General features: G+C 64.3%; 44 protein-coding genes and 1 pseudogene. 18 read left to right on the top strand and 27 right to left on the bottom strand.

Features of this window, described 5'->3' with window-relative positions; genetic code table 11:
- Window positions 1-75 precede the first annotated feature (75 nt).
- The 13 genes from ABFX29_RS00925 to ABFX29_RS00865 form a co-directional block, all read right to left on the bottom strand.
- The gene (locus ABFX29_RS00925) at window positions 76-1,302 is read right to left on the bottom strand and encodes a phosphoglycerate kinase (RefSeq protein ID WP_152228041.1); all 1,227 of its coding nucleotides are present in this window, start codon (window positions 1,300-1,302) and stop codon (window positions 76-78) included.
- Window positions 1,303-1,337: 35 nt separating this feature from the next.
- Complete coding sequence (gap, locus tag ABFX29_RS00920; protein ID WP_152228043.1) at window positions 1,338-2,342, bottom strand: type I glyceraldehyde-3-phosphate dehydrogenase; 1,005 nt, start codon at window positions 2,340-2,342, stop codon at window positions 1,338-1,340.
- Between the two features lie 221 nt (window positions 2,343-2,563).
- Entirely contained in the window at window positions 2,564-3,190 is a 627-nt protein-coding gene (locus ABFX29_RS00915) for a superoxide dismutase (protein ID WP_152228045.1), read from the bottom strand.
- A 107-nt stretch (window positions 3,191-3,297) separates the two neighbouring features.
- Entirely contained in the window at window positions 3,298-4,278 is a 981-nt protein-coding gene (gene whiA, locus ABFX29_RS00910) for a DNA-binding protein WhiA (RefSeq protein ID WP_152228047.1), read from the bottom strand.
- A 10-nt stretch (window positions 4,279-4,288) separates the two neighbouring features.
- The gene (locus tag ABFX29_RS00905) at window positions 4,289-5,314 is read right to left on the bottom strand and encodes a gluconeogenesis factor YvcK family protein (protein WP_152228048.1); all 1,026 of its coding nucleotides are present in this window, start codon (window positions 5,312-5,314) and stop codon (window positions 4,289-4,291) included.
- Window positions 5,315-6,214 (bottom strand): RNase adapter RapZ, encoded by a 900-nt coding sequence (rapZ, locus tag ABFX29_RS00900; protein WP_152228050.1) that lies wholly within the window; start codon window positions 6,212-6,214, stop codon window positions 5,315-5,317.
- 105 nt (window positions 6,215-6,319) lie between these two features.
- A complete protein-coding gene (uvrC, locus tag ABFX29_RS00895) occupies window positions 6,320-8,323 on the bottom strand; it encodes an excinuclease ABC subunit UvrC (protein WP_152228052.1) in 2,004 nt (667 codons plus the stop codon).
- A gap of 74 nt (window positions 8,324-8,397) precedes the next feature.
- Window positions 8,398-9,066, bottom strand: coding sequence for a lysophospholipid acyltransferase family protein (locus tag ABFX29_RS00890; protein WP_152228053.1), 669 nt, complete (start codon window positions 9,064-9,066; stop codon window positions 8,398-8,400).
- Window positions 9,053-9,748, bottom strand: a complete 696-nt coding sequence (locus ABFX29_RS00885) for an HAD hydrolase-like protein (protein ID WP_170287760.1) — start codon at window positions 9,746-9,748, stop codon at window positions 9,053-9,055. The genes ABFX29_RS00890 and ABFX29_RS00885 overlap by 14 nt, the downstream gene beginning before the upstream one ends.
- A gap of 100 nt (window positions 9,749-9,848) precedes the next feature.
- Window positions 9,849-12,743 carry an excinuclease ABC subunit UvrA gene (uvrA, locus tag ABFX29_RS00880; protein WP_246167479.1) on the bottom strand — a complete coding sequence of 965 codons (2,895 nt, stop codon included), beginning with the start codon at window positions 12,741-12,743 and terminating at the stop codon, window positions 9,849-9,851.
- 54 nt (window positions 12,744-12,797) lie between these two features.
- Complete coding sequence (locus ABFX29_RS00875) at window positions 12,798-13,235, bottom strand: GntR family transcriptional regulator (RefSeq protein WP_246167481.1); 438 nt, start codon at window positions 13,233-13,235, stop codon at window positions 12,798-12,800.
- Window positions 13,236-13,272: 37 nt separating this feature from the next.
- A complete protein-coding gene (locus ABFX29_RS00870) occupies window positions 13,273-15,186 on the bottom strand; it encodes an ABC transporter ATP-binding protein (protein WP_152228404.1) in 1,914 nt (637 codons plus the stop codon).
- A gap of 2 nt (window positions 15,187-15,188) precedes the next feature.
- On the bottom strand, window positions 15,189-16,922 hold the full coding sequence (locus ABFX29_RS00865; protein ID WP_152228059.1) for an ABC transporter ATP-binding protein: 1,734 nt from the start codon (window positions 16,920-16,922) through the stop codon (window positions 15,189-15,191).
- Window positions 16,923-17,057: 135 nt separating this feature from the next.
- Here ABFX29_RS00865 and ABFX29_RS00860 point away from each other — a divergent pair, with 135 nt between their 5' ends.
- Window positions 17,058-17,699 (top strand): MBL fold metallo-hydrolase, encoded by a 642-nt coding sequence (locus ABFX29_RS00860; RefSeq protein WP_152228060.1) that lies wholly within the window; start codon window positions 17,058-17,060, stop codon window positions 17,697-17,699.
- Between the two features lie 10 nt (window positions 17,700-17,709).
- Here the strand turns inward: ABFX29_RS00860 and ABFX29_RS00855 are convergent, their stop codons facing one another.
- A complete protein-coding gene (locus ABFX29_RS00855) occupies window positions 17,710-18,480 on the bottom strand; it encodes a trans-aconitate 2-methyltransferase (protein ID WP_152228062.1) in 771 nt (256 codons plus the stop codon).
- Window positions 18,481-18,564: 84 nt separating this feature from the next.
- On the opposite strand from ABFX29_RS00855, the gene ABFX29_RS00850 reads away from it, so the two are divergent.
- The 4 genes from ABFX29_RS00850 to ABFX29_RS00835 all read left to right on the top strand — a co-directional run bounded on the left by ABFX29_RS00850 (window position 18,565) and on the right by ABFX29_RS00835 (window position 24,201).
- A complete protein-coding gene (locus tag ABFX29_RS00850) occupies window positions 18,565-21,105 on the top strand; it encodes a DEAD/DEAH box helicase (protein WP_152228064.1) in 2,541 nt (846 codons plus the stop codon).
- A gap of 10 nt (window positions 21,106-21,115) precedes the next feature.
- Complete coding sequence (locus tag ABFX29_RS00845) at window positions 21,116-21,598, top strand: GNAT family N-acetyltransferase (protein ID WP_152228066.1); 483 nt, start codon at window positions 21,116-21,118, stop codon at window positions 21,596-21,598.
- Entirely contained in the window at window positions 21,595-22,899 is a 1,305-nt protein-coding gene (locus ABFX29_RS00840; protein ID WP_246167483.1) for an alpha/beta fold hydrolase, read from the top strand. The genes ABFX29_RS00845 and ABFX29_RS00840 overlap by 4 nt, the downstream gene beginning before the upstream one ends.
- A gap of 108 nt (window positions 22,900-23,007) precedes the next feature.
- Window positions 23,008-24,201 (top strand): hypothetical protein, encoded by a 1,194-nt coding sequence (locus ABFX29_RS00835; RefSeq protein WP_152228068.1) that lies wholly within the window; start codon window positions 23,008-23,010, stop codon window positions 24,199-24,201.
- Between the two features lie 20 nt (window positions 24,202-24,221).
- On the opposite strand, the gene ABFX29_RS00830 is transcribed toward ABFX29_RS00835, so the two are convergent.
- The 4 genes and pseudogenes from ABFX29_RS00830 to coaE all read right to left on the bottom strand — a co-directional run bounded on the left by ABFX29_RS00830 (window position 24,222) and on the right by coaE (window position 28,899).
- Window positions 24,222-24,599 carry an SHOCT domain-containing protein gene (locus ABFX29_RS00830; protein WP_152228070.1) on the bottom strand — a complete coding sequence of 126 codons (378 nt, stop codon included), beginning with the start codon at window positions 24,597-24,599 and terminating at the stop codon, window positions 24,222-24,224.
- A 427-nt stretch (window positions 24,600-25,026) separates the two neighbouring features.
- Window positions 25,027-26,022: pseudogene (locus ABFX29_RS00825) on the bottom strand (TerC family protein); the annotation flags it as partial.
- A gap of 98 nt (window positions 26,023-26,120) precedes the next feature.
- The gene (gene uvrB, locus ABFX29_RS00820) at window positions 26,121-28,208 is read right to left on the bottom strand and encodes an excinuclease ABC subunit UvrB (protein ID WP_152228074.1); all 2,088 of its coding nucleotides are present in this window, start codon (window positions 28,206-28,208) and stop codon (window positions 26,121-26,123) included.
- 64 nt (window positions 28,209-28,272) lie between these two features.
- Window positions 28,273-28,899: a dephospho-CoA kinase gene (gene coaE / locus ABFX29_RS00815; RefSeq protein WP_152228076.1), complete on the bottom strand. Its 627-nt coding sequence runs from the start codon at window positions 28,897-28,899 to the stop codon at window positions 28,273-28,275.
- A 67-nt stretch (window positions 28,900-28,966) separates the two neighbouring features.
- On the opposite strand from coaE, the gene ABFX29_RS00810 reads away from it, so the two are divergent.
- The 7 genes from ABFX29_RS00810 to ABFX29_RS00780 all read left to right on the top strand — a co-directional run bounded on the left by ABFX29_RS00810 (window position 28,967) and on the right by ABFX29_RS00780 (window position 36,907).
- Complete coding sequence (locus ABFX29_RS00810; protein WP_152228078.1) at window positions 28,967-29,641, top strand: IMPACT family protein; 675 nt, start codon at window positions 28,967-28,969, stop codon at window positions 29,639-29,641.
- Window positions 29,638-30,795, top strand: a complete 1,158-nt coding sequence (locus ABFX29_RS00805; RefSeq protein WP_152228080.1) for a class I SAM-dependent methyltransferase — start codon at window positions 29,638-29,640, stop codon at window positions 30,793-30,795. The genes ABFX29_RS00810 and ABFX29_RS00805 overlap by 4 nt, the downstream gene beginning before the upstream one ends.
- Window positions 30,796-31,071: 276 nt before the next feature.
- Window positions 31,072-32,394, top strand: a complete 1,323-nt coding sequence (locus ABFX29_RS00800) for an ABC transporter substrate-binding protein (RefSeq protein ID WP_152228082.1) — start codon at window positions 31,072-31,074, stop codon at window positions 32,392-32,394.
- 57 nt (window positions 32,395-32,451) lie between these two features.
- Window positions 32,452-33,438: a carbohydrate ABC transporter permease gene (locus ABFX29_RS00795; protein WP_152228084.1), complete on the top strand. Its 987-nt coding sequence runs from the start codon at window positions 32,452-32,454 to the stop codon at window positions 33,436-33,438.
- Complete coding sequence (locus tag ABFX29_RS00790) at window positions 33,435-34,349, top strand: carbohydrate ABC transporter permease (RefSeq protein ID WP_055241236.1); 915 nt, start codon at window positions 33,435-33,437, stop codon at window positions 34,347-34,349. The genes ABFX29_RS00795 and ABFX29_RS00790 overlap by 4 nt, the downstream gene beginning before the upstream one ends.
- Window positions 34,349-35,818, top strand: coding sequence for a GH1 family beta-glucosidase (locus ABFX29_RS00785; RefSeq protein ID WP_152228086.1), 1,470 nt, complete (start codon window positions 34,349-34,351; stop codon window positions 35,816-35,818). The genes ABFX29_RS00790 and ABFX29_RS00785 overlap by 1 nt, the downstream gene beginning before the upstream one ends.
- A 69-nt stretch (window positions 35,819-35,887) precedes the next feature.
- Complete coding sequence (locus ABFX29_RS00780) at window positions 35,888-36,907, top strand: LacI family DNA-binding transcriptional regulator (RefSeq protein WP_420831106.1); 1,020 nt, start codon at window positions 35,888-35,890, stop codon at window positions 36,905-36,907.
- Here the strand turns inward: ABFX29_RS00780 and ABFX29_RS00775 are convergent.
- From ABFX29_RS00775 to polA, 4 genes are all read right to left on the bottom strand, one after another.
- Window positions 36,904-37,617, bottom strand: coding sequence for a hypothetical protein (locus tag ABFX29_RS00775; RefSeq protein ID WP_152228090.1), 714 nt, complete (start codon window positions 37,615-37,617; stop codon window positions 36,904-36,906). The genes ABFX29_RS00780 and ABFX29_RS00775 overlap by 4 nt on opposite strands.
- 142 nt (window positions 37,618-37,759) lie before the next feature.
- Entirely contained in the window at window positions 37,760-39,232 is a 1,473-nt protein-coding gene (rpsA, locus tag ABFX29_RS00770) for a 30S ribosomal protein S1 (RefSeq protein ID WP_152228092.1), read from the bottom strand.
- Between the two features lie 318 nt (window positions 39,233-39,550).
- Entirely contained in the window at window positions 39,551-40,861 is a 1,311-nt protein-coding gene (locus ABFX29_RS00765) for a GNAT family N-acetyltransferase (RefSeq protein ID WP_152228094.1), read from the bottom strand.
- 23 nt (window positions 40,862-40,884) lie between these two features.
- Window positions 40,885-43,518 (bottom strand): DNA polymerase I, encoded by a 2,634-nt coding sequence (polA, locus tag ABFX29_RS00760; RefSeq protein WP_246167527.1) that lies wholly within the window; start codon window positions 43,516-43,518, stop codon window positions 40,885-40,887.
- A gap of 259 nt (window positions 43,519-43,777) precedes the next feature.
- Here polA and ABFX29_RS00755 point away from each other — a divergent pair, with 259 nt between their 5' ends.
- Window positions 43,778-44,266 (top strand): PaaI family thioesterase, encoded by a 489-nt coding sequence (locus tag ABFX29_RS00755; protein ID WP_152228098.1) that lies wholly within the window; start codon window positions 43,778-43,780, stop codon window positions 44,264-44,266.
- Window positions 44,267-44,424: 158 nt separating this feature from the next.
- Window positions 44,425-45,450: an alkene reductase gene (locus tag ABFX29_RS00750; protein WP_246167528.1), complete on the top strand. Its 1,026-nt coding sequence runs from the start codon at window positions 44,425-44,427 to the stop codon at window positions 45,448-45,450.
- A gap of 4 nt (window positions 45,451-45,454) precedes the next feature.
- Here ABFX29_RS00750 and ABFX29_RS00745 read toward each other — a convergent pair whose 3' ends face one another.
- Both ABFX29_RS00745 and ABFX29_RS00740 read right to left on the bottom strand, forming a co-directional pair.
- Window positions 45,455-47,491: an MFS transporter gene (locus ABFX29_RS00745; RefSeq protein WP_246167485.1), complete on the bottom strand. Its 2,037-nt coding sequence runs from the start codon at window positions 47,489-47,491 to the stop codon at window positions 45,455-45,457.
- Between the two features lie 77 nt (window positions 47,492-47,568).
- Window positions 47,569-48,072: an Hsp20/alpha crystallin family protein gene (locus tag ABFX29_RS00740; protein ID WP_346038473.1), complete on the bottom strand. Its 504-nt coding sequence runs from the start codon at window positions 48,070-48,072 to the stop codon at window positions 47,569-47,571.
- Window positions 48,073-48,311: 239 nt separating this feature from the next.
- On the opposite strand from ABFX29_RS00740, the gene gad reads away from it, so the two are divergent.
- Genes gad through glsA form a run of 3 tightly spaced genes read left to right on the top strand, consistent with a single transcriptional unit; the run spans window position 48,312 to window position 52,433 of the window.
- Window positions 48,312-49,694, top strand: a complete 1,383-nt coding sequence (gene gad / locus ABFX29_RS00735; protein WP_152228102.1) for a glutamate decarboxylase — start codon at window positions 48,312-48,314, stop codon at window positions 49,692-49,694.
- Between the two features lie 19 nt (window positions 49,695-49,713).
- On the top strand, window positions 49,714-51,483 hold the full coding sequence (gene gadC, locus ABFX29_RS00730; RefSeq protein WP_211372383.1) for a glutamine/gamma-aminobutyrate antiporter GadC: 1,770 nt from the start codon (window positions 49,714-49,716) through the stop codon (window positions 51,481-51,483).
- Window positions 51,480-52,433, top strand: coding sequence for a glutaminase A (glsA, locus tag ABFX29_RS00725; RefSeq protein WP_152228104.1), 954 nt, complete (start codon window positions 51,480-51,482; stop codon window positions 52,431-52,433). Before gadC ends, glsA begins: the two co-directional genes overlap by 4 nt.
- A 90-nt stretch (window positions 52,434-52,523) precedes the next feature.
- Here the strand turns inward: glsA and ABFX29_RS00720 are convergent, their stop codons facing one another.
- The 3 genes from ABFX29_RS00720 to ABFX29_RS00710 all read right to left on the bottom strand — a co-directional run bounded on the left by ABFX29_RS00720 (window position 52,524) and on the right by ABFX29_RS00710 (window position 56,143).
- Complete coding sequence (locus ABFX29_RS00720; RefSeq protein WP_246167487.1) at window positions 52,524-53,273, bottom strand: IclR family transcriptional regulator domain-containing protein; 750 nt, start codon at window positions 53,271-53,273, stop codon at window positions 52,524-52,526.
- Between the two features lie 152 nt (window positions 53,274-53,425).
- Window positions 53,426-55,252, bottom strand: coding sequence for a bifunctional sugar phosphate isomerase/epimerase/4-hydroxyphenylpyruvate dioxygenase family protein (locus tag ABFX29_RS00715; protein ID WP_152228108.1), 1,827 nt, complete (start codon window positions 55,250-55,252; stop codon window positions 53,426-53,428).
- Between the two features lie 18 nt (window positions 55,253-55,270).
- Window positions 55,271-56,143, bottom strand: coding sequence for a shikimate dehydrogenase (locus tag ABFX29_RS00710; RefSeq protein ID WP_152228110.1), 873 nt, complete (start codon window positions 56,141-56,143; stop codon window positions 55,271-55,273).
- A 180-nt stretch (window positions 56,144-56,323) separates the two neighbouring features.
- Between ABFX29_RS00710 and ABFX29_RS00705 the strand changes: the two genes are divergently transcribed.
- Entirely contained in the window at window positions 56,324-57,637 is a 1,314-nt protein-coding gene (locus ABFX29_RS00705; protein ID WP_152228112.1) for an MFS transporter, read from the top strand.
- Window positions 57,638-57,671: the final 34 nt, after the last annotated feature.

Raw genomic sequence — 57,671 nt, 5'->3', positions numbered from 1 at the left:
GTTGTGAGTGGGTGAAGTTTTCGCGGACACGCCGAACGGGCCCGCCGGAGCAGCTCCAGCGGGCCCGTTCGAGGCCTACTTGTCGAGGACGGCAATCCCCGGGAGTTCCTTGCCTTCAAGGTACTCCAGGCTGGCGCCGCCGCCGGTCGAGATATGGGAAAAGTCGGTGTCGGAGAAACCGAGCTTGCGAACGGCTGCGGCGGAATCACCGCCGCCTACTACGGTCAGGCCGGAACATTCCTTCAGTCCCTCGGCAACAGCACGCGTGCCGCCGGCGAAGGCATCGAACTCGAAGACTCCCATCGGACCGTTCCAGAACACTGTCCGGCCCGACCGGATGCGCTCGGCAAAGGCTGCGCCCGAAGCGGGGCCGATGTCCAGGCCGATGCCGGAGGCACCGAAGCGGCTGTCCTCCATCGAGTCCGCCGCTACCACCTCATGCTCGGCGTCTGCGGCGAACTTGTCTGCGACCACGATGTCCGTGGGCAGGACGAATTCGCAGCCAACCTCCTGTGCACGTGCGAGGTAGTCCTTAACCGTGCTGATCTGGTCTTCTTCCAGCAGTGAGGCGCCAACCTTGTGGCCCTGGGCGGCGAGGAACGTGAACACCATTCCCCCGCCCACCAGAAGGTAGTCCGCGCGGGTCATCAGGTTCTCGATCACTGCCAGCTTGTCCGAGACCTTGGAACCGCCCAGCACCACCACGTAGGGCTTGGCCGGATCCTTGGTGAGCCGGGAGAGGACTTCCAGCTCGCTGCGGACCAGGTTGCCCTCATAGGCAGGCAGCACCTCAGCGATGTCGTAGACGCTGGCATGCTTGCGGTGTACCGCGCCAAAGGCATCGTCAACAAACGCTCCGCTGCCGCCGGTTAGGGCAGCCAGTTCGCGGGCCAGCTCCTGCCGCTGTGCATCGTCCTTGGACGTCTCACGGGGATCGAAGCGGATGTTCTGCAGGACCAGCACACTGCCCGAAGCCAGCGAACCTGCCAGTTCCCTGGCGCTGGAACCCACTACGTCCTCGGCGAATTCAACGGCAAACGGAGCGAGTTCGTCCAGGCGGTCCGCAGCGGGGCGGAGGTTGTACTTCTCGTCCGGCTTGCCCTTGGGCCTTCCCAGGTGCGCCATGACGATCACCTTGGCACCGTGCTCAACCAGCAGCTGCAGCGTGGGAATGGAGGCGCGGATCCGGCCATCGTCGGTAACGCGCCCGTCATCCAGGGGCACGTTCAGGTCGGAGCGGACCAGAACGTACCTGTTGTCAACGCCGTCGCTGATCAGTTCGTCAAGTGTCTTGATTGTCATGTCAACCTTTGTTTCTTAGCCGTTCGGGCGGGGACCTAGAGCTTGGAGGCTACGAGCGTGGTGAGGTCCACCAGCCGGCAGGAGTAGCCCCATTCGTTGTCGTACCAGCCAACAACCTTGACCTCGTTGCCCATCACCCGGGTCAGCGGGGCATCGAAGATGCAGGACGAAGGATCGGTCACGATGTCGGAGGAGACAATTGGTTCGTCGGAATAGCGCAGGTAGCCGTTGAGGTTCCCCTCGCTTGCGGCCTTGTACGCGTCGTTGATTTCCTCGACGCTGGCCTCGCGCGCCAGGTTGACGGTCAGGTCCGTGACGGAACCGGTTGGAACCGGAACACGGAGGGCGAAGCCGTCCAGCTTTCCGTCGAGTTCGGGAATGACCAGGCCAATGGCCTTGGCTGCGCCGGTGGTGGTGGGAACGATGTTCAGTGCTGCGGCGCGGGCCCTGCGAAGGTCGCGGTGGGGGCCGTCCTGCAGGTTCTGGTCCGCCGTGTAGGCATGCACCGTGGTCATCAGGCCGCGCTCAATGCCAAACGCATCATTGATGACCTTCGCCAGCGGTGCCAGGCAGTTGGTGGTGCAGGAGGCGTTGGAGACGATGCTGTCAGTTGCGGGGTCGTACTCGGAGTCATTCACGCCCATGACGATGGTGCGGTCCGCGCCCTTGCCGGGCGCCGAGATGAGCACCTTCTTCGCGCCGGCGTCGATGTGCTTGCGTGCGTCGTCAGCCTTGGTGAAAAACCCGGTCGACTCAATGACAATATCGACGCCCATGTCTTTCCAGGGCAGGTTGGACGGGTCGCGCTCAGCCAAGACCCTGATGGTCTTGCCGCCGACCACCAGGTTGCCGTCCTGTACCTCGACGCTTTCGCCGATGCGCCCGGTGATGGAGTCGTACTTGAGCAGATGGGCGAGGGCCTCGGGACTGGTCAGGTCATTGACGGCGACGATATCCAGATCCGCGTTCTGCTCGAGTGCTGCCCGAAAGTAGTTGCGTCCGATACGCCCAAATCCGTTGATTCCAACACGAGTAGTCACTTTTCTTCTCTCCTTGATAGCGGTCGTTCGAGAATCAGTGACCTCAGTGGTAAAAGGCCACTTCAGTTGACTTCACAGGAGCGGCGCATTCCGGACCTGCATCAGCGCACGGATTGCCGGTCTGGCACTGCATGAGCCGTTGCTTCATCTTACGCGCAGGTGCCGCCGGAGTGTGACCGGCGGCACCTGATAATCGGCGTCGTGGACGCAATTAACGCGTGTTAGGCGGGGAGGATCAGCCCGGCTGCGCCGGAGCGTGCAGCGTCGAAGCGTGCGGCAACGTCGGCCCAGTTGACGATGTTCCAGAAGGCCTTGACGTAGTCAGCCTTGACGTTGACGTAGTCCAGGTAGAAGGCGTGCTCCCACATGTCCAGCATCAGCAGCGGGATAGTGCCAACGGGGATGTTGCCCTGCTGGTCGTAGAGCTGCTCAATGACAAGGTTTCCACCGAGCGGCTCGTAGGCCAGGATGGCCCAGCCGGAGCCCTGCAGGGAATTGGCTGCCGCGGTGAACTGGCCGCGGAAGCCATCGAAGGATCCGAAGAAATCGTCGATGGCTGCTGCGAGCTCGCCTACGGGCTTGTCGCCGCCTTCAGGAGACAGGTTGTTCCAGAAGATGGAGTGGTTGGTGTGCCCGCCGAGGTGGAAGGCGAGGTCCTTGGAGAGCTTCGGGATGTTGCCGAACTCGCCCTTTTCGCGGGCTTCAGCCATCTGTGCCAGCGCAGTGTTGGCGCCGGCGACGTAGGTGGCGTGGTGCTTGTCATGGTGAAGTTCCATGATGCGTGCCGAGATGTGGGGCTCAAGGGCTGCGTAGTCGTACGGCAGTTCCGGCAGTGTGTATTCGTTCACGAAAATCCTCCGTTGATGCTCGGATCCATAACTCCGGGTGGCGTGTCCATCCGGAAGCTTTCAAATGCTGAATAAATCAGCACGCTTAGTCCATCCTATGCAAGACGTTACTGGTCTAGCATTTCAGGGGTCACATTGGCTTCAGTACCAGGAATGCCAAGTTCAGCTGCACGCTTATCCGCCATGGCCAGAAGCCTGCGGATCCGCCCTGCTATGGCGTCCTTGGTCATGGGCGGGTCAGCCAGCCGGCCCAGCTCGTCGAGGCTGGCCTGCTTGTGGGCAACACGCAGCTCGCCGGCATAGCGCAGGTGCTCCGGTACGTCTTCACCGAGGATTTCCAAGGCCCGCTCCACTCGGGCACCGGCAGCTACGGCTGCCTGCGCCGAACGCCGAAGGTTCGCGTCGTCGAAATTGGCCAGGCGGTTGGCCGTGGCCCGGACTTCCTTGCGCATCCGGCGCTCTTCCCAGACCATCAGTGCGTCATGGGCGCCCATGCGGGTCAGGAGCGCGGCGATCGTGTCCCCGTCGCGGATTACTACGCGGTCCACACCGCGCACCTCGCGTGCCTTAGCCTGGATTCCGATGCGGCGGGCAGCGCCAACAAGGGCCAGTGCTGCCTCCGGACCGGGGCAGGTGACTTCCAGGGACGAAGAACGGCCGGGTTCGGTGAGGGAACCGTGGACCAGGAATGCACCGCGCCAGACGGCTTCGGCGTCCGCGGCTGACCCATTGACCACCACGGAGGGTAGTCCGCGCACCGGACGGCCGCGGGCGTCAAGCAGCCCGGTCTGCCGGGCCAGGGATTCCCCGTCCTTGACCACGCGGACTATGTAGCGGTTGCCGCGGCGGAGTCCGGAGCCGGAAACCACAACGATGTCGCTGGCATGGCCGTAGACTTCCGCGATCGCGGCGCGGAGCCGGCGTGCAGTGGAGGCAAGGTCGACTTCCGCTTCAACCACGATCCGGCCCGAGATGATGTGCAGGCCTCCCGCAAAACGCAGCATCGCCGAGACTTCGGCTTTCCGAACCGAGGACTTCTTTACGCTCAGGCGCGAAAGTTCCTCTTTGACTGCAGCAGTCAGCGCCACAAATACACTCCTAGCTTTCCCCAAAAATATCGTGATAGGCAGCGGCCAGCCGCAGCGGATCATGGATCGGCCCACCGGCCGCTGCCCCTACCTTACCGAAGACGGCCCGTGCCCCCATTTCCGCAGCGGCCGCTACGAAGGAGTCCCGGTCCTCGACGACGGCCGGGTCTGCCAGCACGGCGTCGACTTTGAACCCCGGTGCATAGCGCCGAATGGCGTGCAGGTGGTCCGCGGCACTCATGCCGGCGGTTTCCTTCGTTTCGTTGCGGAGGTTCATGGTCAGGCACCGGCGGGCGCTTGTTGTGCACAGTGCCTCCCGCATCTGCGGCAGCAGCAGGTGCGGGAGCACTGAGGTGTACCAGGACCCCGGCCCAAGGATGACCCAGTCGGCCCTCTCAATGGCCGTCAGGGCATCCGGGCAGGCCGGCGCATCCGAAGGCAGCAGCCGGACGTTAACCACGTTCGAGTGGGTGCCGGCCACGGCGAGTTCCGCCTGCCCGGTCACCGTTTCGTGGCGCAGTCCGGAGTCCGTTTGCCGCAGGACGTCGCCCTGGATGGTCAGCGGATGGGTGGACATCGGCAGGACCTGGCCGCGGGCGCCCAGGAGGGCACCGGCCCATTGCAGCCCGGCTACCGGATCCCCCAGCAGCTCCCACAGGGTAACGATCAGCAGGTTGCCCAGGGCATGGTTGTCGAGAGAACCGTCAACGCCGGGCCTCGACTTGAAGCGGTGTTGCATGACGTCCCGCCAAGTGCGTCCCCAGTCCGTGTCATCACACAGTGCGGCCAGCGCCATGCGCAGGTCTCCGGGAGGCAGCACATCCAGTTCCTCGCGCAGCCGGCCGGAGGATCCTCCGTTGTCCGCCACGGTGACCACGGCCGTCAGGTCGGTGGTCAGCAGGCGAAGCGCTGAGAGCGTGGCGGAGAGTCCGTGCCCTCCCCCAAGCGCGACGACGGCGGGCGGCTTGATGCCATTCGTTGCCGGGAGCGTTGATCCCTCCGGAAGCACCGGGATGGGCCCGGTCAGGAAACCCACCTACTCCCGCCCCAGGTCGCGGTGGTGGGCGCTGACAGTCACGTGCGGCAGCTTGGCGAGGCGTTTGGCAAGCTCCTCGGTGACGGCCACTGAACGGTGCTTTCCACCGGTGCAGCCGACGGCAATCGTGGCGTAGTGCTTGTTCTCGCGGCGGTAGCCGTCGATTACCGGTACCAGGGCGTCCACGTAGCGGTCCAGGAACTCCTCCGTGCCGAGGGCCGCAAGGACGAAGTCCCGGACGTCGGCGTCCTGTCCGGTGTGCGGACGCAGCTGCGGAACCCAGTGCGGGTTGGGAATGAAGCGCACGTCTGCAACGAAGTTCGAGTCCACCGGCAAGCCGTACTTAAAGCCGAAGCTCATGACGTTAAGGCGCAGGACTATGGGGCCTTGTTCGGTGAAGAGCTCGGTGACGGCAGTCGCCAGCGCGTGCACGTTGAGCTTGGTGGTATCGATGATGATGTCCGAGGCGTCCCGGAGTTCCTTCACGACGTCGCGCTCTGCTGCGATGCCGTCGAGGATCCTGCCGTCTTCCTGCAGCGGGTGCGGCCGCCGGCCGGATTCGAAGCGCTGGACCAGGGTCTGGTCCGAAGCATCCAGGAACAGGACCCGGTAGGTTACACCGGCAGCGCGCAGGTTGTTCAGGGCTTCGCGGATGTCCTGGAAAAGCTCCTTGCTGCGCACGTCAATGACCACAGCGAGCTTGGGGATGGAGTGCGGCATCCGCGAGACGAGCTCGGTGAGGGTGCCGAGCATGAGGGGCGGCAGGTTCTCCACCACGTACCAGCCGTGGTCCTCCAGCGCGTTGGCCGCCGTACTGCGGCCGGCACCGGACATGCCGGTGACAACAAGCAGTTCGGACTCGGCAGGTTTGACGCTTTGCAGCCCGTCCACTTCAGTCATTTGTCTTTTCCCGTCACTTGCCGGGCCCCCAATGCCGGGCGGCCGCCTGCTTTGCCGCTGTCCGTCCGGTTCAAGGTTCCGGGCAGTCCAGCCATCCCAGCCTAGCTAAGATTCAACTATTTCGCCGGTGGACATGTTTACCGCCGGTGCCGCGTCTGCGGCGGTGGCCGCCAGCGCAGCCTGGAGTGCGGCGGCCATGGACGGTCCAATGCCCGGCACTTCCTGCAGCTGCGCGGCGTCCGCCTGCTTGAGCCGGCGGACGGAACCGAAGTGCTTCAGCAGCGCCTTCTGCTTGGCCGGCCCCAGGCCGGGGACAGAGTCCAGCACCGACGCCGTCATGGACTTGCCGCGTTTCTGGCGGTGGAACGTGATGGCAAACCGGTGCGCTTCGTCGCGGATCCGCTGCAGCAGGAACAGGGCCTGCGAGGAACGCGGAAGGATCACCGGGAAGTCGCTTTCCGGAACCCAGACCTCCTCCAGGCGCTTGGCCAGCCCTACGACATAAACGTCCGTGATACCCAGGTCCTCGAGTGCTTTTGAGGCAGCAGAGACCTGGGGCTTGCCGCCGTCCACCACCACCAGGTTGGGCGGGTAGGCAAATTTTGCCTTGGGTGCCGCAGTGAGGGTGTCAGCGACCGGGGTGCCGGGTCCGGGCTCGCCGGCCCCGGCACCGGGCTCCGCGTCAGGAACTTCTGCAGCGGGGTCGAAGTTCTCCGTGAGGTAGTGCTTGAACCGTCGCGAAATAACGTCGTACATGGACGCTGTATCGTCGCGGGCGGCTTCCCCCGTGATGGAGAAGCGCCGGTAGTCGGACTTTTTCATCAGCCCGTCCTCGGCTACCACCATGGAGGCCACCACGTTCGTTCCCTGGACGTGGGAGATGTCGTAGCACTCAATCCGCAGCAGCGGAACGGGCAGGTCCAGCGCCTCCTGCAGTTCGGACAACGCAGCAGAGCGTGTGGTGAGGTCCCCCGCACGGCGGCTCTTGTGCAGCCGCATGGAGTCCTCGGCGTTGCGCGTGACGGTCTCCATCAGGGTCTTCTTGTCACCGCGCTGCGGAACCGAGATCTTCACCTTGGATCCCCGCAGCCCGCGGAGCCAGACCTGCAGCTCCTCGGCATTCTCCGGCAGCACCGGCACCAGGACCCGGCGGGGAATGCTGTCTGACATGGACGCTTCACCGTAGACCTGCTGGAGCAGGTGCTCCACCATCTCGCCGGTGTCCATGTCCTCGACCTTCTCCACCACCCATCCGCGCTGGCCGCGGATCCGTCCGCCGCGGACATGGAAGACCTGGACCGATGCCTCGAGTTCATCCTGGACCATGCCGAAGATGTCGGCATCGGTGTCTTCGGACAGGACCACGGTGTTGCGTTCGAAGACCTTCTTGAGCGCAGCGATGTCATCGCGCAGGCGGGCTGCGGATTCGTAATCAAGGTCCGCGACCGCTGCCTGCATCTGCTTTTCAAGGTCCTGGATAAAGCGCTTGCCTTCCCCGGACATAAAGGAGCAAAGTTCCGCGGCCAGCGCCTTGTGGTCCTGGGGGCTGATCCGTCCCACGCAGGGAGCGGAGCACTTGTCGATGTAGCCCAGGAGGCAGGGGCGACCGGTGCGTTCTGCCCGCTTGAAAACCCCGGCGCTGCAGGTACGCACCGGGAACACGCGCAGGAGGGTATCGAGGGTCTCACGGATGGCCTTGGCCGGATAGAACGGACCGAAGTAGCGGGTGTCCTTCCGGCGTTCGCCGCGCATCACCTGGGCGCGCGGATACTTCTCCCCCATGGTGACGGCCAGGTACGGGTATGACTTGTCGTCCCGGAACATGATGTTGAACCGGGGATTGAATTCCTTGATCCAGGTGTATTCGAGCTGCAGCGCTTCGAGCTCGGTGCCAACCACCGTCCATTCGACGCTGGTGGCCGTGAAGACCATGGCCCGGGTCTTGGGCATCAGCTGCCGGGGGCTCGCGAAGTATGAGTTCAGCCTGGACCGGAGATTCTTCGCCTTGCCAACGTAGATGACCCGCCGGTGCTCATCCCTGAATCGGTACACCCCGGGTTCGGTCGGGATCTCCCCCGTCCGGGGCCGGTAAGTTGCTGGATCTGCCACTTTTCCATCCTACGGCCCTGCCCCGCCGGCCGGAGCCGGGTTCGCCGCCCGCGCAAAGCGGGCAGTGAAGGGGCCTAGGCGCCGTCGGGCTTGTTCTGGTTGTAGCTGCCGGCGCGTTCCTGGCCGGAGAGCTCCGCGATCGCATCCATGACCTGGTCCGTGACCCGGCGCCGCTCCGGGAGGGCGTGCTGCGGACCCGTCTTGGAGAAGTAGAGCGGACGGCCCACTGTCATTGTGAAGGAGTGCGGCTTGACCCACCTCTTGCCGGCAGGCTGCAACTTCTCCGTGCCGATCAGGCCCACCGGAACAACCGGCGCCCCGGATGTAAGGGCAAGCCAGCCGACGCCGGTGCGGCCTCGGTAGAGCAGCCCGTCCCTGGACCGGGTGCCTTCAGGATAGATGCCGATTCCGCCGCCCGTTTCCAGGACATCGAGCAGGGACTTCAGTGCTGCCACGCTGGCCGCCTGCTGCCCGCGTTCCACCGGAATCGAGCCCACGCTCTCGAAGAAGTTGCGCATGGCCGCACCCTTCAGGCCCGGCGTGGTGAAGTATTCAGCCTTGGCAAAAAAGCCGACCCGGCGCGGCATGAGTGCCTGGATGAGCACGCTGTCCAGGAAGGAGAGGTGGTTGGCGGCGACGATGAAGGGTCCGCTGGTGGGTACGTTCTCCAACCCGGTGATGGTGGGGCGGCAGAGCGAAATCAGGCCGCGCGTGCTCGAACGCGTGAGATTATACAGTCCCATGTGCACCGGCCGTCCGCGCACAGGAACCAACAGCGGACGCCAGCTCGCCGGGTGACTGCACGACGGCGGCAGCTCCGGCCGCTTCAAGCTCACCGTCGGGTGCGAAGCCCCAGGCCACCCCGATGCAGGGAATGCCGTTGGCGGAAGCTCCGTGGACGTCGTGGGAACGGTCGCCGATCATCACGGCGGCGGAATACTCACCCTCGTGCTGTGCCAGGGCGGCCCGCACAATGGAGACCTTGCCGTCAGCGGCGGCCAGCCGCTCGTCCGCCGGCGAACCATGGATCGAGTCGAACAGGGTATCGAGTCCCTGGACGGCCAGGAGTTCACGGGCAATCGGTTCCGGCTTCTGGGTCGCTACGGCCACCAGGGCGCCGTCCGTCCGCAGGCTCCTCACGGCGTCGGCAATTCCCGGATATGGCCTGCTGGCGGCCATGCCGGTTTCCCGGTATCCCCTGCGGTACTGGGCGATGACGTGCTCCAGGCGGTCAGCGGGGACCCCTGCGATGCCTGTGAGGGAGTCCTTCAGGGCGGGCCCCACCATGCGGTGCAGGTCGGCCTCCGAAGGTACCGGAAGCCCCGATGAGGCGAGGGCCGCCGCGATGCCTCCGGTGATACTGCCGGCCGGGTCCACCAGGGTGCCGTCCAGATCGAAGAGGACCAGGAGCCTTGAATTCGTCACCGGGCAAGTTTCGCACAGAGAAGCGCGCCAGCGTAAACCAGCACCTGAAGGTATAACCCGTCGGGAATATGTCGGCGCTAGTTGCCTTCCCGGCCTGGCCCTAGCCCAGGATCTCGGCCAGGAACCTTCCGGTATGGCTGTCAGGAGACTTCGCGACCTTCTCCGGGGTACCGGAGGCCACAACCATGCCGCCGCCGGTGCCGCCGTCGGGCCCCAGGTCAATGATCCAGTCGGCACTCTTGATGACGTCCAGGTTGTGCTCGATGGTGATCACGGTGTTGCCCTTGTCCACCAGCCCCTGCAGCACAAGCAGCAGCTTGCGTACGTCTTCGAAGTGCAGGCCGGTGGTCGGCTCGTCCAGCACGTACGCGCTGCGGCCGTTGGAGCGCTTCTGCAGCTCGGCAGCGAGCTTCACCCGCTGGGCCTCGCCGCCGGAGAGCGTGGTGGCCGGCTGGCCGAGGCGCACATAGCCCAGCCCCACGTCCACCAGGGTGTTCAGGTGGCGGGCAATCGGAGCGAACGCGGCGAAGAACTCGGCAGCTTCGGCGATCGGCATGTCCAGGACTTCGGCGATGTTCTTGCCCTTGTAGTGGACTTCCAGGGTTTCCCGGTTGAAGCGCGCACCATGGCAGACCTCGCAGGGAACGTAGACATCCGGCAGGAAGTTCATTTCGATCTTCAGGGTGCCGTCACCGTGGCAGGCTTCGCAGCGCCCGCCCTTGACGTTGAAGGAGAAGCGGCCGGGGAGGTACCCGCGCACCTTCGCCTCGGTGGTTTCTGCGAAGAGCTTGCGGATGTGGTCGAACACGCCCGTATAGGTCGCCGCATTGGAGCGCGGCGTGCGCCCGATGGGGCTCTGGTCAACGTGGATGACCTTGTCCAGGTGCTCCAGTCCGTCAACGCGGGTGTGGCGTCCCGCAACGTGCTTCGCGCCGTTGAGCTTGCTTGCCAGCACCCGGTAGAGAATGTCATTGATCAGCGTGGACTTGCCGGAACCGGACACCCCGGTGACCGCTGTGAAGACACCCAGCGGCACGCTCACGTCGATGTTGCGCAGGTTGTTTTCCCGTGCGCCGACGATCTTCAGCTGGCGTGACTTGTCCACCTTGCGGCGTTTGGCGGGGATTTCGATCTTCCGCCGGCCGGAGAGGTAGTCGCCCGTGATGGAACGCGTATTCGTGAGCAGTTCGGACAAAGGTCCGGAGTGGACAATCTCGCCGCCCTTCTCCCCCGCGCCGGGTCCAACATCTACGACCCAGTCGGCTTCGTGGATGGTGTCCTCGTCATGCTCCACCACAATCAGCGTGTTGCCGAGGTTCCGCAGGCGGGCAAGGGTTTCGATCAGCCGCCGGTTGTCCCGCTGGTGCAGGCCGATCGAGGGTTCGTCCAGGACGTACAGCACGCCCACGAGGCCGGAGCCGATCTGGGTTGCCAGGCGGATGCGCTGTGCTTCGCCGCCGGAGAGCGTTGCGGCCGGACGGTCCAGTGAAAGGTACTCAAGGCCGACGTCGAGCAGGAAGGTCAGGCGCGCCTTGATCTCCTTGAGGACCTGCTCGCCGATCTTTGCTTCACGGTCCGTCAGTTCAAGGTTCTCGAAGAACGCAGCAGCTTCCCGCAGGGGCATGGCGCTGGCCTCGGCGATGTTGCGCTTGTTGATCAGCACCGACAGGGAAGCCGGGTTCAGCCGGGCGCCGCCGCACTCGGGGCACGCGATTTCCCGCATGTACTCCTCGTACCGGTCGCGCGAGCTCTCGGATTCAGTCTCCTGGTGCTTGCGCTTGATGTAGCCGATCACGCCTTCGAAGCCGGTGGTGTATTTCCGTTCCCGTCCGAAGCGGTTGCGGTACTGGACCACCACCTTGTGGTCCTTGCCGTGCAGTACGGCTTCGCGGGCCTTCGCCGGCAGCTTCTTCCAGGGAACGTCCATGGAGAAGTCCATGTCCTTGGCGAGTCCGGCCAGCAGGCGGTTCCAGTATTCGGTGGTTGCGGTGCCCATGGACCAGGGCGCGATCGCACCTGCGGCGAGGCTGAGGTTCGGGTTGGGAACCACCAGCTCTTCGTCCACCTCCAGCCGCGAGCCGATGCCGGTGCACACGGGGCAGGCGCCGAACGGGTTGTTGAAGGAGAAGGACCGCGGCTCGATTTCGTCGATGGCCAGGGGGTGTTCGTTCGGGCAGGCCAGGTGCTCGGAGAAGCTGCGGGTCCGTTCCGGGCTGTCCTCGGGGAGGTCGACGAAGTCGGCGAGGACGCGCCCGTCCGCCAGTCCCAGGGCAGTTTCAACGGAGTCGGTGAGGCGCTGGCGAATGCCGTCCTTGGCAACCAGGCGGTCGATGACTACTTCAATGGTGTGCTTGTACTGCTTGCCCAGCTTGGGGGGATCGGAGAGCTGGACGGTTTTGCCGTCTACCTTCGCACGCGAGTAGCCCTTGGCTGCCAGGTCCTTGAAAAGGTCGACGAATTCGCCCTTGCGCCCGCGCACCACCGGGGCCAGGATCTGGTACCGCGTGCCCTCTTCGAGTTCAAGCAGCTGGTCGGTGATCTGCTGCGGGGTCTGCCGGCTGACGGGCTCGCCGCAGACCGGGCAGAACGGGGTGCCCACGCGCGCCCAGAGCAGACGCATGTAGTCGTGGATCTCGGTAATGGTTCCTACCGTGGAACGGGGGTTCCGGCTCGTCGACTTCTGGTCGATCGAGACTGCCGGTGACAGCCCTTCAATGAAGTCGACGTCGGGCTTGTCCACCTGGCCCAGGAACATCCGGGCGTAGGAGGAAAGCGACTCGACGTAGCGCCGCTGGCCCTCCGCGAAGATCGTGTCGAAAGCCAGGGAGGACTTGCCTGACCCGGAGAGACCCGTGAACACGATCATGGCGTCGCGCGGAAGATCGAGGTCCACGTTCTGCAGATTGTGTTCCCTTGCGCCCTTGACGACCAGGCGCGAGAGATCGCCGGAAGGGTGGGGATTGTGGCCAGAAGTCAGTGAAGTCGCGGTAGACACGCTTTCCACTCTAGATCAAACAGGATTCGAAAACGTATTCGAGGGCGGGTGTGTTCACCGCTGGCGTAGGGCGGCCTGGACGTAGGACAGGGCGTCCTTGTGGTCCACCCCGTTGGCGCTGACCGTATCGGCGAAAACCCGGGCGGCCTCGGCCACGCGGCGGCGTCCATTGTCGCCCGCAGCAGCCACGACGGTGCCGGCCCGGGAACGGGTGGTCACCACTTCGGCCTGCTCAAGCTCCCGGTAGGCCCGGGCTACCGTGTTGACGGCCAGGCCCAGCTGGGCGGCAAGGGTGCGTACCGGCGGAAGCCGGGTGCCAACAGGCAGGCTGCCGTCGTTGGCGGCATCAAGAATCTGCAGCCGGAGCTGTTCGAACGGGGGTACCGAACTCGCCGCATCGATCCGCACCCAGGAGAGCACGCCGTCGTCCATGCCACCGCTTTCTTCATCGCCTGCTGTCGGGCCGCGGATGCGGGCCGGTTCCCTGTCCATCCTGCCACGTACCACCGCCGGCAGCGGATGAAGGCAACTAATCCGGTGCGTCAGTGGTGGAAGCCGGTTCGCTGAACTGGGACTGGTAGAGCTGGGCGTAGAAGCCGCCGGCATCCAGGAGGGACTCATGGGTCCCCTGCTCAACGATCTCGCCGTTCCGCACCGCCAGGATGACGTCGGCATCGCGGATGGTGGAGAGCCGGTGGGCAATGACAAAACTGGTTCGGGCCTCGCGCAGCGCTCCCATTGCCAGCCGGATGGCAACCTCGGTCCTCGTATCCACCGAGCTGGTCGCCTCGTCCAGCACCAGGATGGACGGGTTGGCCAGCCAGGCCCGGGCAATGGTGATGAGCTGGCGCTGTCCCTGGCTCAGCGAACCGCCGTCGGCGCTCAGGACCGTGTCATAGCCGTCCGGCAGCGACCGGACGAAATGATCCACGTGGGTGGCTTTGGCAGCGGCAATGATCTGCTCTTCGGTGGCATCGGGCGCCCCGTAGGCCAGGTTCTCGCTGATGGTCCCCTCGAACAGCCAGGCGTCCTGGAGGACCATGCCGATGCTGCGGCGTACGTCGTCGCGGGTCATGCTCATGGTGTTCACGCCGTCCAGCAGGATTTCACCTGAATCCACGTCGTAGAAGCGCATCAGCAGGTTCACCAGGGTGGTTTTCCCGGCTCCGGTGGGTCCTACGATCGCTACGGTCTGTCCCGGTTTAGCGTCGAAGGAGAGATCCCGGATCAGCGGCGCCTGCGGTGAGTAGGAGAAACTGACGTGCCTGAACACAACGTCGCCGCGCACCCTGCCCAGCCTTACCGGATCCTTGGGATCCGGTTCGATTTCCTTCGCATCGAGCAGCGCGAAGACACGTTCCGCGGAAGCCAGGCCGGACTGGAGCATGTTGATGAGTCCGCCCAGCTGGCCCAGGGGCTGGCTGAACTGGCGGCTGTACTGCACGAACGCCTGCACTCCCCCGATGGACAGGGCGCCGCCGGCCACCTGGATTCCGCCCACGACGGCTACTGCCACGTAGTTCAGGTTCGCAATAAAGGTCATGGTGGGCATGATGACGCCGGAGACGAACTGGGCCCGGAAGGAAGACTCGTAGAGCCGTTCGTTCCCCGGATGGAAGCCCTCCACCACCCGCTCCTGCTGGCCGAAGGCCTTCACTACGTCCTGGCCGGTGAACATTTCCTCGATGTAGCCGTTGACCTCACCGGTGGTCTTCCACTGCGCCTTGAACTGCACCTGCGAGCGCTTGGCGATCAGGACGGTCACCAGGGCCGAGACGGGGACCGTGAGCACGGCGATCAGGGCCAGCAGCGGGGAGATCCACAGCATCATGCCCAGTACCCCCACTATGGTCAGCACGGAGGTGATGACCTGGGTGATGCTCTGCGACAGGGTCTGGGCGAGGTTGTCGATGTCATTGGTGACCCGGCTCAGCACGTCGCCGCGGGACTGCTGCTGGAAGTGGGACATGGGGAGCCGGAACAGCTTGGCGTCCACATCCCTGCGCAGCCGGTACATGGCGTTCTGCACGATGCGCGCTGTGACCCGTGCCTGCGCCCAGCCGAAGAAGAAGGACGCCAGGTAGATGGCGAGCACTGCGGTCAGCAGCATCCCCAGGGTGGAGAAGTTGATGCCCTCCCCCGGAACCGCGTCCATGGCGGCGAGCATGTCTGCCAGCTGGGTCTGCCCGGAGGCACGCAGCGCCTCCACCTGGTCGGCCTTGGATACGCCCGGGGCCAGGGAAGCGCCAATGACGCCGTCAAAGATCACGTTGGTGGCATCGCCGAGGACTTTCGGGGCGGTCACGGCGAGCGCCACGGAGACGACGCCGAAGACCAGTACCGCAGCCACGCGCCAGGTATCGGGTGAGAGCAGCCTCAGCAGCCGGGCAGTGGATGCCTTGAAGCTGGCCGGCTTGGCTGCCGGGCCGCCGCGGCCGTGCATGCTCACAGCGCTTCCTCCGGCGTGTACTGCGAGGAGACGATCTCCCGGTAGGCGGTGTTGGATTCAAGCAGCTCGGCATGTGTGCCTATTCCGGCGATCCGCCCTTCTTCCAGGACGATGATCCGTCCCGCGTCGGTAATGGTGTTCACCCGCTGGGCGACCACGACCACCGTGGCGTGTGCGGTGCGCTGTTTCAGGGCTGCGCGCAGGCGTGCGTCGGTGGTGAAGTCCAGTGCGGAGAAGCTGTCGTCGAACAGGTAGATGTCCGGCTGGACCACCAGGGCCCGGGCAATGGCGAGCCGCTGGCGCTGCCCGCCGGAGAAGTTGCCGCCGCCCTGTTCCACTTCATGGTCCAGCCCGCCCTCGGCGGCCCGGACAAAGTCTGCTGCCTGTGCGATCTCCAGTGCTTCCCAGAGTTCCCCGTCCGTGGCTGAGGGTTTGCCGAAGCGCAGGTTCGAGGCGATGGTGCCGGAGAAAAGGTGTGCCCGCTGGGGAACCAGTCCGATGCCCGAGCGCAGGGAGTGCAGGGTGACCCCGGCGGTGTCCTGTCCGTCGACGCTGATGTTGCCAACGGTCGGATCCAGCAGGCGGGGAACCAGGTTCAGGAGGGTGGACTTCCCCGCCCCGGTTGAGCCGATGATGGCCGTGGTCTGCCCCGGCTCGGCTTCGAAGCTGATGTCCTGCAGCACGGGGTCCTCTGCGCCGGGATACGTGAACCCCACCCCCGTAAAGACCAGCCGGCCGCCGTCGTACACCAGCTCTTTGGCGTCCGGTGCGTCCCGGACACTGGTCCTGGTATCCAGCACCTCATAGATCCGCTCCGCGCAGACCGCCGCCCGCGGCAGCATCATGATCATGAACATTGACATCATCACTGCCATCAGGATCTGCATGATGTAGGCGATGAACGCGGTAAGGGCCCCGATCTGCATCTGCCCGGCGTCGATGCGGAAGGCTCCGAGCCACACCACGGCAACCGTGGCCAGGTTTGCTACCAGCATGGTCGCCGGGAACAGCAGTGCCAGATACTGGCTCACCCGCAGCTGGGTGCCGGTGAGGTCGCTGTTGGCGCCGTCGAACCGCTGCTTCTCCGTGTGTTCGCGCACAAAAGCCCGGATGACGGCGATCCCCATGATCTGTTCACGCAGCACACCGTTGACCCGGTCGATCTGTTTCTGTGCCCGGCGGAACAACGGAACCAGCCGGCGCAGCACCAGCGAGATGATGACGACCAGGACCGGCAGGATCAGCAGCAGGATGCCGGAGAGCGGGATGTCCTGGTTCAGGGCCAGCAGGACTCCGCCCACTCCCATGATGGGAGCAGAGACCATCATGGTCATGGTGAGCAGCAGGGACATCTGCACCTGCTGCACATCGTTGGTGGTCCGGGTTATGAGGGACGGCGCGCCAAAGAGGCCCACCTCCCTTCCCGAGAAGGTCTCCACGTTGGTGAACAGCGAGCGCCGGACGTTGCGTCCCACGCGCATGGCCGTGCGGGCGGCGTAGTAGGTGGCGGCTACGGAACACACCACCTGCCCGGCCGTGACAGCGAGCATCCACCCGCCAATGTTCATGATGGTGGCGGTGTCACCCTTCACCACGCCCTGGTCAATGATGTCCGCATTGAGCGTAGGCAGGAAGAGGGTTGCGGCGGTCTGCAGGAACTGCAGGATAACGACGGCGGCAACCGCACCCTTGTACGGAGCCAGGTTTTCGCGAACGAGCCGAAGAAGCACGTATCCTCCCGGAACTGCCGGGGCGTTCCGGCACCATCTGAACGTACGCCCGGTGCGGGCCCGGCGGCAAGGGATCGCCGGACACGCATCGCTCCCGTCCTGCAGCGGTCCGGAGGCGCCGTTTAGACTGGCGCCATGGCTGATACCAGGAACGTTTCAATTCGCAGTGCCTCCGTAGGCTCCATGGACAACAACGTCTATGTGCTCACCGCCAAGAACTCGGGGGCGCAGGTGCTCATTGACGCTGCGGACGATTTCCCCCGCATTCAGGATCTGCTCGACGCCGGTGCAGCAGACAGCGGGTCGGGCCGGGCTGCGGTACAGATGATCATCACCACGCACAGCCACTGGGACCATGTGCGGGCGCTCGCCGAAGCCAAAGCCGCGACCGGGGCCCGGACCGCCGCCGGGGGGCCGGACACCGCGGATATCGAGGTTCCTACAGACGTTCCGCTCTCCCACGGTGATGTGCTGGACTTTGACGGATTCGATCTTGAGGTCATTGCCCTGCGCGGCCACACTCCCGGCTCGGTTGCCCTGGTGTACCGGGACCCGGAAGGACCGGCCCACCTGTTTACCGGTGATTCTCTCTTTCCCGGCGGGGTGGGCAACACGCAGAAGGATCCGGAGCGTTTCACCTCACTGTTCAACGATGTAGTCGAACGTATATTCGAACAGTTCCCCGATGACACCGTGGTCCATCCCGGCCATGGTGCCGGCACCACCCTGGGGGCGGAGCGGCCGCACCTGGCGCAGTGGAAGGAACGGGGCTGGTAGTACCGGTGCCCTAAGGCTTGTGCGACACCATAAAGATCCTGCGGAACGGGAAGACGGTCCCCCAGGGTTTCGGCGGATAGGCCTGGCGCAGCAGCGCCGCGTATTCGGCTTCGAAGCCCTCGTACTCCTCCGGGGGCAGGGCGGCCATGACGGGGCGAAGCGCCGTGCCGCGGACCCAGTCCAGCACGGGATTCGTTCCGGTGAGCACCTGTGAGTAGCTGGTCTCCCAGACATCGGTGTTCATGCCGGCATCCACGAACAGCTCCAGGTACTGCTCCGGCTCCGCCACGGAGTCCCCGCCGCGCAGCACCCCTGCGAGCGCCGGACTCCAGCGCGGGCTTTCGGCGAGCTCCCGCATGAGCACATGCGACGGAGCGTTGAAGTTGCCGGGCACCTGTACAGCGATCCAGGAGCCCGGATCCAGTGCCTTGGCCCAGCGGCCCAGCAGATCCTCGTGTCCGGGCACCCACTGCAGTGCGGCATTTGACAACAGGACTCCCGGCCCGGAAGAAGGATTCCACTCCTGGATCTGGCCCTGGACAAAGCCGGGGTTCCCGCCCGAACGGGCCTTTGCCTCGCGGATCATGTCAGCGGAGGAGTCGATGCCGGTGACGGGTGCTCCCGGCCAGCGTTCGGCCAGCACCGCGGTGAGCGCGCCGGTGCCGCAGCCGAGGTCGGCTACCCAGGCCGGCTCTGCAGCTCCGATCCGGGCGGCGAGGTCGAAGAACGGCCGGTCACGGTGGTCTGCAAACTGGACGTAGCGCTCAGGGTCCCATTTCATGCCCGCGAGCCTAGCAGCGCCGTCGTACGCTCCCCTGGAGGCAACAACGGTGATTTTTGCTGCCGGGCTAGGCTGGTAGGTGAGATGAAACTACTTGATCAGCTGCCTGCCGCCGCCGCCGGAACCACAACCATCGACCCGGACGAGGTCTACACCTCCTTCCTTGAGTGGGTGGAAGGCCGCGGGATGTCCCTCTACCCTGCCCAGGACGAGGCAGTGATGGAGCTGGTCACCGGAAACAATGTCATTCTGGCCACACCCACCGGTTCGGGTAAGTCGATGGTGGCAATCGCTGCGCACTACTACGCCATGGCCCTGGATGAGCGCTCCTACTACACCGCTCCCATCAAGGCCCTCGTGTCGGAGAAGTTCTTCGCGCTTTGCGACATTTTCGGGGCCGAGAACGTCGGCATGGTGACAGGTGACTCCTCGGTGAACAAGGACGCCCCGATTATCTGCTGCACCGCGGAAATCCTGGCCAACATTGCCCTCCGCGAAGGACCGGACGCGGACCTCGGCACGGTCATCATGGACGAGTTCCACTTCTACTCCGATCCGCAGCGCGGCTGGGCCTGGCAGGTGCCGCTGCTGGAGCTGCCGCAGGCACAGTTCCTGCTGATGTCCGCCACCCTGGGGGACATGACCCGCATCGCCAACGAACTCAGCGAACTCACCAACCGGGACACCGTCACGGTCTCCTCCGTGCAGCGGCCCATCCCCCTGCACTACTACTACGTTGAAACGCCCATCCAGGAATCCCTGGAAGAACTGCTGGCCACCAAGCAGGTTCCCGTTTACGTGGTGCACTTCTCCCAAATAGAAGCCATCGACCGGGCCCAGGCACTGATGAGCATCAACGTCTGCACCCGCGAGGAAAAGGACCGCATCGCCGAGCTGATCGCCGGGTTCCGGTTCGCGCCCGGTTTCGGCAAGACACTCAACCGGCTGGTGCGCCACGGCATCGGTGTGCACCACGCCGGAATGCTGCCCAAATACCGCCGCCTCGTGGAGCAGCTGGCGCAGGCCGGGCTGCTGAAGGTCATCTGCGGCACCGACACCCTGGGCGTTGGTATCAACGTGCCCATCCGTACGGTGCTGATTACCGCCCTGTCCAAGTACGACGGCACCCGCACCCGGCCGCTGAAGGTCCGCGAATTCCACCAGATCGCGGGACGCGCCGGCCGGGCAGGCTACGACACGGCCGGGACCGTCGTCGTGCAGGCACCGGAACACGTGATCGAAAACGCCAAGGCCATGGCCAAGGCACAGGCAAAGTTCGGTGATGACCAGAAGAAGCTGCGCCAGGTGGTGAAGAAAAAGCCGCAGGCCGGTTTTGTGTCCTGGGGCAAACCCACCTTTGAAAAGCTCGTGGATGGCACCCCGGAGCCGCTGACTTCCAGCTTCAACATCACCCACTCCATGCTGCTGAACCTGCTGGAACGCCCGGGCGATCCGTTCGCCGCAGCGAAGAAGCTGCTGACCAGCAACCACGAGACCCGCTCCTCACAGCTGGCCCTGATGAAGAAGGCGCTGAGCATCTACCGCGAGCTGAAAACCGCAGGCATCGTGGAGGTGCTGCCCGAACCGGACGCCGACGGCCGCACCGTCCGGCTGAAGGTGCACCTGCAGCCAAACTTCGCCCTGAACCAGCCGTTGTCCCCGTTCGCGATGGCGTCCCTGGAAATCCTGGACCCGGAAAGCCCGTCCTATGCCCTGGACGTAGTCTCGGTGATCGAGGCGATCATGGAAAAGCCGCGCCAAGTGCTCTCCGCCCAGGAGAAAAAGGCCCGCGGCGAAGCCGTGGCGGCCATGAAGTCCGAAGGCATCGAATACGAGCAGCGGATGGCGCTGCTCGAAGAGGTCACCTATCCGCAGCCGCTGGCCGAGCTGCTGGAACAGTCCTTCGAGGTCTACCGCTCCGGTGCCCCGTGGCTGGGCGAATTCGAACTCAGCCCCAAGTCGATTGTCCGGGACATGTACGAACGTGCCATGAGCTTCGGCGAATATGTGGCCTTCTACTCGCTGGCACGCTCCGAGGGTGTGCTGCTGCGCTACCTCTCCGACACCTACAAGGCCCTGCTGCACACAGTTCCCCCGGAACGGCTGCGCGAAGACCTCTCCGACATCATCGAATGGCTGGGCGAACTGGTCCGGCAGACCGACTCCTCCCTGCTGGACGAATGGGAGGAACTGGCCGCGGGCATCGATTCCTCTGCGGGCAGCGAGCCGGTCCTGCCGCCTGCACCGGAGAAGCTCACCGGCAACACCCGTGCCTTCCGGGTGATGGTGCGCAACGAGATGTTCCAGCGGGTGAAGCTTTTCGCCGATGAGGACGACGCCGCCCTGGGCGCGCTGGACGGCGGTGCGGGCTGGGACGCCGGCCGGTGGGCGGACGTGCTGGACGCGTACTTCGAGGAGCACGACGATATAGACGACGGCCCCGACGGCCGCGGCCCGTCGCTGCTGATCATCAAGGAGCTGCCCGGCAAGTGGGAGGTGCGGCAGATCTTCAAGGACCCCGCCGGTCACCTGGACTGGGGCATCAACGCTGAAGTGGATTTGGCTGCCTCCGATGAGGCGGGGTCCCCCGTCATCCGCGTGATTCACGCCGGACGGCTGGACTAGGCTGGAAGCCATGCAAATCAGAGCTGCGCGCAGAGAAGATGTTCCGGTAATCCTTGAGCTCATTCATGAGCTGGCCGTCTATGAGAAGGAACCGGACGCGGTCCGGAATACTCCCGAGGCGCTGGAGCAGCATCTCTTTGCCGAACACCCGGCGGTCTTTGCACATGTCCTGGAAGATGAGGGAACGGTCCAGGGCTTTGCCCTCTGGTTCCTGAACTACTCCACCTGGGAAGGTGTGCACGGTATTTGGCTGGAGGACCTCTACGTCCGTCCCGAAACACGTGGACGCGGCTACGGGAAGGCGCTGCTGCGCGCCCTGGCGCAGACCGCCGTCGAGCGCGGCTACGCCCGCGTTGAATGGACCGTCCTTGATTGGAACGAACCCTCCATCCTGTTCTACAAGTCCCTCGGCGCGCAGCCGATGGATGAGTGGACCACCTACCGCCTGACCGGCGAAGCACTGGAGGACTTCGGCACCCCCGGAGCAGCATGAGCGTCCCGCACACTGCCTCGGAGCCGCTGAATATCCGCGGCATGCGAGTGGTGGAGCACCGGTTCACCGTCCCGCTCGACCACTCCGTGCCCGGCGGCGAGCAGATCACCGTCTTTGCCCGCGAGTACTGGAACCCCGAAGTGGCAGCCGCCGGCGACCTGCCGTGGCTGCTGTACCTGCAGGGCGGCCCCGGCGGAAAAGGCAACCGGCTGCTGCAGTTCGGCGGCTGGACGAAGGCAGCCTCCCGGCATTTCCGCATCCTGATGCTGGACCAGCGCGGCACCGGACTCTCCACCCCGGCCAACCGGCAGACCCTTGCGGCGCGCGGCGACGCAGAGGCGCAGGCTGAGTACCTCACCCACTTCCGTGCGGATTCGATCGTTGCCGATGCCGAGCTCATTCGCTCTGCCCTCGGCTCCGGACCATGGAGCATCTACGGCCAGTCCTACGGCGGGTTCTGTGCGCTGACCTACCTGTCCTTCGCGCCTGCCGGTGTGAAGGAAGCACTGATCACCGGCGGCCTCGCACCGCTGTGGGGACCCGCCGACCGGGTGTATCAGGCGACGTTCGCCCGTGTGGCAGCCAGGAACGCGGAGTACTTCGCGAAGTATCCCGGTGACCGTGAGCTCACCACCCGTATTGCACGGCACCTGGACACCGTGCCCGAATACCTCCCGGACGGCTCGCGGCTGACCCCGGGGCGCTTCCAGATGGCAGGTTCCTTTCTGGGCGGCAACACCCGGATGGACGGGCTCCACTACCTGCTCGAGGAAGCCTTCATCCCGACGCCGTCAGGTCCCCGGCTCTCCGACACCTTCCTGGCCGGCCTGTGGCAGCTGGCAGAGCGGTCTACCAACCCGCTGTATGCCCTGATGCACGAATCGATTTACGGCCAGGGGCAGGCTACGAACTGGGCTGCCTGGCGGGTGCTGCAGTCACTGCCGGACTTCCGGCCGGACGCTGCTGAACCCCTGTACACCGGCGAGATGGTCTACCCCTGGTACTTCGTGGAGGACCCCGCCCTGCGTCCCCTGCAGTTGACGGCAGAACTGCTGGCGGCAAAGTCCGACTGGCCGGAACTGTACGACCGCCTGCAGCTGGCAGCCAACACGGTGCCCGCGGCGGCCGCGGTGTACACCAATGACATCTATGTTGACCGGGATCTTTCGATGGAGACAGCGGCTGCAGTCCAGGGACTGCAGGTCTGGGAAACCGACGAGTTCCACCATGACGGGATCGCAGACGACGGCGAGGGAATCTTCAACCGCCTGCTCGGCATGGTGCGCGGGGAGAAGGCCTGATCGTGGCATCCAATGCAGAAGGGGTCGGGATTGGCGCAGCCCGTGGCTGATGCGCTGAAACAGGGATAATCTGGGCTACAGCAGCTGACAGCGGCGGAAGGCCTGATCATGGCACCCAGTACGCGTTACGGCACAGCTTCCAGAACGAGTGCTCCCCCGTCCTATGCGCCGCCCTGGCGTCGGATCACCTCCATCATCCTTGGCATCCTGGCGGCGCTGCTGCTCGTTGCCTCGGTTGCGGCAGGTTATGCCGGCAGCCTCGTGGCAAGTACTGACCGCTACGTGGCAGTGATTGGTCCGGTCATCCAGGACCCGGCGGTACAGGCGGATCTCTCCGAACAAATCGGGGACCAGGTGACAAGCCGGCTCGACATAGACACCACTGTCAGCGACGCCCTGTCCAACGTGGATGACTCGCGTGCATCGCAGGCGCTTTCCGCCGCGCTTGCACCGGTCATCGCGGACCGGACCAACGCCCTGATCGACAGGACCGTCTCCCGCGCTGTTTCCAGCCAGGCCTTCGCCACCCTGTGGGTGGATGCGAACCGCGGGGCACATGAACTACTGGTCCGTGCCGTCGAGGATGATCCGGGCGGGATGGCATCGATTGCCGCCAACGGAGACATCACCGTCTCAACTACGGCGATGATTGGAGAGGTCAAGTCCCGGCTCCTGGCGCAGGGTGTGTCTGCGGCTTCAGTCATTCCGGATGACGCCGGCCAGGAGTACACCGTCTTTAACGCTCCTGGCCTTGCTGCGTCGCTCTCCGCGCTGAACACGCTGGGCACGGCAGCCGCGGTTCTTCCATGGCTTACCGCCGCAGCGGCCGCTGCCGCTGTACTGATCGCCCCGAAGGGCCGGCGGCTCCGGTCCGGCCTGGTCATCAGCATTTCCAGCGCCGGCGCTGCCCTGGTAGCAGTCCTGCTCCTCCGGTTCGTCCAGCAGGCAGGGGTGGACTCGGTTGGCTCAAGTTCCGCCGTTTCCCCGGAAGCCGCGCTTGTCCTGAGCAACGCGTTCCTGGACCCGCTCGCCGCGGCGCTTCGGACAGTATTCGTCCTTGCGCTGCTGGCCGTTCTGGTGCTCTACGCTGCCGGCCATACCGGCCTGTGGCAACCGTGGGCCATGCGGCACCAGCGGGTGTGCCAGGGTGTTGCGGCCGGAATCACCGTGCTTCTGCTTTTCATTCCAGGCATTAGCGCCGGAGTAACTGCCGGCCTTGCCCTGGTGCTCGTGGGATTCATTGTGGTCTTGGAAGTACTGGCCAGACGAACACGGGCACCGCATCAAGCGGTGCCCGTGTAGGTGCGGGAGTCCAGGATCACTCAGGCCAATGCTTTGGCCTTGAGGCGTCCAAACTCGTCGTCGGAGATCAGGCCGTCATCCAGTAATGATTTGGCGGATGAAATCTGCTCCGTCGCACTCTGGCTGCCTGCAGTGCGCCGAATATAGGCGGCTGCCTGCTCCTGGGATTCGCGTGCCCTGCCGGCGCTCCGTTCTGCCATGCCGCGTCCGCGGGCAATGACGTATACCAAGGCTGTGATGTAGGGGACGAAGAGGAGGAAGAAGATCCAGACCGCTTTCAGCCAGCCGCTAATGGAGTCGTCGCGGAACAGGTCTGCGAAGATCTGGAACAACAGCATCAAATACGCGAAAACAAAGAAAACCGCAACGATGGACCATAGTACTTCGAAGAAGTTCATGGCTGCTCCTTTGGAGCGTCAACGGAAACGAGATAGCCCCGCCGGGGCCGTGGATTTCCCCTCCTGGGAGGGACGGCGATCGTAGTGGAAGGCTAGCACCAGGAACGGAATCCTGACCCGGCGCGCACAAACTGCCACCCTTACACGACGGAGGCGGCTCCCCTGCCGGAATGGCCGGAAAGCCGCCTCTGGTGCGCGCACCGTATGGGTTGCTGCGGGGAACCTACTGTTCTGCGCCGGGCTTACGGGGGTCTGAGGCCAGGAACCTGGCGCGCGCCTCCTCGGTGATCTCGGGCAGTTCGACGTCGTCCCGGGTTTCGGCGGCCTTCTCCGCTGCCCGGTAGGTCTTGGTGACATCGTCGTAGGCCTGGGTCCGCTCTTCATGCGGAGCGTCCTCGCCCAGGCTGCGGTAGACCTTTAGCGCGGATTCGAGGGAAGCCACGGCCTGCACAGCCTTGGCCTTCGGGCTCAGCAGGCTCGCTACGGTGGCGATCACAATCGTGCCGAGGATGACGGCCAGCGACACGAAGGTGGGGATCTCAGGTGCCCAGGCAACCGGCTCGCCGCCGTTGATGAAGGGCAGCTCGTTGACGTGCAGTGCGTGCAGGATCAGCTTGACGCCGATGAACGCCAGGATGACTGAAAGACCGTGCTTGAGGTAAATGAGCCGGTCCATCAGGCCGCCGAGCAGGAAGTAGAGCTGGCGCAGGCCCATCAGGGCGAAGATATTGGCCGTGAAGACGATGAAGGCGCTCTGGGTAAGGCCGAAGATTGCCGGAATCGAGTCAACGGCGAACATCAGATCCGTCACGCCGATGGTGATGAAGACAATGATCATCGGGGTGAAGACCTTCTTGCCGTCCACCACGGTGCGGACCTTGCCCTCGTCGAAGTTCTCCGTCATCGGCAGGAAGCCGGTGAGCTTGCGGACCAGTTTGTTGTCACTGCCGCCCTCTTCATCTTCACCGTTGTCTGTGGCCTGCTTGTACGCGGTCCAGAGCAGGAAGGCACCAAAGAGGAAGAAGACCCAGGAGAAGTTCTCGATCACGGCAGCGCCGATGAGAATGAAGATTCCGCGAAGGATCAGCGCGATGATGATGCCGAACATCAGCACTTCCTGCTGATACTTACGGGGCACCGAGAAGCGGGCCATGATGATGATGAAGACGAACAGGTTGTCGATGCTGAGGCTGTATTCAGTCACCCAGCCCGCAACGAACTGGCTGCCGTACTCGGGGCCGGTGAACACGAACATCATGACGGCGAAGATGAGCGCCAGTCCCACGTAGAAGGCAACCCACAGGCTGGCTTCCTTCATGGAGGGCTCGTGCGGCCGCTTGACAACCAGGAGCAGGTCGAAGAGCAGGACCAGCCCTAGGACAATGAACGTACCAACCTCAAAAGCGAGGGGTAATGCGGGCATGGGGAACAGACCTTTCAGAGCACGGAAAAAGGCGGGGAGTACCCGTAACCGCTACGGAACTGCCCCACCGCCGCCAAGCAGTCTACCCCAAGGCCCGCTTATGCGTGCCCGGCGTTCTGCATTTGGCGCAGTTCCTTTTTCAGATCGCCGACCTCGTCGCGCAGCCGGGCCGCCAGTTCGAACTGCAGCTCTGCTGCCGCAGCGTGCATCTGTTCCGTCATCGACTCGATCAGCCCGGTAAGGTCCTCCGCGGGTGCAGCAGCCAATCCGTCCTTCCGGATGGTCCTGGCACCCTTGCCTTTGCCCTTGGTCTTCTTCTTCGCGGCTTCCTCAAGAAGGGCCTTCGTGTCTGCGTCTTCCCGGGCCAGCGAATCGGTGATGTCCGCGATCCTCTTGCGCAGCGGCTGCGGATCCACGCCGCGTTCCTTGTTGTAGGCAACCTGGATGGCCCGGCGCCGGTTGGTCTCGTCAATGGCATGTGCCATCGAATCCGTGATCCGGTCCGCGTACATGTGCACTTGGCCTGAGACGTTTCGTGCGGCACGGCCGATGGTCTGGATCAGCGACGTCGAACTGCGCAGGAAGCCTTCCTTGTCAGCGTCGAGGATGGACACGAGGGACACTTCAGGCAGGTCCAGGCCTTCACGGAGCAGGTTAATGCCGACCAGAACGTCGAAGGTGCCCATCCGGAGTTCCCGGAGCAGTTCCACACGGCGCAGGGTGTCCACGTCCGAGTGCAGGTACTCAACCTTCACCCCGTTCTCCAGCAGATAACCGGTGAGGTCTTCGGCCATGCGTTTGGTCAGCGTGGTGACCAGGACGCGTTCGTCCTTCTCGGTTCGGGTGCGGATCTCAGCCAGCAGGTCGTCAATCTGCCCCTTGCTGGGCTTGACCACCACCTCCGGATCCACCAGTCCGGTGGGACGGATGATCTGTTCCACCACGCCGTCGGCCTTGCCCAGTTCGTACTTGCCCGGCGTCGCGGACATGTACACAGTCTGTCCGATCCGCTCCAGGAACTCGTCCCACTTCAGCGGCCGGTTGTCCATGGCCGAGGGAAGCCGGAAGCCGTGCTCCACGAGCGTGCGCTTCCGCGACATGTCGCCTTCGTACATGGCGCCGATCTGCGGAATGGTCACGTGGGACTCATCGACCACCAGCAGGAAATCATCCGGGAAGTAATCCAGCAGGCAGTGCGGGGCGGTGCCGGGCCCGCGGCCGTCGATCCAGCGTGAGTAGTTCTCGATGCCGTTGCAGAAGCCCATTTGCTGCATCATTTCGAGGTCATAGGTGGTGCGCATCCGCAGCCGCTGCGCTTCCAGCAGCTTGTTCTGCCCTTCAAGTTCCTGCAGGCGTTCGCGTAGTTCATCCTCGATGCCCTTGATTGCCCGGTTCATCCGCTCCGGGCCGGCAACGTAGTGCGATGCAGGGAAAACGTACATTTCCTGCTCGTCGCGGATCAGGTCGCCGGTGAGGGGATGGAGCGTCTGGATGCTCTCGATCTCGTCACCGAAGAACTCGATCCGGATGGCCTGTTCCTCGTACATCGGAATGATCTCAACGGTGTCCCCGCGCACCCTGAAGGTGCCGCGGTGGAAATCCATGTCATTGCGCACGTACTGCATGGAAACAAACTTGCGGAGCAGGTCGTCCCGGTTCATCTCCATGCCGCGGCGCAGGGTAACCATGCCCTGGATGTACTCTTCCGGCGTGCCGAGGCCGTAGATGCAGGACACGGTAGCCACAACGATGACGTCGCGCCGGGTCAGCAGGGCGTTGGTAGCCGAATGGCGCAGGCGCTCAACCTCCTCGTTGATGGAGGAATCCTTCTCGATGAAGGTATCCGTCTGGGGCACGTACGCTTCGGGCTGGTAGTAGTCGTAGTAGGAAACGAAGTACTCAACCGCGTTGTTGGGCAGCAGTTCGCGGAATTCGTTGGCCAGCTGGGCGGCCAGGGTTTTGTTCTGCACCAACACCAGGGTGGGCCGCTGCACCTGCTCCACCAGCCATGCGGCGGTGGCGCTCTTTCCGGTACCCGTGGCACCCATCAGGACGACGTCCTTCTCACCGGCGTTGATGCGTTCGGCCAGCTCCTTGATGGCCGTCGGCTGGTCACCGGCAGGTGAGTAATCGCTGACTACTTCAAAGGGGGCAACAACACGTTTGATGTCCTGCGCAAGACTCATGGTTCAACGCTACTCCGGGACGCGGTCAGGTGCTGTCCGTATTGCTGACGGCATAACGGTGCCGTTACTGCGGGCCAGCTGCCCGCATCCGTTCCCGGTTCAGGGGCACCAGGCGGGTAGTCCATAATTCCCGCACTGCTTTGACCAAGTCTTCCGGTGTTCCCGTGTTGTCGAGCACCGCGTCAGCTGCCTCAGCACGCGCTGCCGCCGTCGCCTGCGCGTCGATCCGCGCCTGGGCGGCCGCCGGCTCCATCCCGCGGTCCCGGACCATGCGCGCCAGCCGCTCCTTCTCCGGGGCCTCCACTACGAGCACAAAGTCGAAGTTCCCAGCCTGTCCGGTCTCCACCAGCAGCGGAATGTCCTGGACCAGGATGCCGTCTTCGGGAACGTCAGCCGCGAGCTCCGCAGCCCGGGCGCGGACCAGCGGATGGATGATCGAATTCAGCGTTTTCCGCTTCTCCCCATTCCCAAACACGATTCCAGCCAGTGCCGGGCGGTCCAGGGTTCCGTCTGCGGCAAGCACCTGGGGTCCGAAGGCCTCGACCACGGCAGCCAGCCCCTCGGTGCCGGGTTCCACCACCTCGCGGGCCAGGGCATCGGCGTCGATCAGCGAGGCACCGCACTCCACCAGGGTGCGCGCCACAAGGGATTTTCCGGCTGCGATTCCGCCGGTGAGACCTACCTTCAGCATGGCCACCACCCTACCTTCCCGGGATCCGGGCGCCGATGCCGTGCAGCGGCCAACTAGACTTGCTTAGGTGAGTGAAATCCAGGCAGCGTCGGGACGCTACACGACTGTCGCCGGGGATCACCGCACTGAACTCGAAATCAAGCGCTCGCGGTTCATCACCGTGCTCCGGCGTACCGAAACCGAAGACGAGGCGCGCGGCCTCATCGCAGAGCTGCGACGCGAGTTCCACGACGCCCGGCACCACTGCAGCGCCTTTGTCCTGGGCCCCGGCCGTGAGGTGCAGCGCTCCAGCGACGACGGCGAACCCTCCGGAACCGCCGGAATCCCCATGCTGGAGGCGCTCACCAAGCGGGAAACTTTCGACGGCGCCGCAGACCTCAGCGACGTCACGGCAGTAACGGTCCGGTACTTTGGCGGCATCCTGCTCGGGGCCGGCGGCCTGGTACGGGCCTACTCCGAATCCGTCTCCTCGGCACTGTCCACCGCTGTCCTGCTGCGCCGCCGCCGCATGCAGCTCTGCGCAGTTCCGGCCAGCCATGCTGCTGCCGGCAGACTGGAGAATGACCTGCGTGCCGCGGGTTACACCGTGCGCGGCACCGAGTACGGGGACGGCGGGGCCGTGATTACGGTCGCCCTGCCGGACGCCCCCGGCAGTACCGCGGCCTTCCAGGAACGGCTCGCCGCCCTCACCGCCGGAGACACCTCAGCCGAACTACTTGCCACCGAATGGATTGACCTGTGACAGCTTCCGAAGCGTCCTTTGATTTCGACCTGCTGCGGCGGGCTCCGGATGTGGAGGCGGAAAACCTGCAGGCTTTCGACGCCGCAGACAAACTTTTGCTGGACACCGCCGGCAGCGACCTTGAGTCCGCAGCCTCAGGAAGCGGTGCGCCCGTCGTCATCGGGGATTCGTATGGCGCGCTCACGCTCGGAGCGGCAGCGCGGTATTCGCTAGCCGGGATCCGTGTGTATCAGGATCCCTTCTCCGGGCAGCTCGCCCTGGACCGCAATGCCGAGGCGCTGGGCCTGGCAGGACGCTACACGCACTGGGGCCTGGAACCGGGGCTGGTAAGCGGGGCCGGCGTCATCCTGCTGCGGCTGCCCCGCTCCCTGGATGCCCTGGATGAAATTGCGCGGCTGGTCGCAGAACACGCCCCGTCCAATGTCCGGATCTATGCCGGCGGACGGATCAAGCACATGACTACCGCCATGAACGGGGTCCTGGGCCAGTATTTCCAATCCGTGACGGCAGGCCTCGCACGGCAGAAGTCCCGCGTGCTCACTGTGATGGGTCCGCTGCCGGCTGACGGGTTCCCTGCATCCCGCTTCCCCCTGGAAGCGGCCTACGACGTCGGCCTGCCGGTTCCGCTGCAGCTGCGGGCCCGCGGGGCGGCCTTTGGCGGAGCGTCGCTGGATCCCGGAACCAGGTTCCTTCTGCCGTTCCTTGCCCAGGCCCGCGAAGCCGGTGAAGCAGTGGACCTGGGCTGCGGCAATGGCGCCATCGCGGCGTACCTGGCACTGCACCGCCCGGGGATCCGGGTCCTGGCGTCCGACCAGTCCGAAGCAGCCGTTGCCTCTACGCGGTTGACCCTGGCAGCCAACGGTGTGTTGGACCGTGCCGCAGTTCAGCGCGCAGACGCGCTGAGCTGGCTGCCGGATACGTCCCAGGATCTCGTGGTCCTGAACCCGCCGTTCCACATCGGTGCCAGTGTCCATACCGGCATTGCCTACAAGCTCTTTGCCGACGCAGCCCGCGTGCTCCGTCCTGGCGGGGAACTGTGGACGGTCTGGAACTCCCATTTGGCATACCGGCCGGCGCTGAACCGGCTGGTTGGACCCACGAGGCAGGTAGCCCGGAATCCCCGGTTCACGGTCACGGTGTCGACCCGGCGCTAGCAAGGGGCCGGTAGGCAGCACCGCAGCCCTGCCGTGCCGGCGATCTGCGTGCTGAAATCTGAGAGAGCGCTCTCTTGACAGTGAAGCAAGTCACATCTAGGCTCTGAGCAAGATCAGAGAGCGCTCTCTGAAGCGGCCCGGGATTCCATCGGCCCGCAACGGGCTCTCTGGATACAGATCCACAGTTAGCGTCCCGTCCCAGGACAAGCCTAGTTTCCATTCGGCACGGTCCTCCCCCGGGATATCAACCGGCAAGACACACACAAAGGAGTGACCGTGAAAAAGTTCCGACATTCAGCAGCTGTGGTGGCAGGTGCTGCGGCAGTTGCCCTGCTCGCCGCCGGCTGCGGCGGAGGCAGCAGCAACAGCAGCGAACCCGCTTCGGAAGACAACCCGATTGAACTCTCCGTGACTACCTTCGGCACCTTTGGCTACGACGATCTCTACAAGGAATACGAAGAGGCCAACCCGGGCATCACCATCAAGGCCAACAACATCGACACCGGCGGGAACGCACGGACAGACCTCTTCACGAAGCTTGCTGCCGGTTCCGGCGTCAGCGACGTGGTGGCGATTGAAGAGGGCTGGCTCGGCGCCATCATGGAGGTCTCGGACAAGTTCGTGGACCTGAACGAATACGGTGCCGAGGACATCAAGGAGAACTGGGTCGACTGGAAGTACAAGCAGGGCACGGACCCCAGCGGCCGCGTCATCGGCTACGGCACCGACATTGGACCGCAGGGAATCTGCTACAACGGTGACCTCTTCGAGGCTGCAGGGCTGCCGAGCGACCGTGAGGCTGTCGCTGAGCTCCTGGGCGGAAAGGACGCTACCTGGGAGAAGTACTTCGAGGTTGGAAACCAGTACAAGGACGCCAGCGGCAAAGCCTGGTTCGATCAGGCCGGCTTCGTGTGGAACTCCATGGTGAACCAGATGGAGGAGGGATACTACACGAAGGACGGCGAGCTGAACATCGAGGGCAATGATGCCATGATCGCCAACTTCAAGATGCTCTCAGGCTCGATCGAGGACGGACTGTCCGCAAACCAGGAAGAATGGAAGTGGAACAACGGACAGTCGTTCCTGGACGGCACTTTCGCCACCATGGTCTGCCCCGGCTGGATGCTCGGAAACATCCAGGGCGGCATTGAAACCGCAGGCGGCTCAACTGACAGCGGCTGGGACTTTGCAGACGTGTTCCCCGGCGGGGCGTCAAACTGGGGCGGCGCGTTCCTGTCGGTTCCGGAAACTTCGGACCACAAGGACGAAGCTGCAAAGCTCGCCGCCTGGCTGACTGCCCCTGAACAGCAGATCAAGCAGTCCGCAGCTGCAGGCAACTTCCCCAGCACCCTTGAGGCGCAGGAACAACTTGCCGCCGACGCAACTCCGAACGAGTGGTTCAACGACGCTCCCACCGGAGCCATCCTGGCCTCGCGCGCCGAAAACGTTGTGGCGCAGTTCAAGGGACCGGACGATTCAGTCATCCAGGAGAAGGTCTTCGGCCCTGCCATTGATGACATGGAGACAGGTACCGCGAATGCGGACCAGGCATGGGAGAAGGCACTGAAGCTCCTCAACGACCTGGTCATCAACAACTAACAGCACCGCACGCGGGGCCTCCTCCGGGAGGCCCCGCCCGGAGCACGGGAGTCTGCCATGACCGCCACACTGAACCGGCCTGTCCAGAAACAGCCGGTTAAGCCGCGGACAACGTTCCGCCAGCGCCTCTCCAAATGGGATATGAAGGCGTCCCCCTACCTGTATATTTCACCGTTCTTTATTCTCTTTGGCATCACCGGATTGTTCCCCCTGGTGTACACCTTCTGGGTATCGCTGCACGAATGGCATCTGCTCAAAGGACAGGGCGACTTTGTCGGGCTGCAGAATTTTGCCTCCGTGCTGGGCGATACGCGTTTCTGGGGTTCGCTCTTCAACACATTTTCGATCTTCCTGCTTTCGGCAATTCCCCAGCTGGTAGTTGCCGTCTTCCTGGCGGCTATCCTGGACCAGCATCTGCGGGCAAAGACGTTCTGGCGCATGTCGGTGCTCCTGCCCTACGTTGTAACGCCGGTGGCAGTGGCACTGATTTTTTCCAAGATGTTTGCCGAGAACAACGGACTGCTGAACAACCTGCTGGGCAACTTCGGGGTCGACCCGATTATGTGGCAGACGGGCACGCTGCCCAGCCACATCGCAATCGCCACGATGGTCAACTGGCGGTGGACCGGCTACAACGCGCTGATCCTGCTGGCCGCCATGCAGGCTGTCCCCCGCGACCTTTACGAATCCGCAGCAATTGACGGTGCGGGCGCTGTCCGGCGGTTCTTCAGCATCACGCTGCCGAGTATTCGTCCCACCATGATCTTCGTGATCATTACCGCTACTATCGGCGGCCTGCAGATCTTTGCCGAACCCAAACTGTTCGACCCGGTCAATGCCGGCGGAATCCAGGGCCAGTTCCAAACCACCGTGCTCTTCCTGTGGGATATGGGCTTCCAGAGGCAGAACTTTGGCAAGGCATCGGCCGTAGCCTGGCTGCTGTTCCTGATCATTGTGCTGGTGGGCCTGGTCAACTTCCTTATTTCAAAGCGGATCGCCACCGGGGATCCCCAGCGGCCGCGTGCCACGAGGAGAAAGTCATGAGCGTCCTGCAGCGAGCCCGGGCTGTCCCGGGGACCGGGACCGGGTCAGGGGCCGGGAAGCCGGTCCGTAAACGCCGCCAGGGGCAGTCTTTTGGCAGCGGACGCCGTCCGGGGTTCCTCACCTACGGGATCCTGCTGGTCTTCCTGTTCTGCTCGGCTTATCCGCTCTGGTGGTCCGTCATTATCGGCAGCAACGGAAACCCCGCCCTTGGGCAGGAATGGCCTCCGCTCCTGCCCGGCGGACGGTTCTGGACCAACGTGTCCGAGGTCATCAACACTGTGCCGTTCTGGCAGGCGCTGGCCAACAGCGTCATCATCTCCGGAACAATCACCGTCTCGGTGGTGATTTTCTCCACGCTCGCGGGCTACGCGTTTGCGAAGCTGAGGTTCAGGGGACGCGGTGTCCTCATGGTGGCGGTAATCGCCACCATGGCCATCCCCACCCAGCTTGGCATCATCCCGCTGTTCATGGTCATGCAGAAACTCGGCTGGACCGGCGAACTCGGCGCCGTAATTGTGCCGGGGCTGGTAACAGCCTTCGGCGTGTTCTTTATGCGCCAGTACCTGGTGGACGTCATTCCCGACGAGCTGATCGAATCCGCCCGTATGGACGGGGCCAGCATGCTGGGAACTTTCCGGCATGTGGCGCTGCCGGCGGCCCGGCCCGCCATGGCCATCCTGGGATTGTTCACATTCATGACGGCGTGGACGGACTTTATGTGGCCCATGCTCGTGCTTGCCGACAATCCCACGTTGCAGGTGGCGCTAAGCCAGCTGCAGTCGGCCCGCTACGTCGACTATTCAATTGTGCTGACCGGTGCCGTACTGGCAACCGTTCCGCTGCTGGTTCTATTCGTGGCAGCAGGCAAGCAACTTATTTCCGGAATCATGCAGGGAGCAGTGAAGGGCTAATGACGAACAATACCTCTACGCGGAACTACGGCAATTTCCCGCCCGGTTTTATCTGGGGATCAGCTACCGCTGCCGCGCAGGTGGAAGGCGCCGCCAGGGAAGACGGCAAAGAGGATTCGGTCTGGGATGCCTTCGCGGCCGTTCCGGGAAACGTCCTTAACGGAGACACCCCGGCCGTCGCGGTGGACCATTACCACCGGATGCCGCAGGACGTTGCCCTGATGAAGGAACTCGGCCTGGACTCGTACCGGTTCTCCACCAGCTGGGCCCGGGTCCGGCCCGGCGGTGGGGCTGCGAATCCCAAGGGCCTGGATTTCTACTCCCGCCTCGTGGATGAACTGCTGGAAGCAGGAATCCTCCCGTGGCTGACGCTCTACCACTGGGACCTCCCCCAGGGGCTGGAGGAAAAGGGCGGCTGGGCCAATCGGGACACAGCCTGCCGCTTCGTGGAGTACGCGCAGGACGTATACGCCGCGCTGGGTGACCGTGTTCGGCACTGGACCACTTTCAACGAACCCTTCTGCTCGTCCCTGCTGGGTTACGGCTCAGGAGTCCATGCACCGGGCCGGCAGGAGCCGCGTGCAGCCATCGCGGCCGTTCACCACCAGCACCTGGCCCACGGCATGGCCGTTTCGGAGCTGCGGAGCCTTGGTGCTGAGAACATTGGCATCACCCTGAACCTGAGCAACTCCATTCCGAAGGATCCGACGGATCCCGTGGACGTGGAAGCCGCACGGCTGTTCGACTCTCTCCAGAACCGGATCTTCCTGGATCCGATCCTGCGCGGAGCCTATCCTGAGGACTCTCTCCGGGATCTGGAGCCCTACGGACTGCACGAGGTGATCCTTCCCGGAGACATGGAGCTCATCGGAGCGCCCATCGACTTCCTGGGTGTCAATCACTACCACGATGACCAAATCAGCGGGCACCCGGACACCTCAGGCGAGGACGGCCACGGCGGCGGTGGTGTCCTGCCCAAGGCCTCGCCCTGGATCGGCGCCGAACACATCACGTTCCCCAGCCGCGGCCTGCCGCGGACGGGGATGAACTGGGAAGTGAATCCTGACGGCCTCCGGAAGCTCCTGGTCCGCCTGGGCAGGGAATACCCGCAGCTGCCGCCGCTGTACATCACGGAGAACGGCGCAGCGTACGACGACGAAGTGACGGAAGACGGGGCGGTCCATGACACGGAACGCACCGGCTTCATCCTGGATCATGTCCAGGCGGTCGGTGAGGCCATCGCCGAAGGGGCCGACGTCCGGGGCTACTTTGTCTGGTCCCTGCTGGATAACTTCGAGTGGTCCTGGGGATATGACAAGCGCTTTGGCATCATCCACGTGGATTACCAGACGCAGGAGCGCATCATCAAGGACAGCGGGCTGGCCTACGGCCGGCTCATCAGCCAGGTTCGCCAGGGCACGGAGCCGGGAAGCCGTGAAAGCTCTCCGGCTGCGGCCGGCGCGAGGTAGGGGAACTACGATTGAAAGCTGAGCCCGGCTTCGGAAAACGGCAAAGGACGCCAGGAAATGGAGACCGCATTGGGTACTGAGACTGGCCAGGTGCGGCCCGCTCCCACCCTGGAAATGGTGGCTGCGCTGGCCGGCGTCTCCAGGGCCACTGTGTCACGCGTTGTCAATGGTTCAACATCCGTTGCGCCCGAACTTGTGCACAGCGTGGAGCAGGCAGTCCGGACGTTGAATTATGTGCCGAACCGGGCAGCGCGGACCCTCGCCAGCAGGCGAACCTACACCATTACCCTGCTGGTTCCTGAGTCGACATCCAAGGTCTTCGCCGACCCCTTCTTCGCCACTGTGGTCGAAGGGGTCGCGAAGTACCTGAACTCCACGGACTACATGCTGAACATGGTCACCTCCTCGGAGGCGAATCCGGGCAAGACCCAGCGCTACCTGATGGGTGGAAACGTAGACGGCGTCCTGGTGGTCTCCCACCACAGCGGGGACCATTCCTGGGAACACCTGAGCGATGCCCTGCCCATCGTGTTCGCCGGCCGCCCCCTGCTTAATGCCGCGGACAGCTATTACGTAGAGGTGGACAACGAGGAGGGTGCACTGGCTGCCGCCGAGCGCCTGATAGCGACCGGACGGCAGAACATCGCCACGATCGCGGGGCCCCAGGATATGCCTCCGGGCGTCGACCGGCTGGCCGGCTGGCGTGCGGGACTGCACCGTGCCGGGCTGAATGATGCACTGGTGGAGTACGGTGACTTCACCGTCGCCTCCGGCGCGGTGGCGATGGAACGGCTGCTTGCCCGCGGAAAGCCTGTTGACGGTGTCTTCGCCGCGAACGACCAGATGGCTGCGGGTGCGCACGCCGTCATCCTGAAGCATGGTCTTCGGATCCCCGAAGACATCGCGCTGGTGGGATTCGACGACGATCAGTTCGCCACCGGCGTCGAGCCCGCCCTCACCACTGTCCACCACCCGATCGCCGAACTTGGCGAGAAGATGGCCCGGATGCTGGTGGAACTCATCGAGGGACGGGCGACGGAGCGGGTCTGCCGCCTGCCCACTTCGCTGGTGGTGCGGGAGTCAGCCTAGGCCGTCGTGTAGCGGATGCCGCTGTAGTCTTCCCCGGCCCAGAGGGTGCTGCGGCGGTTCCGGCGGTCCCAGCGCGACTCCAGGATCTGCAGGGCGTCCGCCCACTGGGCTGCGTCGGGTTCCCGCTCCCGAATCAGCGCCGCGGCCGCAGCCTGGGAAGCACAGTGCCAGACGGAGTAAGCGGCGAACTTCGGATCAATGAAGACGCCCTTCCACAACGGGCTGGAGCGCTTCTTGATCAGCTGACTGCCAAGGACCATGAGTCCTGCTGCCAGGGCTGCACCCCAGAAAAACACGTCACCGGAAATGAGGCCGAACGGCCTGGCCGCAATGACAGCTGCCAGCAGGGTTCCCCCGGTGTTGCGGATCAGCACTGCATTCGATGCCGCGAAGGTGTCAGCTTCACGGGCCAGTCTCAGCTGCTCCCGGCGCCAGGCGCGGAACCGCACGAGGTCAGACTGCACCTCGGCCTGTTTCACTGCCTGCGCAGCCTCAAAGTAGTCCGGGAACCTGGCCTGCAGGTCTTTTTCACGGTCCTCTGAGGCCCTGAGCTCCTCCCAGGATTCAGCTTCCCGCTCCTCTTCGGCAACGCCGTTGATGAGGTTCGCGGCCTGGACCGGCGGCAGATGCCGGGCTAATGCCTGGGTCCGCCGCCGGATCTGGTCCTCCCGTTCCTGACGGCTGGCTGAGCTGACATCTCCGGCCTGCATTTTCATTCCCCCCGCTGGTAGCTGCTCTAAGACGGCATTCAGCCTACCAAGAGCGGAGACCGGCTCCTGACAAGGCAAAAGGCGGGTCCCCACCGAAGTGGGAACCCGCCTTTCCAGGCAGCTAGCGCCTTAGCAACAGAACTTAGTTGCCGGTCAGCTTCTCGCGCAGTGCAGCAAGTGCCTCGTCGGATGCCAGGGTACCGGCAGCGGACTCGGATGCAGCAGGCTCGGAGGAGTAGCTGGTGGAGGTGGACTCAGCGGAGTCCGACGCTGCAGCAACATCCTCGGAGTTGTGCTGGGCAACCTGCTTCTTGTGAGCTTCCCAGCGGGCCTGGGCGTCAGCGTACTGCTGCTCCCAAGCGGCGCGCTGGGTCTCGTAGCCCTCGAGCCATTCGTTCGACTCGGGGTCGAAGCCTTCGGGGTACTTGTAGTTGCCGGCTTCGTCGTACTCTGCGGCCATGCCGTACAGAGCCGGATCGAACTCGGTGCCCTCGGGGTCGACGCCCTCGTTGGCCTGCTTCAGCGACAGGGAGATGCGGCGGCGCTCGAGGTCAATGTCGATGACCTTGACGAACAGTTCATCTCCAACGGAGACAACCTGCTCTGCCAGCTCTACGTGGCGGACAGCCAGCTCGGAGATGTGGACCAGGCCTTCGATGCCGTCTTCGACGCGGACGAACGCACCGAACGGAACCAGCTTGGTGACCTTGCCCGGCACAACCTGGCCCAGGGCGTGGGTGCGGGCGAAGGTCTGCCACGGATCTTCCTGCGTAGCCTTCAGCGACAGGGAGACACGCTCGCGGTCGAGGTCAACTTCCAGAACCTCAACGGTGACTTCCTGTCCAACTTCAACGACCTCGGAGGGGTGGTCGATGTGCTTCCAGGACAGCTCGGAAACGTGGACGAGACCGTCTACGCCGCCAAGGTCCACGAATGCACCGAAGTTGACGATGGAGGAAACAACGCCCGGACGAACCTGGCCCTTTTCCAGCTTGTTGAGGAAGGTGGAACGGACCTCGGACTGAGTCTGCTCGAGCCATGCACGGCGGGACAGGACCACGTTGTTGCGGTTCTTGTCCAGCTCGATGATCTTGGCTTCGATCTGCTGGCCGATGTACGGAGCCAGGTCGCGGACGCGACGCATCTCCACGAGGGATGCGGGCAGGAAGCCGCGCAGCCCGATGTCGAGGATAAGACCACCCTTGACAACCTCGATGACGGTACCGGTAACGACGCCGTCTTCTTCCTTGACCTTCTCGATGTCGCCCCAGGCGCGCTCGTACTGTGCGCGCTTCTTGGAGAGGATCAGACGGCCTTCTTTGTCTTCCTTGGTGAGGACCAAAGCTTCGACCTGGTCGCCCACGGAGACAACGTCCCCGGGATCGACGTCGTGCTTGATGGAAAGCTCACGGGAAGGAATGACACCCTCGGTCTTGTAACCGATGTCGAGCAGAACCTCGTCGCGGTCAACCTTGACGACGGTACCTTCGACGAGATCGCCGTCGTTGAAGTACTTGATCGTTGCGTCAATGGCGGCGAGGAAGTCCTCGGCAGATCCGATGTCGTTGATGGCGACCTGCGGGGTACCGGACTTCTCGGTGGTGGTGATGGTCATGTAGTTGGGACTCCGATGTGGAAGTTGTAGTAATTCCGGATGCACTCCCACCGGCTCGCGTGCAACCCAAATAACTCAGGTTCAAGACGGTGCTTGGTTGTCCGGAGATGGACAGAATGTTAATAATGTTGTGCCCGACCTGCGCTTGGAAGCGGCCTCCAGAAATTTTGAGGACCGAACCAGCACGCGTGACGCGCCTGTTCAGTCTAGCCGGAGGCTCCAAGTCAGGTCAAAGCCGTACGGGGATTCACGTAGTCCTTCATCCCAGTTCATGCCAACTAGCGAAGGGCACCGGTAATTCCCGCCCCAGGCATCCGCCTAGAAGTGTGTGCTGCAGTACGGGGGCCGGGCGACGTCGAAGAGCCGGCCCAGGGCGCCGACGGCTTCGGCACTGCCCCGGATACCGCCGGCAGCGGCAAGCATGGCGGCAGGCACGCCGCCCAGGTAGAGCGATGCGAAGGCCGCTGCATAGGCTTCCACCGCAGGGATGCCGCCGGGCGCATCATTGCCCAGTTCGGTCACCACGGCGGTGCCGGCGCTGGCCTGGAGCAGCCATCGGCCATTGGCGAGGCCCAGCGGGTCGGTGATCGAGATGACCAGGTTGCCGTCGGACTCGAATCCGCGGGCACGCAGCATTGCTGCCGGATCCAGCGCCCGGAGCCAGAGGGCATCTTCCACGCCCGTGATGCGGTATCGCCTGCGGTCGGCCAGCGCCCAGGGAAGCGGATCACTGACCGGGGCGGATGCGGTGATCTTCTCGACCAGGTCGATCGATCCGAGATATCGCCACAGTTCCAGCCTGGCGGTATCGTCCACCGCCACCAGGTCCAGCACCTTCAGGGTGTGCGGCTCGGTTTCCCACGGCAGGAAACGGTAGGTCACATATCCGTCCGGGGCGCCGGCGTCGTCGTAGTGGACCGCGGCGCGCACTTCCTTCTGCTCTTCGGGAAGGTCACCCCAGAGTCCGGCGGCCCGTTTGGCGTAGCCGGCCTGCCGGCCCAGTGCCCCGCGCGTGACTTCCAGGTGGCGCGCGAAGATCTCCGGTGCCAGTTTTTCCATCCCGGCCAGGTCTGCCAGGACAGTCGTGCCCGACGGCGCCGTCCGCAGTTCCAGCCGACCTCGGACGTCCACCTCCACCATGGCTTCCGCGGTGGCTGCACCGAACCCGTACCGGCCGTAGATGACGGCCTCTGAGGCATAGAGGGAGGCAACAGCGAAGCCGTTCTCCTTCGCGCTCCGGAGGTCCTGCGTGATCATCCCCGTCAGGATCCCCCGCCGGCGGTGCGTGGGCCGCACCGTTACCGAGGTGATCTGATGCGCCGGGAGGAGACCGGCACCGGCGTTCATGTCGTGGGACATCGCAGCGTACGTGGCTACCGGAGCCTTCGGATTCCAGGCGTGTTCGGGCGCGCCGTCGTCATAGACACCGGTGAGCGTCCGGCCGTCCGCCAGGTACGCCTGGACAATCGATGCCAGATGCGCCGGGTCCCAGCGCGGATCATGGAATCCCAGGTTGACGGCTTCGAGCCAGTTCGAGGTCCGCTCATCGGGACGTTTCGGATCAGCTTCTGAGAATCCGGCGCTGAAGCGTTCCGTGCGAAGGGCGGTCCCGGTGCTCTCGCCGCTCATGTGTTCTCCCTGGGTTGTCTGTATTAGTGCCCTGCCTCGTGCCAGCTGGCGCCCCAGCCCACGGATACGTCCAGGGGCACGGAGAGGTCGGCAGCGCCGGACATCTGTTCACGGACCAGCTTCTCGGCTGCTTCCCGCTCCCCCGGCGCGACTTCCAGGACGAGTTCGTCATGGACCTGCAGAAGCATACGCGTTTTCAGGCCCTGCTTCTTCAGCTCGGCGTCTACTCCCAGCATTGCCTTCTTGATGATGTCCGCGGCAGAGCCCTGGATGGGCGCGTTCAATGCGGCTCGCTCGGACATCTCGCGCAGCTGCCGGTTGGTGCTGGCCAGGTCCGGCAGGTAGCGGCGGCGGCCCTCGATGGTGGAGGTGTAGCCGTCCTTGCGGGCCTGCTCGACGACGCCGCGCAGGTAGTCGCGTACTGCCCCGAAACGGGTGAAGTAGTCGCGCATCAGGGTGCGTGCTTCATCCACCGGGATTGACAGCTGCTTGGACAGGCCGAACGAGCTCAGTCCGTATACCAGCCCATAGGACATTGCCTTGACCTTGGACCGCATCGCGCTGGTGACCTCCTCCGGCGGAACACCAAAGATGTGCGAACCCACGAACCGGTGCAGGTCTTCCCCGTCCCGGAACGCCTGGATCAGGCTCTCGTCCCCGGACAGGTGCGCCATGATGCGCATTTCCACCTGGGAGTAGTCGGCGGTCAGCAGCGTCTCGTAGCCCTCGCCCACCACAAAGACCTCACGGATCCGGCGGCCCTCCTCGGAGCGGATCGGGATGTTCTGCAGGTTCGGGTTGATGGAGGACAGCCGCCCGGTAGCCGCAACTGTCTGGGCGTAGGTCGTGTGGATCCGGCCGTCGTCGGACACGGACTTGCGCAGGCCCTCGACCGTCTGGCGGAGCTTGGTGGCATCCCGGTAGGCCAGCAGGTGCGCCAGGAACGGATGGCCGTTCGTCTTCACGATGAGGTCGGAAAGGGCATCCGCGTCGGTGGAGTACCCGGTCTTGATCTTCTTGGTCTTGGGCAGGCCCAGCTCGTCGAAGAGGACTACCTGGAGCTGCTTCGGTGAGCCAAGGTTGATTTCCTTGCCGATCACCGCGAAAGCTTCGGCCTTGGCCTGTTCGATGGTACGGCCGAACTCGTCCAGCAGCCGGTCCAGCTTTTCGGTGGACACCGCAATGCCGGCAAGTTCCATTTCCGCCAGGACCTCAGCAAGCGGCAGCTCGAGTCCGCCAAGCAGCTGGTTCGCGCCGCGCTCAACCAGCAGACCGGAGAAGTGCTCGCTGAGGCGAAGGGCGGCGAAGGCTTCCATGACGGCCGGGGCCGCGGTGTCCTCACCGTCAAGGGAGAGTTCAAGCTGGTTGCCGGAGGACGCCGCTGAATCAAGGGACAGCTTCAGGTGCTGCAGGCTCAGGTCCGGCAGGTCGTAGCTGCGCCGGTCAGGCTGGATCAGATACCCGGAGATCGCGGGATCATCCACTTCACCGTCCAGATGCAGGCCGCGGCGGGAAAGCAGCTTATAAGCGTCCTTGAAGTCGTGGACCACCTTGGGGGCGTTGGAATCCTCCAGCCAGCCGGCCAGGACCCTCTCGGCATCGGCGTCCAGCTCAGTCAGCGGAATGTACGCAGCGGCGTCGTCCGTCACCACGGCAAGCCCGGTTGCATCGCGGGACTCACCTGCTCCCTCCGTCACCAGCCGCAGGCCGGCAGGGGCCTGGTTGGTGGCACGGAACCAGGACTCGAGCTCGCCGGCGGCGGTGATGGTGGTGTGGGCAGGAGGCACCATTTCAGGGTGGTCTCCGGGAACCTCTTCCTCTCCATAGACGTCGAAGAGGCGCTTGCGCAGGGCGTTGAACTGCAGGGCGTCGAACAGTTCCTCGATCGCTTCCCGGTCCGGACGCCGGGCAGCCATGGCGTCCAGGTCGACGGGCAGGTCAAGGTCGCGCAGCAGCCGGTTCAGCCGGCGGTTGCGCTTGACGTCCTCGATGTTGGCGCGCAGGGAATCGCCGACCTTGCCCTTGATTTCATCCAGGTGCTCGAGGATCCCCTCAAGCCCGCCATAGGCCTTGATCCACTTGGCAGCAGTCTTGGGGCCAACGCCCGGCACGCCCGGGAGGTTGTCAGCCGACTCCCCCACCAGCGCCGCGAGGTCGGAATACTTGTCCGGCGGTACCAGGTACTTCTCTTCCACCGCCGCAGCATCCATGCGGGGCAGATCGGAGACGCCCTTCTTCGGGTAGAAGACAGTCACCCGGTCATTGACCAGCTGGAAGGCGTCCCGGTCCCCCGAAACCACCATCACGTCCCAGTTCCGTCCGGCAGCCTGCTCTGAGAGGGTCGCGAGGATGTCGTCAGCCTCGTAGCCGTCGAGCGTGATGGTGGGGATCCGCATGGCTTCCATGACCTTGATGATCAGGTCGATCTGGCCGTGGAACTCCTCGGGAGTCTTGTTCCGGCCGCCCTTGTAGTCGGAGTATTCCTCGGTGCGGAAGGTTGGCGTGTCCAGGTCGAACGCCACGGCAATGTGGGTGGGTTCCTCGTTCTTGATGAGGTTGATCAGCATGGAGGTGAAACCGTAGACGGCATTGGTGTGCTGGCCGGTGTCGGTGGAGAAGTTCTCCGCCGGCAGCGCATAGAAGGCACGGAAAGCCATGGAATGGCCGTCGATGACCAGCAGCCGGCTGTGGCCGGACGCGTTGGGTGTTCCGAGCGCCGCCTCAGCCGGTGCGGCCTCAGCCGGCACCGATGGCACGGGAGCCGCGTGGCTGCCTGTGGACGTGGCTTCAGCCGGCTCGGACTCCGACTCCGTTTCCGTGGATTCAACAAGGGAATCCGGGGTTTCGGCAAGGGGGTCAGAGACAGGGGCAGAGGCCAGTTTGGCAGTTTCACTCACAGATGTAAGCCTAGTGGGCATGAGCGACATTTTCACGCCGGGCCAGGCCGGCCCCGCGCAGGGCGAACTCCCCATGCTGCAGGAACTGATCGACGCCGGGGTGCCGGAGGAACTGCACCCCTGGCTCGGGGAATCCGGCGTCGGCCCCCTGGTCGTGAAGCTTGGTATCCGCTTCCTGGAGATGTCCCCGTCCCGCATCGTGGCCACCATGCCTGTCGAGGGCAACCAGCAGGTGGCCGGAATCCTGCACGGCGGCGCCCACGTTGTCCTGGCTGAAACGCTGGGCTCCTTTGCCGCGTCGCTGCACGCGGGGCCCGGGCGCTACGCCGTCGGCATTGAAGTGGGTGCCACCCACCACCGGTCAGTTTCCAAGGGCCTCGTTACCGGCACCGCCACGGCCGTGCACCTGGGCGGAACGGTCACCACCCATGAAGTGGTGATGACGGACGAGGACGGCCGCCGGCTCTCTACTGCCCGCATCACGAACCTCATCCGCGAGGTCCGTTAGGCCCCCTCACGGGAATAGGCGCCGAGCCGCGGCAGTTGACCGCAGGTAACCCCAATGTGCAGGCGCCCGAGATTGTGCCTGCCGAAAGGAAGTACGTGCAGACAGATCTGTTTTCTCCCCTGAACGTTGGCGCCCTTCAGCTGCCGAACCGCCTGGTGATGGCACCCCTGACCCGGGTGCGCAGCGGCGCCGACGGAATCCCGGGGCCGCTGGTGGCCGAACATTACCGGCAGCGGGCCACGCTTGGCTTGATCGTTTCCGAAGGGACGTATCCCTCCCGCGAAGGTCAGGGATTCTCCGGCCAGCCGGGCCTGGTCACTCCTGAGCAGCTGGCCGGCTGGCGCCGGGTCACCGACGCCGTTCATGAGGCAGGCGGCCGGATCTTTGCCCAGGTCATGCACGCCGGGCGGGTGTCGCATCCGGAGATCAACGGCGGTTTCCAGACAGTCGCCCCCAGCGCCGTCGCCATCGACGGCGTCATCCGCACTCCGGCGGGCAAGCTGCCGCACGCCCAGCCGCGGGAACTGGGCGAGCTGGAACTGGACGAGATGCGGGACATCTTTGTCCGCGGTGCAATTGCAGCGGTTGAGGCAGGGTTCGACGGCGTTGAACTCCATGGCGCCAACGGTTACCTGCTGCACGAATTCCTCAGCCCCGCCTCCAACCGGCGCACGGACGGCTACGGTGGTTCACCGCAGGCGCGTGCGCGCTTTGTAGTGGAAGTCGTTACCGCCGTGGCTGCCGCCATCGGTGCGGACCGGGTGGGACTGCGTATTTCCCCGGAACACAACATCCAGGACGCGTGGGAGAAGGACAGCGAACAAACCCTTGCCACCTACGGCGCCCTCGTGGATGAGATCGCCCCGCTGGAACTGGCTTACCTGAGCATCCTCCACAACAACCCCGCCGGAGAGCTGGTGCAGGAACTCCGCCGGCGTTTCGGTTCCCCGGTGATGCTGAACACCGGATTCGCCGTCGTCACCACCCGCGAAGAGGCCGCCGGGCTGCTCGAGAAGGACCTGTGCGACGCCGTCGCCGTCGGGCGCCCCGCGATCGCGAACCCCGACCTGGTGCGCCGCTGGAATGAGGGCCTTCCGCTCAATGCGCCGGACGCGTCCACCTTCTACTCGGACGGCGCCGAGGGATACACGGACTACCCGGAGTACGCGGGAACCCCTGCCTGAGGGTCTAAATCTTCAGCACCGTCGACGGCGGCTCTCCGCCAAGCTCGACGTCCACCTCGGTGTCCGCAGAAGGCAGCACCACCAGCCGGGTGTGTGTAGCCCCTGACTGCTCGGTGACACTGAGCACGTAACGGCCCGGGGCTGGCAGCGGCAATTCGTAGCTGCCGTCCCTGGCCGAAACCGCTGAGAGTGCATGTGCATCCCCTGCCCCAGGCACCAGCAGAATCAGTGCGTCGTGCACCGGACGTCCGTGGTGGCGGATACGTCCGGTGAGGACGAGCCGGTGGCCGAAGTGGATCTCGCGGGATGCCGCAGGTCCGTCCAGTTCGAGGACCTCGGACACGGGAAGCCAGCGCCGGTGCGCCGCAACAAAGACGTAGCGCCCCGGACCGGGCAGCACCACTGTGTAGCTGCCGTGCTCATCCGTGCGGTCCCAGTCCACCGGTGTTCCAGCGAGGTCGGCGACCGTAAGGGTTCCGCGGTCGATCGCACCGCGGTCCCCCGGAGCGCGAAGCCTGCCCGATACGCTGAATGCCTGTTCCGGTCCGGGGCCTTCGGCCGGTTCGGCTTCTGTTCCGCGCAATCCCGCCCGGCCGGCATGCAGGTCGGGATGCGTTGCCTCATGCCGTGAAGCACGGGGCAGCAGCAGGCACAGGGCGGTGGCCGCAGCCGCAGCCAGGCCAGCGAGGATGAAAATCAGCCGGAAGGCATCCAGCGCCGGGAAGACGCGGCCGCCGACGCCGATGGTGATGGAAGCCAGGATAGTCGCCACGGCTGCGCTGCACGTCGAGGTGCCAACCGAACGCAGCAGGGTGTTCAGTCCGTTGGCGGCCGCCGTGTCAGTACGCGGGGCATTGCTCATCACAATAGTGGGCATGGCAGCCATGGCCATGGCGGTGCCGACGGAGATCACCACGGCACCGAAGATGATCCCGGCGACGGTGGAAACCAGGAAGGTGCGGCAGAGGTAGCCAGCAGCCATGACGGCACACCCGCTGATCATTGTCGCTTTGGCTCCAAAGCTGTTGGTGATGCGGGCGGACACCGGTGCGATCGCAACCATGGCCACACCGGAGGGGATCATGGTGAGGCCGGCAACCAGGACGCTGAGGCCGAACCCGAAGCCGGTGACCCGGGAGAGCTGCAGCTGCTGGGTGGTCACCAGCATGTTGGCGTACATCGAAAAGCCGACCAGGATCGCCGCAGCATTGACCACCAGTATTGGCCGCCGGGCGGAGGTCCGGAGGTCAACGAGCGGGTGCCCGCTGCGCAGTTCGAGCGGAAACCAGAGCGCGATCAGGACGGCAAAGGCGGCAAAGAGCCCCAGGACGATATCGCTTGTCCAGCCCCAGACCCCGCCCTTGGAGATGGCCAGCAGCAGTGCGGTCATAGCGCCGGAAAGCAAAAGAGCCCCGGTGTAGTCGAACCGGCCCTTGGTACGCAGGGTTGATTCCGGGACAAAGAAAAACACAGCCGCCAGGATGACCAGGGCAATGAGGGCAACAATCCAGAACGTAGCCTCCCAGCCCAGCTGCTGGTAGATCAGTCCGGCCATCGGCAGTCCGAGGGCGCTGCCAATGCCAAAGCTGGCACTCATCAATGAAACTGCCCCCGCAATCCGCCGCTGGGGCAGCGAATCGCGCAGGATGCTGATACCCACCGGGATCACGGCCCCGGCGAACCCCTGCAGGGCGCGGCCGGTGACGGCTGCAGCGAATGTGCCCCCGAGTGCGGCGATGAACCCGCCCGCCACCATCATGGCCAATGAGACCATCAGCATGCGTTTCTTGCCGAACATGTCCGCCAGCCGGGAAACGATGGGAGTGGCTACCGCCGCACTGAGCAGGGTCACGGTGACCAGCCAGGACACGTCGTCGGAGCTCACCCTGAACAGCCGCGGATACTCCGGCAGCAGCGGCACTACCGCAGTCTTCTCCAATGACACCGTGATCCCGCCCAGTGCCATGATGGTGGTCACCAGCCAGGCGGGTGACCTGCTTCCCCGGGATCCGGGCGGGATGCTCTGGCTCTGCTGGGACACTGGGCCTCCTGAGTACCCGCGCGCCAAGAAATCGGGGAGGGTCACCGCGTCGGGCAGCGCTGCCCTTTCCTGCGCTGTCAGGAGCGGCTGATGGGAACTTTCCGGCCCGTGCTGCCCTCGTCCTGGATTGGTACGCGGACCTCAAGGACCCCGTCCCGGTAGGACGCCGTCACGTCCTCCGTGCTGCTGCCGGCAGGCAGGGGAATGTCCCGGCTGAAGGAGCCGTACTTGAACTCTGACCGGTAGCCGTTCTTGGACCGGTTGGCTGACTCTTCCCGGCGCTCGCCCTTGATACGCAGCGTGCCGTCGGACACCGTTACGTCCAGGTCCTTTTCCGGATCGATGCTCGGCAGTTCTGCCCGCACCACCATGGTTCCGGTATCCCGGAACTCTTCCACCCGGAAAGCCGGGACTTCCCAGTCACCTTCGAAGAGCCGGCGCATGGGCTCAGGCAGTTCAAAACGGTCTCGTCGGCTCAGTCCAGCCATGGGGTTTCTCCTGCGGTAAACCGCTCCCCCGGCCTCCGTGCGCTCCTTGGAAGCTGCCGGCGCCGGGGCTGCTGCGGGAAACGGATAGATCATCTGAGGGTACGCGCGGGCGTGCGCCCGCTCAACGGTGACGGACCCGGGCGGCGCCCCCGGAGACAGCTTTTGAAGTACTTGTGGACGAATCCGAAACTACCTGCCCGGCACGACCACTGATACCTAGAACGGCGTGGCAGCCACGCGTATAGTCAATCGCGCGCACCCATGGGGCTTATCCGCCGCCGCACACCGCGGCAGGCATTCATGCTGGACACTCCTTAGGAGAGGTCGAAACCATGCCGCAGAACGATCCCCAGGACTTCCTCAGCCTCAACCCGGTGTTCTCCCGTGAGGGCGAAGACACCCAGATACCAAAGTACGAATTCCCGCAGGGCAGCATGCTGCCTGGCACCGCCTACCAGATCGTCCATGACGAAACCATGCTGGACGGCAACGCACGGCTCAACCTGGCAACCTTCGTCAGCACCTATATGGACGACCAGGCAAACCGGCTGTATGCCGAAACGTATGACAAGAACATGATCGACAAGGACGAGTACCCGCAGACGGCCGCCATTGAGCAGTACTGCTGGAAGATGCTGGCAGGACTGTGGCACTCCCCCGACCCCCAGGGAACCATCGGCACCTCAACCATCGGTTCCTCGGAAGCGTGCATGCTCGGTGGACTGGCGTTCAAGCGGCTCTGGCAGCACAAGCGCCGGTCCGAGGGCAAGTCCACCGAGAAGCCAAACCTGATCATGAGTTCGGCGGTGCAGGTCTGCTGGGAAAAGTTCTGCAACTACTTCGACATCGAGGCGCGTCTGGTTCCCATCAGCGAAGAACACAAGTGCCTCGATGGGTACGAGCTCGAGAAGTACGTCGACGAGAACACCATCGGAGTGGTCGCAATCATGGGCGTGACCTACACGGGCATGTACGAGCCGGTAAAGCAGATCGCTGCGAAACTCGACGAGATCCAGGCCTCCACGGGACTGGACATCCCGATCCATGTGGATGGCGCTTCCGGCGCCATGATCGCCCCCTTCATCCAGCCGGACCTCGAATGGGACTTCCAGCTTGAGCGGGTCCATTCCATCAGCACGTCCGGACACAAATACGGCCTCGTCTATCCGGGCCTCGGGTGGGTTGTCTGGCGGGAACGGCAGTGGCTGCCGGAAGACCTCATCTTCTACGTCAGCTACCTCGGCGGCGACATGCCCACGTTTGCGCTGAACTTCTCCCGTCCCGGCGCTCAGGTGGTGCTCCAGTTCTACATGTTCCTCCGCCTCGGTTTCGACGGCTATAAGAAGGTCCAGCAGGCCTGCCAGGACGTGGCGCTGTACCTTTCCCACGGCATCAGCGAGATCGGCCCCTTCGAACTATGGAATGACGGCTCTGACATTCCGGTCTTTGCCTGGCGCCTCAAGGAGGGGCATACGGACCGCTGGACGCTGTACAACCTGGCAGACCGGCTCCGGACCAAGGGCTGGCTGGTACCGGCCTATCCCATGCCGGACAACCTGGGCAACCTCACGGTCGAGCGAATCGTAGTGCGCAACGGCCTGAGCATGGACCTTGCGGGCCGGCTGCTCAAGGACATCCAGGACGAGACGGCCTACCTGGAAAACCTGAGCGCCCCCATGCCGGTTGAGCAGCAGCATCCGGGATTCCACCACTAACCTGAGGGAGGTGAGTGCAGTGAGCGATTCAACTGCATCAGCTGGCGCGGCTTCATCGACTGGATCTGCATCCGGACGCATAAGCCGCGCAAAGCAAAACGCAACCATTACCGTCGGCGCGCTCGCCGTTATGAACATCGTGGCCGTCGTCAGCCTCCGCGGCCTCCCGGCAGAGGCTGAATACGGCTTGAGCTCGATCTTCTACTACGTCTTCGCCGCCGTCGTTTTCCTGATTCCTGTGTCCATCGTGGCGGCGGAGCTGGCTACGGGCTGGCCGGAAACCGGAGGCGTGTTTCGCTGGGTAGGTGAAGCCTTTGGCCCCCGCTGGGCCTTCCTGGCCATGTTCATGCTCTTCATCGAAGTGACCATCTGGTTCCCCACCGTGCTCACCTTCGGCGCTGTGTCCCTTGCTTACACAGGGACGGACACGAATATTGACGCGCAGCTGTCAGGGAACAAGGCCTTCGTCCTCGCCGTCGTGCTGGTAGTGTACTGGCTGGCCACGTTCATCGCCTTCCGCGGTGCGGCGGCATTCTCCAAAGTCGCCCAGTGGGGCGGAATTGTGGGCACCCTGATTCCGGCCGGGATCCTGATAATTCTTGGGTTCTCCTACTACTTTGCCGGCAATACGCCGCAGATCCAGATGGGATGGGGAGAGGTCATACCGGACTTCTCCAACTTCTCCAACGTTGTGCTGGCGGCCAGCATTTTCCTCTTCTATGCCGGCATGGAGATGAACGCCATCCACGTCAAGGACGTAAAGAACCCAACGCGGAATTATCCGCTGGCAGTGCTTATCGCCGCTGCAGGGACAGTCATCATTTTTGTCCTGGGAACCCTCGCCATTGCGTTTGTGGTGCCGCAGGCGGACATCAACCTGACCCAGAGCCTCCTGACTTCCTACAACGACATGTTCGACTGGGCCGGCATTGGCTGGGCCTCGCCGATCGTCGCGGGAATGCTGCTGATCGGGGTGCTGGCCGGGGTGGTTACCTGGGTCGCCGGCCCTTCCAGCGGCCTGCTTGCAGTGGGCAGGGCAGGGTATCTTCCCCGTTTCTGGCAGCACACCAACAAGCACGGCATGGGAACTCACATCCTGCTTTTCCAGGCATTTATGGTGACGGCCCTGGGAGTTGTCTACGTGGTCCTGCCCTCGGTCCAGGCGGCCTACCAGATCCTGAGCCAGCTGACCGTCATCCTTTACCTGGTGATGTACCTGCTCATGTTCGCCGCGGCGATCTACCTGCGCTACAGCCAGCCGAACCGGCCCCGGCCGTACCGGGTGCCCGGCGGCGACCTCGGCATGTGGATCTTCGGCGGCGTCGGATTCCTGGGCTCGCTGATGGCCTTTGTCTTCAGCTTCATCCCGCCGGACCAGATTTCCGTTGGATCCCCGGAAACCTACGTGGGGATCCTGGTGGGCGGCGCGGTGCTGCTGATCATCCTGCCCATGGTTATCTACGCGTTCCGGAAGCCGCACTGGAAGGATCCGCAGGCCGAGTTCGTGCCGTTCACCTGGCAGCTGGAACACAAGCACCCGGGGACGGTCAATGAATCCTCGGCACCCACGGCGGAGCTGTCCGCGGAGTGGGAGGAGTCATTCGACAGCACCGCCGAAACCGGAGCTGCAGGCGGCACGGCCACCGGAACCACGGAAACAAGTACAGGCAAACATTCCGGCAAGCCGTCGCCAACCGGTGCCGGTTCCAGGGGTTCAGGACAGAGCGGACGAACGCGGGTACACCGGCCCCACACCGGACCGGCAGCAGGCGGGAGTACAGCGGTATGAAAATCGACAAGTCAGCCATCCAGGCTGCCGTCCAAACTGCCCACAGCGACTTCACGTCGGACCAGGGCGGACAGAACGCCAGCTACATCCCCTATCTGGCCTCGGTGGACCCGGCGCTCTTCGGCATCAGTGTGGTGACGGCCGACGGTGAGGTGTTCGAAACCGGCGACTCAAGCTTCGAGTTCGCCCTCGAATCGATCTCCAAGGTGTTCTCCATGGCCCGTGCCATGGACGAGGTGGGGTTGCCGCAGTTCCACGAAAAGGTTGGCGCGGACCCCACCGGCGAACCGTTCAATTCTGTGATCGCGGTGGCCCTGCACGACGACAAGCCCCTCTCACCGTTGGTCAACGCCGGAGCCATGTCCACCGTTTCGCTGATTCCGGCCGGAAGCGCCGAGGAACGGTGGCAGAAGATCCTGGCTACCCAGTCCGCGTTTGCCGGAAGGGAGATCAAGCTGAGCGACGCGGTGAACGACTCAGAGCAGTCCACGAACTTCCACAACCGTGCGATCGCCTGGCTGCTGTATTCGGGCGGAACGATGTACTCGGATCCGATGGAAGCCTGTGACGTCTACACGCGCCAGTGTTCCACCCTTGTTACCGCGGTGGACCTGGCCACGATGGGCGCCACGATCGCGGCCCGGGGAACCAACCCGCTCACGAAGAAGGCTGCGATCACCCACCCGGACATTGTTCCGCCCATGCTGGCGGAGATGACCATGGAAGGGCTGTACACGGCTTCCGGAGACTGGGCCTACCGTGTCGGGCTCCCGGGCAAGTCCGGCGTGGGCGGGGGTGTCCTGGCCGTCATGCCGGGGGTACTGGCCATTGCGGCGTTTTCACCGCCGCTGGACCCTGCCGGCAACAGCGTCCGTGCCCGGAAGGCAGTGGCCCAGATCGCCTCGGCGCTGAACCTCAACCTGTACAACGCCTCCGACTACGCCACCTAGCGTCGCCGGAAACCAGAACGGGCTGCGGCGGGGAGATGCGAACGGGTCCCCGCCGCAGTCTCCTCTCGCAGCCCCCGCCGGCGCCGCGGGCTATCCGGTAAGCCGGATGCCGTAGTCCGCCGAAATGTCTTCCGCCGCGCGCCTTAACCGCGGCAGCAGCACCTCTTCCAGACCCGCGTTCCTGCCGTATGACTGGTGCAGGGAAACGTTCGCAGCAGCAACCACCCGTCCGGCGCGGTGGACCGGCACGGCAACTCCGCTCAGGCCCTCTTCGTACTCCTCGCGGACAACGGACCAGCCCCGATCACGCACGTTCCTGATCTCCGTCAGCAGCGCTTCCCTGGAGGGTACGGTCTTGGCGGTAAAGCGCCGGACGTCCGACCGGGCCAGCCTGTCCTGCAGGTCGGCTTCGTCGAGTGACGCCAGCAGCACCCGTCCCATAGACGTTGCCCAGGCAGGGAAGCGCGTGCCTACATGCACCGCCACGCTGACCAGCCTCGGGGACGTAATCCTGGCGACGTAGACCACATGCACATCATCCAGGATGCACACGGACGCTGTTTCCTGGAGGTCCCCGGAGAGCGACTTAAGGTGCGGCTCCGCGATGGCCGGCAAGGTGAGGCTGGAAAGAAAGGCCGAGCCAATATTCAGCACGCGCGGCGCCAGCTGAAACCGGGTGCCGTCCGTGGACAGGTATCCCAGCTCGGTGAGGGTGAGCAGGAACCGTCTCGCCGCAGCACGGCTCAGGTCCGCCTTGGCAGCAACCTCACTCACGCTTTGCAACGGCTCTTCCTCGCTGAAGGCACCCAGCACTGTGAACGTCTTTTCAACGGATTTCACATACCAGCCACCTTGCGGACCGCCCATTGCGGATGCCCCCTGACCTGCACTTATGCCGGGTCCGTCCCGAACGTTCTCGAACCGATCCTAGCTCACATCCCGGGCTTGCCGGAGAGCGCACCGCCCGGCAAATCAACAGGTCAGGAACCCTGTCAGCCGTTCGCGAGGTACTGCGCGGCCAGCCGTACCGGAGCGTTGGGCGCACCGTAGCCCTCGTAGGAGGGACGGCGTTCAACCACTTCGAAGAACACGTTCCCCACGGTGGAGGTGTAGAAGTGCAGGAACTCTCCGTCAGCGTCCCGGTCGTAGAGCAGGTTCAGGTCTTTGAGCACGGCAAGGAACTTCGGATCGAGCCCGAATCTGGCATCGAGGTCCTCGTAGTAGTTGCCCGGCACCGGCAGGAACTGCAGGCCGCGTCCGACGGCGGTGTGTGCCAGTGTGACGAGGTCGCTGCAGGCGAAGGCAACATGCTGTGGATAGCCGGAGCCGTCGCCGTCGAACACCATCGGGGCAATGTTCAGGGCCATCCGCACGGCGCCGTCGCTGCTACGCATCACCTGGCTGCGGACCAGGCCCATCGGACTGGGGACCTCAACGCTCGGGCGGGGGGTCAGTCCAAGCGTGGATTCGTAGAAGAGCACTGCTTCGTCAAAGTGCTGCCATGGCTGGGACAGGTTGACGTGGTCCACGGCCGTAATGGGGCCGCCGGCCGGAACAGGTGTGCCACTGCCGAACTCCCGGATCCATCCCGGGCCCCCGGGTTCTGCCTCGCAGAGGAAGATTTCGGTGCCGTCTGGGGCAGCAACGGCTTGCAGGACTTCCTCGTTCGCCTGGCTGCGGCGCGGTACTGCGGTTGCCTTGAGCTGCAGGGCGCGTGAGGCGGCGGCGAGGGCATCCGGAACGTCCAGGCCGATGGCCGAGATGCCCGGTTCCATCCCGCGGGCATTCTGGCTGTTGATAACGACCCTGGCCCCGTTCTGGGTCCACAGTTCCACTGCCTTGCTGCGGTGCGTACCCTGGCAGGTGAAGCCGAGCTGGTACAGCAGGGTACGGATCGTCTCCGGCTCCCCCGCTTTGACTTCGGCGAAGTTAAAGCCGAGCGGCTCCCCGACGCCGGGAAGCGTGGCAAGTTCCATGGCCGTTTTGCCTGCGCCGGTTTCGCGCAGGTGGATGGAGGTCTGTTCGGCCAGCCGGATCAGTGAACGCATGGCATCGACCGCCGTGCGTTCCTCGGCTGCTTGCCGGAAGACATCGTTGAAAATCTCAAGCGAGACGGGGCCGTTGTAGCCGCTGCGGACCAGGTGGCCCATAAAAGTGACAAGGTCAAAAGCACCCTCGCCGGGAAAGACCCGGTAATGCCGGCTCCAGGACAGCACGTCCATGGACAGCTCCGGGGCATCTGCCAGCTGGACAAAGAAAATTTTCTCAGCCGGGATCTTCTCGATCGCAGCCGGGTCCCACCGGCGGGAGAGGATGTGGAAGCTGTCCAGGCAGGTACCCACGTTGGGGTGGTCCGCCAGTTCAACGATCCGCCAGGCATGTTCGAAGTCGCTGACGTACCGGCCCCAGGCCAGCGCCTCGTAGGCAAGCCGTACACCGTAGCGGGCGGCGGTTTCCCCCATCAGGCGCAGCTGTGCCGCGGCAACTTCGTCGTCGTCAACGGTGGCCGTGGCCACGTTGCTGCATACCAGCATGGTGTCGATGCCGAGGCGGTTCATGAGGCGGAACTTTGCTTCAGCGCGCCGCAGGTTGTCCGCCAGGACATCATCCGGCACGCCTTCGAAGTCCCGGAACGGCTGGTACAGATCCAGTGTGAGTCCCAGGGAAGCTGCCAGGGCACGGATCTGTTCCGGAGTGGAAGGAGAGACCACGAGGTCCTGTTCAAAGATCTCGACGCCGTCGAAACCCGCCGCGGCACAGGCGCGGAGCTTGTCCTCCAGGGTTCCGGACAGGCAGACCGTGGCGATCGACGTACGCATTCAGAAATCCCTTCCGGCTCAGAGGCCGTTGCTGACCATGTCTAGGAAGTGTGCCCGCATACGGGCCGGGTCCGGGCGAATGCCGGTGATGAGTTCAAACGCGTCCACGGCCTGGCCCACTGCCATGTGGCCGCCGTCGAGCACCCGGCAGCCCAGCGCATCAGCTGTTTCGATGAGCTTGGTCCGGACCGGCCGGTAGATGACGTCGGCAACCCACATTTCGGGCCGCAGTAAGGCAGCGTCCACGGGCATTCCGGGATGGGAGTGCATACCCACGGGGGTTGCCTGCACAAAACCGTCAGCCGCAGCCAGTGCACCGGGGAGGTCTTCGCCGGTTCCGGCGGCGATGCTCGCATCCGGAAAAAGGACGGAGAGGGCGTGGACACGTTCCTGGACCCTGCCGGAGTCCAGGTCGATCAGTGTCAGCTGAGCGGTTCCAGCCTTGAGCAGTGCATAGGCAACGGCCGCTCCAGCGCCTCCGGCACCCAGCTGGACCACCTTGTCCAGCGCAGCGCCCGGCAGGCCCGTGGAGAGTGCACGGCCGAATCCGGAGTGGTCCGTGTTGTGTCCAATGAAACCCTTGTCCGTCACGACTACGGTGTTGACGGCGCCAAGCCGGGCAGCGTCGTCGGACACCTCGTCGAGGTGCTCCATGACCAGCTGCTTGCAGGGATGGGTGATGTTGAAGGCGTTGAAACCGAGGTCGCGGCCGTACTGCAGCAGGTCCCCCACCTCTGTTCCGCTCCGGCCGTTCACCGAAAGGTCCACCGGACGGTACAGGTACTGCAGTCCGTTTGCCCGGGCTTCACTCTCATGCATGGGAGGTGTCAGGGATGCTGTGATCCCTTCGCCAATCAGGCCGACGAGCCAGGATTCGGTGGTGGTGCTCAAGTGGTTCTCCCTTCGGCGCCCGGGACGGGCTAGGCCCACGGTACCGGCCTGTTCATAAAATGCACAACTGTGCGCCATTCGCACACATGTGTTGCATCTGACTATGGCGCGGGTTACATTGTGGTGTTCGCATGAAGCACTGCTGTGCGTTTACCGCACACCATCCCTTGGAGGCCCCATATGAGCGCTGCACCGACGCAGTCCGCCCAAGCCACCGCCAAGACCCCGAAGAAGGCCGCCGCGGCGAGCTTCATGGGCAGCGCGGTCGAGTACTACGACTTCTTTATCTTCGGCACGGCCGCATCGCTGATCTTCCCGCATGTCTTCTTCCCGGATGCCGATGCCCAGGCGAGCATCATGTCCCTGGCAACCTTCGGCTTCGCCTACATTGCCCGCCCGGTCGGAGCAGTTATCCTGGGCCATTTCGGTGACCGCGTAGGCCGCCAGAAGATCCTCATGTTCACCCTGGTCCTGATGGGTGCCTCCACCTTCCTGATTGGCTGCCTGCCGGACTTCAACACCATCGGCTGGTGGGCTCCCACCCTGCTGGTGCTGTGCCGCCTTGCCCAGGGCCTCTCCGCCGCAGGCGAGCAGGCGGGCGCCAGCTCCATGACCCTTGAGCACGCCCCCGACGGCCGCCGCGCCTTCTTCACTTCCTGGACGCTGACCGGCACCCAGGGCGGCCAGATCCTCGCCGCGATGGTCTTCATCCCCGTCATGGCCCTGCCCGATGACATCAAGTACGGCATTGGCTGGCGAATCCCGTTCTGGCTCAGCGCCGTCGTTGTTGTGGTCACCTACTTCATCCGCCGCACGCTGCACGAAACCCCAACCTTCCAGGAAGCCAAGGCGAACAACCAGATCGCCAGGCTCCCGGTGGGCGACCTGCTCAAGAACCACTGGCGCGACGTCCTGCGCGTCATCTGCTGCGCCTTCATTGCCGCCGTTTCCACCGTGTACGGCACGCTGGCGATCAAGTACGGCACCGAAGTGGGCAACGTGGACGCCGCCATCACCCTGTGGCTGGTTGTGGCCGGCAACATCGCCGCCCTGTTCACCCAGCCCCTGTTCGGCATGGCTGCTGACCGCTTCGGCCGCAAGCCGGTATTCATCTACGGTGCGCTCTCCAGCGCGGCAGTGATGCCGTTCTACCTGCTGTCCATGGAATCCGGGAACTCGCTGCTGCAGTTTGCGCTCTCCGTAGTTGTCTTCGGCTGTGGCTACGCTGCCGCGAACGCAGTATGGCCGTCCTTCTACGCTGAGATGTTCAGTGCCCGGGTCCGCTTCTCCGGCCTGGCAATCGGCACCCAGCTGGGCTTCCTGATGGCGGGCTTCGCGCCGTCCATCGTTGCCGCACTCGGCGGACTGGAGCCCGGCGGCTGGGTAGTAATCAGCTGGTTCACCGCTGCGATCGCCGGTATCGCCTCGATCTCCGCACTCACCGCAAAGGAATCCTTCCGCATCCCCACGGCTGAACTTGGCCTGAAGAAGTAGCTCCTGCACCGTAACGGCCGGCACCGCGCACAGG

Source organism: Arthrobacter gandavensis (genome assembly GCF_039528575.1).
GTDB classification, from domain to species: Bacteria; Actinomycetota; Actinomycetes; order Actinomycetales; family Micrococcaceae; genus Arthrobacter_B; species Arthrobacter_B citreus_B.
The sequence above is the reverse complement of the archived record's forward strand: the minus strand, read 5'-3'. Positions and strand labels throughout refer to the sequence as shown.

Excerpts from the sequence above, each read along its gene's own strand:
- ABFX29_RS00925 (WP_152228041.1), bottom strand. The coding sequence starts at position 1,302 with ATGACAATCAAGACACTTGACGAACTGATCAGCGACGGCGTTGACAAC.
- rapZ (WP_152228050.1), bottom strand. The coding sequence starts at position 6,214 with ATGACTGAAGTGGACGGGCTGCAAAGCGTCAAACCTGCCGAGTCCGAA.
- ABFX29_RS00890 (WP_152228053.1), bottom strand. The coding sequence starts at position 9,066 with ATGGGACTGTATAATCTCACGCGTTCGAGCACGCGCGGCCTGATTTCG.
- ABFX29_RS00875 (WP_246167481.1), bottom strand. The coding sequence starts at position 13,235 with ATGGACAGGGAACCGGCCCGCATCCGCGGCCCGACAGCAGGCGATGAA.
- ABFX29_RS00870 (WP_152228404.1), bottom strand. The coding sequence starts at position 15,186 with ATGCACGGCCGCGGCGGCCCGGCAGCCAAGCCGGCCAGCTTCAAGGCA.
- ABFX29_RS00860 (WP_152228060.1), top strand. The coding sequence starts at position 17,058 with ATGGCTGATACCAGGAACGTTTCAATTCGCAGTGCCTCCGTAGGCTCC.
- ABFX29_RS00855 (WP_152228062.1), bottom strand. The coding sequence starts at position 18,480 with ATGAAATGGGACCCTGAGCGCTACGTCCAGTTTGCAGACCACCGTGAC.
- ABFX29_RS00850 (WP_152228064.1), top strand. The coding sequence starts at position 18,565 with ATGAAACTACTTGATCAGCTGCCTGCCGCCGCCGCCGGAACCACAACC.
- ABFX29_RS00845 (WP_152228066.1), top strand. The coding sequence starts at position 21,116 with ATGCAAATCAGAGCTGCGCGCAGAGAAGATGTTCCGGTAATCCTTGAG.
- ABFX29_RS00840 (WP_246167483.1), top strand. The coding sequence starts at position 21,595 with ATGAGCGTCCCGCACACTGCCTCGGAGCCGCTGAATATCCGCGGCATG.
- ABFX29_RS00835 (WP_152228068.1), top strand. The coding sequence starts at position 23,008 with ATGGCACCCAGTACGCGTTACGGCACAGCTTCCAGAACGAGTGCTCCC.
- ABFX29_RS00830 (WP_152228070.1), bottom strand. The coding sequence starts at position 24,599 with ATGAACTTCTTCGAAGTACTATGGTCCATCGTTGCGGTTTTCTTTGTT.
- uvrB (WP_152228074.1), bottom strand. The coding sequence starts at position 28,208 with ATGAGTCTTGCGCAGGACATCAAACGTGTTGTTGCCCCCTTTGAAGTA.
- coaE (WP_152228076.1), bottom strand. The coding sequence starts at position 28,899 with ATGCTGAAGGTAGGTCTCACCGGCGGAATCGCAGCCGGAAAATCCCTT.
- ABFX29_RS00795 (WP_152228084.1), top strand. The coding sequence starts at position 32,452 with ATGACCGCCACACTGAACCGGCCTGTCCAGAAACAGCCGGTTAAGCCG.
- ABFX29_RS00790 (WP_055241236.1), top strand. The coding sequence starts at position 33,435 with ATGAGCGTCCTGCAGCGAGCCCGGGCTGTCCCGGGGACCGGGACCGGG.
- ABFX29_RS00785 (WP_152228086.1), top strand. The coding sequence starts at position 34,349 with ATGACGAACAATACCTCTACGCGGAACTACGGCAATTTCCCGCCCGGT.
- ABFX29_RS00775 (WP_152228090.1), bottom strand. The coding sequence starts at position 37,617 with ATGCAGGCCGGAGATGTCAGCTCAGCCAGCCGTCAGGAACGGGAGGAC.
- rpsA (WP_152228092.1), bottom strand. The coding sequence starts at position 39,232 with ATGACCATCACCACCACCGAGAAGTCCGGTACCCCGCAGGTCGCCATC.
- ABFX29_RS00765 (WP_152228094.1), bottom strand. The coding sequence starts at position 40,861 with ATGAGCGGCGAGAGCACCGGGACCGCCCTTCGCACGGAACGCTTCAGC.
- polA (WP_246167527.1), bottom strand. The coding sequence starts at position 43,518 with ATGGCTTTCCGTGCCTTCTATGCGCTGCCGGCGGAGAACTTCTCCACC.
- ABFX29_RS00755 (WP_152228098.1), top strand. The coding sequence starts at position 43,778 with ATGAGCGACATTTTCACGCCGGGCCAGGCCGGCCCCGCGCAGGGCGAA.
- ABFX29_RS00750 (WP_246167528.1), top strand. The coding sequence starts at position 44,425 with ATGGCACCCCTGACCCGGGTGCGCAGCGGCGCCGACGGAATCCCGGGG.
- ABFX29_RS00740 (WP_346038473.1), bottom strand. The coding sequence starts at position 48,072 with ATGATCTATCCGTTTCCCGCAGCAGCCCCGGCGCCGGCAGCTTCCAAG.
- gad (WP_152228102.1), top strand. The coding sequence starts at position 48,312 with ATGCCGCAGAACGATCCCCAGGACTTCCTCAGCCTCAACCCGGTGTTC.
- glsA (WP_152228104.1), top strand. The coding sequence starts at position 51,480 with ATGAAAATCGACAAGTCAGCCATCCAGGCTGCCGTCCAAACTGCCCAC.
- ABFX29_RS00715 (WP_152228108.1), bottom strand. The coding sequence starts at position 55,252 with ATGCGTACGTCGATCGCCACGGTCTGCCTGTCCGGAACCCTGGAGGAC.
- ABFX29_RS00705 (WP_152228112.1), top strand. The coding sequence starts at position 56,324 with ATGAGCGCTGCACCGACGCAGTCCGCCCAAGCCACCGCCAAGACCCCG.